We start from the raw sequence: 56,849 nt of genomic DNA, 5'->3' as shown, positions 1-56,849 counted from the left end.
CGGGCAGCTGTCGGTTCGCCTCAAGGACGCCGACGTCATCGTGCTGATCCGCGAGCGCACCCAGATCTCGCGCCAGCTCATCGAGAAGCTGCCCAGGCTCAAGCTCATCTCGCAGACGGGCCGCGTCGGACATCATGTCGACGTTGCTGCTTGCACCGAACACGGCGTGGCGGTTGCCGAAGGAACGGGGTCGCCACTCGCGCCGGCAGAGCTCACCTGGGCGTTGATCATGGCCGCCATGCGCAGGTTGCCGCAGTACATCAGCAACCTCAAGCACGGCGCGTGGCAACAGTCGGGGCTCAAGTCCGCGTCGATGCCGCCCAACTTCGGCATGGGGTCGGTGCTCAAGGGCAAGACGCTCTGCATCTGGGGCTACGGCCGCATCGGCCAATTGGTGGCGCGATACGGGCAGGCCTTCGGCATGCAGGTCGTGATTTGGGGCCGCGAAGAAAGCTGCGCCCGCGCGCGCTCCGACGGCTTCCAGGTCGCGCCCAGCCGCGAGGCCTTCTTCATGGCCGCCGACGTGCTCTCGGTCCATCTGCGGCTGACCGACGAGACCCGTGGGCTAGTCACGCTGGAAGACCTGCTGCGCATGAAGCCTACCGCGCTCTTCGTCAACACCTCGCGCGCCGAGCTGGTTGAGCAAGACGCCCTCCTGGCGTCACTCAACCGCGGCAGGCCGGGGCTCGCTGCGATCGATGTCTTCGAAAGCGAACCCCCTCTGCAAGGGCATGCGCTGCTGCGGCTCGAGAACTGCATCTGCACGCCGCACATCGGCTACGTGGAGCAGGACAGCTACGAGTTGTATTTCGGCCAGGCCTTCGACAACGTGGTGAGCTTCATCAAGGGCAGCCCGACCAACATCGTCAATCCGGGCGCGCTCCAGGTGCGTCGTTGAAGCGCCCCGCCCTGCCCGCGGCCCTCTGGGCACTGCTGGCGGGCAATTTCGTGATCGGCACCGGCGTGATGGTCGTGCCGGGCACGCTCAACGAACTGAGCACCTCGCTGCAGGTCAGCGCGGCCACCGCAGGGCAGCTGATCACCGCCGGTGCGATGGTGGTGTGCTTCGGCGCACCGCTGCTGGCAGCCCTGGTCGCGGGCTGGGACCGCCGGGTGCTGCTGGCCGCGACGATGCTGTGGTATGCCGCCGGCCATGTGCTCGCGACCTTGATGCCGAGCTTCGGCGCGCTGCTCGCGGTGCGCATGCTGACGGTCATCTCTCCCGCGATCTTCACGCCCCAGGCAGCAGCCTGCGTGGGCCTCCTGGTGCCGCCGGAACAGCGCGGCCGCGCGGTGACCTTCGTCTTCCTCGGCTGGTCGATGGCCTCGGTGCTGGGCCTGCCGTTGGGCGCCCTGATCGGTGGTCATTTCGGTTGGCGCCCGGCGTTCATCCTGATCGCCCTGCTGTCGCTGATCAGCGCCGCCTGGATCTGGCGCCAGCTTCCACCCGGCATCCGGCCTCCTGCCCTCACGCGCGCCGCGTGGGCGCAGGTGCTCCGCAGTCCCTTGCTGATGGGCGTGGTCGCCGTCACGGCCCTTCAGGGCAGTGGCCAGTTCGTTCTCTTCAGCTACTTCGCGCCGGTGTTGAAGCAAACGGTCGGGGCGGACGCGACCTCGCTCGGATTCGTCTGGGCCTGGTTCGGCGTCTGCGGCCTCGTGGGCAACATGCTGGTGAGCCGCACCATCGACCACCTCGGCGCGTCGCGCATGGTGCTTCTCACCACGGCGTCGATCGCCCTGAGCCTGCTGCTATGGCCGCTCGGTGTCAGCCTGATGGGATTGGCGCTCATCCTCGTGCCCTGGGGCCTGGGCTGCTTCGCCACCAATTCGGCGCAGCAGGCGAGGCTCGTCTCGATGGCGCCCGCGCTCGCGCCGGGTTCGGTCGCGCTCAACAGCTCGGGAATCTATGTGGGTCAGGCGGTGGGCGCCGCAGCCGGCGGTTGGCTGCTGGCCCATGATGCGATCGCCTGGATGAGCTGGGCCGGCCTTGCCATGCTGGTCTGCGCCCTGTTCCTGAGCCTGGCGGTCGACCGGGCCCAGCGGCATTCACCGGCGTTCAGCGCTTCTTGATCGGCTTCGGCGCGATCTCGGCCTCGGTGTCGGGGTCGAAGAGTTCGAAGTCGATCACGTGCGGATCGGTCGACGGAGCCGGCGGCGGCTTGGGTGAGTCGATCGGCGCCCGCATGGTTTCGAAGGCGGTGCGGTCGAAGTCTTCCAGGTCCAGGCTGACGTCGGGCTGCACGCGCACCGAATCGCGATCCGGAACATCGGGCGCCGGCGCTGGGGCTTCGGGCACCAGCACGGTCTCGTGACCCAGGTGGTCGTCGATGGCGCCGTACATCGAAGGCGGCAACGTCGGGCCGGCATCGATGGCGTCGGGCGGACTTTCGGGCTCGAACGGCGCCGGTGCCGTGAGCATCGCGTCATGGCTATAGGTGTCGGCGAAGGACTGCGCCGTGACCGGTGCCGGCGGTGCGCTGTCCGGGTCGATGACTTCCTTGGCGACCGAGTAGAGCAGCAGCAGCTCCTGGTAGGCCGCCAGGTCGAAGACCTCGTCCTCGTGCGTGCCGGGCTTGCGGAAGATCAGTTCCTCGATCAGCGCCAGCGTGCCCGGCGCAGGCCACTGCGATTCGATGCGGGCCAGCGCGCCTCGGTAGTGCTCCAGGCCCTTGCCGGTCTGGTTGAACTGATCGAAGTCGGGCACGTCGGCGTTGAAGGCATGCTCGAACTCTTCGGACAGACGCGCATAGTCGTCCTGGCGGTCCAGCGCATGGTAGATGCGCAGCAGGTCGAGGTAGGCCAACGCACTGGTGCCGGGGTTGGTGGCGATGTGCTCGCGCAGCACCGCGATGGCCTGGTCGTGCTGGCCCAGCGAGAGGAAGAAATCCGATTGCTGCTGGACGTCGAACAGCTCTTCTGTGTTCACCGGCCGCACGGGGACACCGTCCGGCGTGCGCGCGGGCGGCGGCTCGGGTTCGGCCTCTTCCGCGTCGGGCACCAGGCCGGCGAAGGTGGTCGTGCCGAAATTGGTGGCATTGGCGCTGTCGCGGCGGCTCGACTGCTCGGCGAGATCCTCGTCGACCATCTTGTCGAAGGTGTCGGGACGGGTCGGGCCTTCATCAGCCTTGGCCGAGGGCTCACGCCACCAGGCGGGCTCGGCGCGCCGGGCGGCAAGGCGCCACAGCAGCAGGATCGCGACCAGCGCCAACAGCAGCAAGCCGATCAAGGCATAGACGAGCGGGTTGCTGTAGCGGCTCTCGCGTGCGTCGGCGAGTTCGCTGCGAAGTTCGAGCAAGGCGCGCTGGTTCTGCGCCGTCTGCTCGCGCAGCGTGGCCAGCGTGGCCTCCAGCGATTTGATGCGTTCGCTCTCGCGCTGGGCGTCACGCTGTGCAGCCTCGGGGTCGCCGCTCAGGGCACGCCAGTCGGCCGCGGCGGCGGCGCGCCGCGCCGGGTCTTCGACCGCCGGCATGGTCAGCTGGTTGGTGGTCTTCAGGCCGGGTTGCGCGACCGGCACGGGCTCCAGCGATTCGAGCTGGAGACGGGCACCACCCACACGCGCTTCGCGTCGGGGTGCTTCGGCAGCAGGTGCCGGCGCCGGGGCGCGGGGCGTGACCGAGCGCGGGGCGGCCGCCACAGGCGGAGGGGCGGCAGCAGGCCTGCGCGGTGCCGCTGCGGGCGCTGCCGCACGACGCGGCGGCGGCGCATCCGCATCTTCGCTGCGTGCGGCAGGCGCGGCCGACTGGCGCCGGGCAGGCGCGCTGCTCCCGAAACCAGACGATGACCCCGCTTCGGAGCCGCGCGAGTTCGAGGCGCCTTCGGGTATGCGAACGGAAGGCGGCGGTGTTTCGGTGCGCGCCACGAGAGGCAGCGATGCCTGCGTGGGCACATCGGCCAGCAGGACGTAGCTGCGCGAGGAGCGCATTTCGCAGCCTGCGCGCACGCTCACGTTGATCACCGGCTCGTCGACGCTCTGGTTCGAGCGGATGCGGATGCGCGAGTTGGATGGCGTGGTGCCCGGCTCGAGCGACACGCGCAAGCTGTCGTTCGACATCGGGTTGTCGCCCTGCATCACCTCTGCTTCGAGGCAGAGCGCACCACCGGCCTCGGCGTCATCCAGCGCGAGCGGGATCACCACGTCCAATGGCTTGCCGATCCAGACGGCGCCCTGTGGCCGGCCTATCGTCAAGGCAAACGATTCAAATGCGCACCCGATTAGAAAGAGGGCCGCAGCCAAACGTGGTGGTTGCAAAATGACTGGCTACAAAAGTATTCGAAAGTGGCCGCATTCTGGCACGCCTCAAAGGCGCACCTTTTTCACGGAGAGACAATTATCAAATGACTGTGCAGTTTTCCAACGTAGGAATTATCGGAGCAGGCGCCATGGGACGCGGAATCGCCCAGATTGCCGCCCAGGCGGGGAGCCAGGTTCTCCTGCTCGACAGCTTCGAAGGCGCGGCCGTCCGGGGCCGGGACGCCATCATCGCTCAATGGAACAGATTGCTGGAGAAGGGCAAGCTCGATGATGCCGCGCGCGACATTCTGTCAGGGCGAATCAGAGCCGTCGATTCGATGCAGGCGCTCGCAAGCTGCGACCTGGTGATCGAGGCCGTGGTCGAGGATCTGGAGGTCAAGCGCAAACTGTTCCGCGACCTCGAAGCGGTGGTCGCGCCCCAGGCCGTGCTCGCGACCAACACATCCTCGCTCTCGGTCACGGCCATCGGCGCGGCGATGGCGCAGCCGCAGCGCATGGTGGGCTTCCACTTCTTCAACCCTGTACCGCTGATGAAGGTGGTCGAAGTCGTGGCGGGCTTCAAGACCGATGCCGAGGTCTGTCAGCGGCTCGCAGCCTATGCCAAGCAGATGGGCCACGCTGCCGTGCAGGCGCAAGACACGCCGGGCTTCATCGTCAACCACGCGGGGCGTGGCTACGGCACCGAGGCGTTGCGCATCGCGGGCGAAGGCGTGGCCGACTTCGCCACGATCGACCGCATCCTCAAGGACCAGGCCGGCTTTCGCTTGGGGCCCTTCGAGCTGCTGGACCTGACGGCGCTCGACGTCTCCCATCCGGTGATGGAGTCGATCTACCGCCAGTACTACGAGGAGCCACGCTACCGGCCCAGCGTGATCACGGCGCAGCGCCTCGCGGCCGGCGCGCTCGGTCGCAAGACGGGCGAAGGCTTCTATCGGTATGTCGACGGCGTCGCGCAGCAGGCGCCCGAGCCTGCCGTGCCTGCGCTCGAAGGCAGCCCGTCGGTCTGGATCTCGCCCCGCGCCGCACGGCGGCCGGAGTTGATACGCCTGGTGCACACACTGGGCGCACAGCTCGAGACCGGCGCGACGCCCTCCTCCGCTGCGTTGATCCTGGTTGCACCGCTGGGCTTCGACGTCACGACCGTCGCGGCAGTCGACCGGCTCGATGCCACGCGCACGGTCGGCATCGACCTGATGGTCGACGACGCAGCCACCAAGCGGCGCGTGCTGGCCACCAACCCGGCGACGCGGCCCGACATGCGTGATGCTGCCCACGCGCTGTTCGCGCGCGACGGCAAGGCGGTCAGCGTGATCCGCGACAGCGGCGGCTTCGTCACGCAGCGCGTGGTCGCGACCATCGTGAATATCGCGGCCGACATGTGCCAGCAACAGGTCTGCTCGCCGGCCGACCTCGACACCGCCGTTAAGCTGGGGCTGGGCTACCCGCAGGGCCCTCTCGCCATGGGCGACCTGTACGGGCCGACCAACATGCTCGAAGTGCTGTTCAACATGCAGACGGTCTACGGCGACCCGCGCTACCGCCCGAGCCCGTGGCTGCGCCGCCGCGGCGCGCTGGGCTTGAGCCTGACCCACACGGAAGAATAGACCCGGCAACAATCAATAGAAGCAAGGACGAGCGACCGACCGATGACCGCCGAACTCAAGAGCACCACCGAGGGCAGCACGATGGTGCTGACCCTCTCCAATCCGTCCCAGCGCAACGCACTCGGGCCCGAGATGTACGCCGCGGGCATCGAAGCCCTCAACGGCGCAGAGAGCAGCGACGAGGTCCGCAGTGTCGTGCTGGTGGGCGAAGGCGCCTGGTTCTGCGCCGGCGGCTCGCTGCAGCGCCTGCTGGGCAACCGCGAGCGCGAGCCCGCAGTGCAGGCCGAAAGCATCGAAGCACTGCACAACTGGATCGATTCGATCCGCACCTTTCCCAAGCCGGTGATCGCAGCGGTCGAGGGCGCGGCGGCCGGTGCCGGCTTTTCGCTGGCCATGGCCTGCGACCTGATCGTCTCGGCACGCGATGCGGTGTTCGCCGCGTCGTACAGCAACGTCGCGCTGTCGCCGGACGGCGGCCTGAGCTGGCACCTGGCGCAAATGTTGCCGCGCCAGCTCGCGAGCGAATGGCTGATGCTGGGCGGCCGCATCGAGCCGGCGCGCCTGCATACCGTCGGCGTGGTCAACGAACTCACCGAGCCAGGCCAGGCGCTGTCGGCTGCACTCGCGATCGCGAAGCGCCTGGGCGAACGGGCGCCCAATTCGTTGGCCAGCATCAAGGAGCTGCTCAGCGAAGGGCGCGGCGGCACTTTGAGCGCCCAGCTTTCGCAGGAGCGCGACCACTTCGTGCGCAACCTTCACCACCCCAACGCAGGCATCGGCATCAACGCCTTCCTGGCGAAGGAAAAGCCGCGCTACGAATAGCGCCGCGTCGCTCGGGCGACAGCGCCCGGGCCCCTCAGTCACGCACAGGACAGTTCATGGACGAGCCCATTCTTACCATCGAAGAACGAGAGGCGATCAATGGTGGTCGCTGGTTCTCTTCTTTATCCCCTTCCCTGCGTCACGACATTCTTCGATGCACCTTCGTCAAGCGCTACAAGGACGGCGAGCTGATCGCCGCGCGCGGCGACCCGCCCGACCAATGGATCGCCTGCGCCAAAGGCGCGGTGCGCGTGAGCTCGACGGCAGTGTCGGGCAAGCAAGTGACCTTGACCTACGTGGAGCCCGGCATCTGGTTCGGCGACATCGCGATGTTCGACGGGGACCGCCGCACGCACGACGCCTACGCGCATGGCGACACCACGATCGTCTGCGTGGCGCGGGCCGACTTCCAGAAGATTTTGGCCACGCACGTCGAGCTGTACGAGGCGTTGATGCGCCTGCAGGCGCGCAGACTGCGGCAGCTCTTCGGGCTGGTGGAAGACTTGAACACGCTGCCGCTGCGGGCGCGACTGGCCAAGCAGCTCATCCACCTCGTGCGCAGCTACGGAGTGCCCAACCTGGCGGACGGAAGCCAGATGCGCATCGGCCTGCACCTGGCGCAGGAAGAGCTGGCCCAGTTGCTGGGCGCATCGCGCCAGCGCGTGAACCAGGAGCTGAAGGCCATGGAGCGCGAGGATGTGATCCGCATCGAGCCGGGCGGCCTGGTGGTGCTGGACCGCGCCTCGCTGATGCGCATTTCGGAAGCCGACGACCAATAACAGAACGCAGAGACATGACCCAGGACTTCGACAACTTCGTCGGCACCCGCGCCGTTTCGCAGCAGCACCTTTTCGATGTCGGCGCGCTCACCGCCTGGCTCGAGCAGAACCTGGACGGCTTCGCGGGGCCGCTGTCGGTCGAGATGTTCAAGGGCGGCCAATCCAATCCGACCTACAAGCTGGTGACGCCCGCTCGAAGCTACGTCATGCGCGCCAAGCCCGGCCCGGTGGCGAAGCTGCTGCCGTCCGCGCATGCGATCGAACGCGAGTTCAAGGTCATGAGCGGTCTCGCCGGCACCGACGTACCGGTGCCGCAGATGCACTGCCTGTGCGTCGACGAGGCGGTGATCGGCCGCGCTTTCTACATCATGGAGTTCATGGAAGGCCGCGTGCTGTGGGACCAGTCGCTGCCCGGCATGAGCAAGGCCGAGCGCAGCGCCATCTACGACGAGATGAACCGCGTGATCGCCGCGCTGCACACCGTGAAGTTCGCCGAGCGCGGCTTGGCCGACTACGGCAAGCCGGGCAACTACTTCGAGCGGCAGATCGGCCGCTGGAGCAAGCAGTACATGGCGTCCATCACGCAGCCCATCCCCGAGATGGACCGCCTCATGGAATGGCTGCCGGCCCACATGCCGGCCAGCGCGCGCGACGAGAAGATGATTTCCATCGTGCATGGCGACTACCGGCTGGACAACCTGATGTTCCACGCCACCGAGCCGCGCGCGATCGCCGTGCTCGACTGGGAACTGTCGACGCTGGGCCATCCACTGGCCGACTTCAGCTACCACTGCATGTCGTGGCACATCTCGCCCGGCAAGTTCCGCGGCATCGGCGGCCTCGACCTGGATAGCCTGGGCATCCCGTTCGAGAGCGACTACATCCGCCGCTACTGCGAACGAACCGGCCTCACCACCCCCGAGGCACTGGCGCCAGACTGGAATTTTTACCAGGCCTACAACCTGTTCCGCATGGCCGCGATCCTGCAGGGCATCGCCAAGCGCGTCGAGGCCGGCACGGCCTCGAGCGAGCAGGCGGTGGCCTCGGGCCGCGGCGCCCGGCCGATGGCCGAGATGGCCTGGCAATTCGCCCAGCGCGCCTGAGCGCACTTTCACCCACAGGAGACAGCATGGATTTCGACTATTCGGCCAAGACCAAGGACTTGCAGGCGCGCGTCACCGCGTTCATGGAAGCCCACATCTACCCTGCCGAGGCCGAGTACTCGGCCGAACTGGCCGCCAACACGGCGGCCGGCAAGCGCTGGACCGCGCTGCAGACGGTCGAGAAGCTCAAGCAGAAGGCCAAGAGCCAGGGCCTGTGGAACCTGTTCCTGCCGGTGGACAGCGCCGAGGTCTCGGGCTACAAGGGCGGCGGCCTCACCAACCAGGAATACGCGCCGCTGGCCGAGATCATGGGTCGCGTGCCATGGGCACCCGAGGTTTTCAATTGCTCGGCGCCCGACACCGGCAACATGGAGACCATCGCACGGTATGGCTCCGACGAGATCAAGGCACGCTGGCTCAAGCCGCTGCTCGAAGGCGAGATCCGCTCCGCCTTCGCGATGACCGAGCCCGACGTCGCATCGAGCGACGCGACCAATATCTCCACACGCATCGAGCGCCAGGGCGACGAGTACGTGGTCAACGGCCGCAAGTGGTGGATCTCGGGTGCGGCCGATCCGCGCTGCAAGGTGTTCATCACCATGGGCAAGACCGATCCCGAGGCGCCGAAGCATTCGCAGCAGAGCATGGTGGTGGTGCCGGCCGATGCCAAGGGCATCCGCATCGTGCGCCCGCTCAACGTGATGGGCTATGACGACGCGCCGCATGGCCACGTGGAAATGTTCTTCGAAAACGTGCGCGTGCCGGCCGGCAACATCTTGCTCGGCGAAGGCCGGGGCTTCGAGATCGCCCAGGGCCGCCTCGGCCCGGGACGCATTCACCACTGCATGCGCCTGATCGGCCTGGCCGAGCGCGCGCTGGAGCTGATGTGCCGTCGCGCGTCCTCGCGCGTGGCCTTCGGCAAGACCGTGGCCTCGCAGACGGTGACGCAGGAGCGCATCGCCGAGGCCCGTTGCAAGATCGACATGGCCCGCCTGCTGACCCTCAAGGCCGCCTGGCTGATGGACGTGGCCGGCAACAAGGTGGCCAAGGCCGAGATCGCGATGATCAAGGTGGTCGCGCCTAACATGGCCTGCCAGGTGATCGACTGGGCCATGCAGGTGCACGGCGGCGGCGGCATGTGCGACGACTTCCCGCTGGCGTACGCCTACGCGGGGGCCCGTACGCTGCGCTTCGCCGACGGCCCGGACGAGGTGCACCGCAACGCGATCGCCAAATGGGAACTGGGCAAGTACGGCACCGACAAGGTCGGCAGCGACATGCCCGTGACGCGCTTCTGACTTGAATCGCATTTCTGCGCAACGCCGCCGCATGCCTTCGGGCACCGGCGGCTTTTTATCGGCTACAGCTTCTTCTGAAGAAACAAGGCCTGGCCGTAGGCCGGGTCGAGTTGGAAGCCGGCGAAGCCCTCGCGCTCATACGCATTCAGTGCGCTGCGGTTGCCCGACAGCACCTCGAGCGTGAGCTTGCAGGCGCCACGGGCGCGCGCCTCCGATTCGACGAGGGCGAACATCCGCTGCGCGACACGCTGCCCGCGATGGCTGGACAGCACGACCACGTCGTGCACGTTCACCAGCGGGCGACAGGCGAAGGTGGAAAAGCCCTCGATGCAGTTGACCAGGCCCACGGCCTGCTCGCCGTCGTAGGCCAGCACGCTGAAGGCCTGGGGCCGCGAGGCCAGCGCGTCGGGCAGGCGGGCCAGCACCTCGGGCGCCAGGGCCGTGCCGCCGCCGGCGGGATCGCGGGCATAGGTGTCCAGCAACCCGACCACGGCCTCTGCATGGACCGGGTTGCGGTAATCGGCGAGCAGGACGTCGATCATGTGTTCAGCCCGCTTCGACCACCGCGACCAGTCGGCGCGCGCAAGCCTCCGCCTGCTTCGCATCGCGCGCCTCGACCATCACGCGCAGCAGCGGCTCCGTGCCGCTCGCCCGGATCAGCACGCGGCCGTCGTCGCCCAGCGCTGCCTCGCTGCGCTCGATCTCGGCCGCGAGCGCCTTGCTCGATTTCCAATCCTGCCCGGCGGCAAGGCGCACGTTGATCAGCGTCTGCGGGAACAAGCGCAGGTCTGCCAGCAGCTCGCCCACTTTCCTGCCGCTGCGCTGGCAGGCCTGCAGCACCTGCAGCGCGCTCACGATGCCGTCGCCGGTGGTGTGGCGATCGAGTGCGAGCAGGTGGCCCGAGCCCTCGCCTCCCAGGAGCCAACGGCGCTTTTCCAGCTCTTCGAGCACGTAGCGGTCGCCGACCTTGGCGCGCACGAATTCGATGCCATGCGAACGGAAGGCCATCTCGACAGCCTTGTTGGTCATGAGGGTGCCGACCACGCCGGCGAGCTTCTCGCCACGCGCGATGCGCTCCATCGCCATCAGGTAGAGCAGTTCGTCGCCGTTGAAGAGGCGCCCGGTCGCGTCGACCAACTGCAGGCGATCGGCATCACCGTCGAGCGCGATGCCGTAGTGCGCCCCGTGGGCCTTCACCGCCTCGATCAGCGCACGCGGATGCGTGGCGCCGACGTCCTTGTTGATGTTGAGCCCATCGGGCGCGCAGCCGATGCTGACCACGTCCGCGCCGAGTTCGTGGAAGACCTGCGGCGCCACCTGATAGGCCGCGCCATGGGCGCCATCGACCACCAGCTTGAGCCCTCGCAGCGTCAGGTCGTTGGCGAAGGTGCTCTTGCAGAATTCGATGTAGCGGCCCGCGGCGTCGTTGAGGCGGCGCGCCCGGCCGAGCTGCGCCGAGTCGGCCCACGACGGCGCCTCTTCCAGCGCGGCCTCGACAGCCAGTTCCCACTCATCGCTGAGCTTGGTGCCTTGGGCGCTGAAGAACTTGATGCCGTTGTCGGGGTAGGCGTTGTGGCTGGCGCTGATCACCACGCCCAGGCTGGCGCGCTGGGCCCGCGTGAGGTAGGCCACACCGGGTGTGGGCAGCGGCCCCAGCAGCACGACGTCGACGCCAGCGGAGTTGAAGCCCGATTCGAGCGCCGATTCGAGCATGTAGCCCGAGATGCGCGTGTCCTTGCCGATGAGCACGGACGGACGCGATTCCGACTTCTTGAGCACGCGTCCCACCGCATGCGCGAGGCGCAGCACGAAGTCGGGCGTGATGGGCGCCTGCCCGACCGTGCCGCGAATGCCGTCGGTGCCGAAGTACTGTCTTTTCATCGATGAAGCTCCTGTCCCTGTTGTTCTTCGATCATGGCTTGCCGGACGGCCAGCGCCGCCACGGTGTCGCGCACATCATGCACGCGCACGATCGTGGCACCGCGATCCACGGCCAGCAGTGCAGCCGCGACGCTGGGCACGGCCCGCCCGTCTGCCTTCTCGATGCCGGTGACGGCGCCGATGGACGACTTGCGCGACCAACCCACGAGCAGTGGCCAGCCCGCCGCCACCAGTTCTGCCTGGCGCGCCAGCAGGGCGAAATTCTGCGCCACGGTTTTGCCGAAGCCAATGCCGGGGTCGAGCGTGATGCGTTCGCGCGCAACGCCTGTCGCCTCCAGCGCCTGCACCTGCTGCGACAGAAAGGCCCGCACAGCGGGCACCACGTCGCCTTCCATCGGTGCCGTCTGCATGGTCTGCGGGTCGCGATGCATGTGCATGAGGCAGACGCCGCACGAAGGGTGTGCAGCCACCACCTCGCGGGCTCCAGGCTGCCGCAGGGCCCAGATGTCGTTGACGATGTCGGCGCCCAGGTCGAGCACCGCCTGCATCACTTCGGGCTTGTAGGTGTCGACAGAGACCGGCACACCGAGCTTCACGGCCTCGCGCAGCACCGGCAGCACACGGGCCAATTCCACGTCCAGCGGCACCGCGGGGCTGCCCGGGCGCGTCGATTCGCCGCCGATGTCCAGGATGTCTGCGCCCTCCTCCAGCAGTTGGGCGCAATGCCGCAAGGCCGCGTCCGCCGAAGCATGCGTGCCGCCATCGGAAAACGAATCGGGGGTGACGTTGACGATACCCATCACGCGCGGACGCGACAGGTCGATCTCGAAGCGCGTGGTGCGCCAGACGGCCTTCATGCAGCGCGCCTCGCATCAATGAAAAACGGGGCCAGAGGCCCCGTGGATCGCCAAAGCGTCATGCGGCTCAGGCGGCGGTCGGCGTCGGATCCGGATTGACCGCCGGCGTGCCGCCACTGCCGCCGCTGCCCGACGGAGGCGTGCGCGGCGTCCAGTCCTTGGGCGGACGCGGCTCGCGGCCGGCCATGATGTCGTCGATCTGCTCGGTGTCAATGGTTTCCCATTCGAGCAAGGCCTTGGCCATCGCGTGCATCTTGTCGCTGTTTTCCTCGATGAGGCGGCGCGCCAGGGCGTACTGTTCGTCGATGATGCGGCGGACTTCGGCGTCGACCTTTTGCATGGTCGATTCGCTCATGTTGGTCGTCTTGGTGACCGAGCGACCGAGGAACACTTCGCCTTCGTTCTCGGCGTACACCATCGGGCCCAGCGACTCGGTCATGCCATAACGCATCACCATGTCGCGTGCGATCTGCGTCGCGCGCTCGAAGTCGTTGCTCGCGCCGGTGGTCATCTGATGCATGAAGACCTCTTCGGCGATGCGGCCCCCGAAAAGCATGCTGATCTGGTTCAGCATGTATTCGCGGTCGTAGCTGTAGCGGTCTTGCGCCGGCAGGCTCATGGTCACACCCAGGGCGCGGCCACGCGGGATGATGGTGACCTTGTGCACCGGATCGCACTTGGGCAGCAGCTTGCCGATGAGCGCGTGGCCGGACTCGTGGTAGGCCGTGTTGCGGCGCTCTTCCTCGGGCATGACCATGCTCTTGCGCTCGGGGCCCATGAAGATCTTGTCCTTTGCCTTCTCGAAGTCCTGCATCTCGACCACGCGCGCATTGCGGCGGGCGGCCATCAGCGCGGCTTCGTTGCACAAGTTGGCCAGGTCGGCGCCCGACATGCCCGGCGTGCCGCGCGCGATGATGCTCGGGTTCACGTCCTGGCCCAGCGGCACCTTGCGCATGTGGACGTTGAGGATCTGCTCACGGCCGCGAATGTCCGGCAGCGTGACGTAGACCTGGCGGTCGAAACGGCCCGGGCGCAACAGTGCTGCGTCGAGGATGTCGGGGCGGTTGGTCGCGGCCACGACGATCACGCCGAGGTTGGTTTCGAAGCCGTCCATCTCGACCAGCATCTGGTTGAGAGTCTGCTCGCGCTCGTCGTTGCCGCCGCCGAGGCCGGCACCGCGCTGGCGGCCCACCGCGTCGATTTCATCAATGAAGATGATGCATGGGGCGTTCTTCTTGGCGTTCTCGAACATGTCGCGCACGCGGGCCGCACCCACGCCGACGAACATTTCGACGAAGTCGGAGCCCGAGATCGAGAAGAACGGCACCTTGGCTTCGCCAGCGATGCCCTTGGCCAGCAGCGTCTTGCCGGTGCCGGGGGGGCCGACCAGCAGCAGGCCGCGCGGAATACGGCCGCCGAGTTTCTGGAACTTGGCCGGGTCTTTCAGGAAGTCGACCACTTCCTTGACTTCTTCCTTGGCCTCGTCGCAACCCGCGACGTCGGCGAAGGTAACCTGGTTGTTGTTCTCGTCGAGCATGCGCGCCTTGCTCTTGCCGAAGCTGAAGGCGCCGCCCTTGCCGCCGCCTTGCATCTGGCGCATGAAATAGACCCAGACGCCGATGAGCAGCAGCATCGGGCCCCAGCTCACCAGCAGCGTCATCAGCAGCGAACCTTCTTCGCGCGGCTTGACGTCGAACTTCACGTTGTTGGCAATGAGGTCGCCGACCAGGCCTCTGTCGAGGTAGGTGGCCGTGGTGCGGATCTTGCGGTCGTCGTTGGTGATCGCGACGATCTCGCTGCCGCCTTGGCCTTCCTGGATGGTGGCGCTCTTGATGCGGTTGTTGCGGACCTCCTCGAGGAAGTCGGAGTAACCGACGTTGCCGGCACCGGCGACGCCGCGGGTGTCGAACTGCTTGAACACAGTGAACAACACCATCGCGATGACCAGCCAGACAGCAACCTTGGAAAACCACTGATTGTTCAAACGAAGCTCCAGTCGAAAGCGCGTGACATGGGGACAAAACAAAACGCGCCAGGGCACGCAATTGGCACCCATTTTAGGCTTTTCAACCTGCGAAATGCCGGATTTTCCCTACAGCAGCCATAGGACGGGCACGGTTTTGAGGCGCAAGTGGCGATGGCGCGCGGGTATCAATTCGTATCGATCGCGCTCATCAGCTTGATTTGAGGCCGATCCCCACCATGAAGGTCTCCGAAGAACGATCGCGTGAAGCCTTGGGCTTGATCGATTTCACGACCCGGAAATTCTGCTTGAACAATTGCGTGAGCTCGGCATAGCCACTGCCATGAAACAGCTTGGCGACCAAAGCGCCTTCCGGCTTCATGTGGTGCCGCGCGAAGTCGATCGCAAGCTCGATCAGGTGCGATATGCGGGCCGCATCGGCGGAGGCGATGCCGGAAAGATTGGGCGCCATGTCGGATACGACGACGTCGGCGAGCCGGCCTGCCATGGCCTGCTCCAACTGCGCCAGGACCTCGGCTTCACGAAAGTCACCCTGCAGAAAGGTCACGCCATCGATCGGCTCCATCGGCAGGATGTCGAGCGCGATGATCGTTCCGTCGACTTCGCCCGTCGCGGCGCCGCTCGGCGAAAGGCGGCGGCGCACGTACTGGCTCCACGCGCCCGGGGTCGAGCCCAGGTCCACCACCAGTTGCCCCGGCCTTACCAGGCCGAGCGCCTCGTCGATCTCCTTCAGCTTGTAGGCAGCGCGGGCGCGGTAGCCTTCCTTGTTCGCCAGCTTGACGTAGGGGTCGTTGAGGTGGTCGTACAGCCACGCGCGGTTGACCTTGCTGCTCTTGGGTTTGGACTTCATCGCCGCTCGATAATACGGGGATGCCCGCCATTCAATTGACCCCCGCACAACGCAAGGCGCACCGCGCCGATGCGCACCACCTCGACCCGATCGTGATGATCGGCGGCGACGGGCTCACACCTGCCGTCAAGAAGGAGGCCGACGCCGCGCTCAAGGCCCACGGTCTGATCAAGGTCCGCGTCTTCTCCGATGACCGCGCCGCACGGGAGGCCATGCTGAGCACCCTGGCGGACGAGCTCGATGCCGCGCCCATCCAGCACATCGGCAAGCTGCTGGTGCTCTGGCGGCCCATCCCCGAGAAGGAGCGCACCGTCGACGAAGACCGCATGCCCGGCCCGCGCGACGTCAAGGTCATCAAGTACAGCAAGCGCGGCGGCCAGCGGCCCGAGATCAAGACGCTGCGCGTGCTCGGCAATCAACGGCTCACGCCCGGCGGCACCATCAAACGCGCGAAGGCCAAGAAGCCCTTGTCCGTCAAGAAGCGCAACCAGGCAGACTGACGGATGGCGAGCCAGGACCCGGCGGCCAGCCCGCAGCGCCACATCCTCTGCATGAAATGGGGCACCAAGTACGGGCCCGAGTACGTCAACCGCCTGTACGCCATGGTGCGCCGCCATCTCGTGGGCGACTTCAGCTTCGTGTGCCTGACGGACGACGCCAAGGGCATCCGCAGCGAGGTGCAATGCTTCCCGATCCCGCCGTTGGCGCTCGAACTCGCGCCGGGCCAGGTCGACAGGGCGTGGAAGAAGCTGACCACCTTCGAGGCCGACCTGCATGGCCTGCGCGGCCGCGCCCTCTTCATCGACCTCGACGTGGTGATCGTCGGCAGCCTGGACGATTTCTTCGAGTATCCAGGTGAATTCGTGATCATTCACGACTACGCCCGTCCGTGGCGCCGCCGGCGCATCACCGGCAACTCATCGGTGTATCGCTTCGAGCTGGGTGCGCACCCGGACGTGCTGGCTCATTTCCGGCAGAACATGGACGAGGTGCAGGCTCGCTACCGCAACGAGCAGACCTATCTGTCCGCCTTCATGTACCGCAAGGGAACGTTGGCGTATTGGCCAGCCGAGTGGTGTCCGAGCTTCAAGTACCACGGCATCCCGACCTGGCCCACCAACTACTGGCGCGAGCCTTTCGTGCCGGAGGGTGCGCGCATCATGGTCTTTCATGGTGAATGCAATCCGCCCGATGCGCTGGCGGGCCGGCGCAACCGGCGCTTTCGATTCATTCGGCCGGCGAGCTGGATCACCCGCTACTGGAACGCCTGATCAGGCCTCGCGGCGCCCCATGCGCCAAAGCAGCACCCCGGCGCACAGCCATTGCCCGAGGTACATGGCGCTGCCGAGCGAATGCCAGAGCGGGAGGTTGTCGCGCGCCAGGATGCGTGGCGCTACCGCGTACTCCTGCAGCAAGGCCAGCAGCAGCGCGGCGACGACCCAGCCGATCGCGATGCGCAAAGGCGCGTCCACGCGATCGTGGATCTTCGATCTGAAGTAGGTCAACAGCGCCAGGCCGCAGGCCAGCGCCACCCAGGTCTGGGCCGAGAAAAGCCGCCCGGCGAAGTTGCCTGCCACGGAGGGATTGCCGAGCTGGGCGAAGAGCATCGGGACGACGAGAAATCCGATCGTCGTCAGGCTGCCCCACCAGAGGGCCGCCACGAGCAGCGCGATGCAATCCTTCACCGCGCCTGCCATCACTGGTAGCTGACGCCCACGATCTCGTAGCGCTTGACGCCGCCCGGGGCCTGCACCTCGGCAGTGTCGCCCTCTTCCTTGCCGATCAATGCGCGTGCGATCGGGCTGGAGACGTTGATGAGGCCCAGCTTGAGGTCGGCCTCGTCCTCACCGACGATCTGGTACTTGAGCGCCTCGCCGGTCTTCTCGTCTTCGAGTTCCACGGTCGAACCGAACACGACGCGGCCGCCGGCATCGAGCTCCGACGGATCGATGATCTGCGCGTTCGACAGCATGCCTTCGATCTGCTTGATGCGGCCCTCGATCCAGCCCTGGCGCTCCTTGGCGGCGTCGTAATCGGCGTTCTCGCTCAGGTCACCCTGCGCACGCGCCTCGGCGATGGCGGTGATGATCGCGGGCCGGTCGACGGACTTCAAGCGCTGAAGTTCGTCGCGCAGTTTCTCGGCGCCCTTCTTGGTGATCGGAATGGTGGTGTTGGCCATGTTTTGTTGCTCCAGAAAGCGAAACCGCCGAACGCTGCCGTTCGGCGGTTCATGGATGTACAAGTGATCAGACGAGTGGTCGTCCGGTCAGCCGGCTCAGGATGGCGAGCGGGCTCGAGTCGGGATTGTATTGCCTGGCGGCCGGCAGGTGCAGGGTCTGCTCGAGCATGTACTGGCCCGACATCACCGCATGCGAGGTCTGGTCCGAGAAGCAGACCCACACCGATCCCGCCGGGAAGGCAACGGTCTGCTGCTGCGCATTCGTCTGGTAGTCGAGATCGGACTTCATGCCGTCGTGCAGCTGCAGCATGAGGTGGTCGTACTCGCTGCGCAGCGACTTGGTCACGCGCAGGGCGCGCAGCAGCCTGGCCTGCCAACGCGAATAGCGCTTGGCGCGCGGAAGGAAGCGCCGCGCCACGGTTTCGAAGGGCTCACCGACGCGCCAGACGCGCGGCTGGCCCTCCGGATTGGCGTTGGTAAAAACCCGAAGAATGCGCTCGCCGTAGTTCGGACGCGAAGGAAACGAGTCGACGTGCAGCCGGCGGTCGTCGGCGCGCCAGGACTGCACCCGCGTCTCGACCTGCACCGGGCGGTAGCTGGTGGGCGCCAGGCGCAGCGCCGGCGTGTAGTGCGGCAGCAGTCCGTCGATCAGTTGCCGGGCCTGGCTGCGGAAGCGGCCCACCATCGCTGCGACGGCGCGTTGCCGCGCCTCGTCGCCGGCGGCCCCCTTGAGCCGGCCCTGCGCGTCCAGGCTGATGTTGCGCACGCCCTCGGCCAGCACCGAAGGCGAGAGCAGCTCTCGCTCTTGCGGCAGCAACTCGAAGCCCAGCCGCGGGAAGTACAGCACCTTGCCAGCCTCGAGCGCCGCGATCCACGTCTCGTTGGGCGTGGCCGCGCCCCAGTCGGCGAGGCCCAGTTCGACGAGCTGCGTTTCCACGGCGCCCGCTCCAGCGTCAGGCCAGCGCGAGTTGCGCGTGCATCTCCTGGATCGATATCACGTCCAGGTCCTTCATGTAGCGCATGCCCTCCACCGCGGCCTCGGCGCCGAAGATGGTAGTGAACGTGGTCACGCGCGCCAGCAGGGCCGAGGTTCGGATCTGGCGCGAATCGGTGATCGCATTGCGGCGCTCTTCGACGGTGTTGATGACCAGCACGATCTCGTTGTTCTTGATCATGTCCACGATGTGCGGGCGGCCTTCGGTCACCTTGTTGACCGTGGCGCAGGCGATGCCCGCCGCGTTGATGGCGGCCGATGTGCCCTTGGTCGCGACCAACTCGAAGCCCAGCGCGGCGAGGCCGCGCGCGACCTCGACCGCCCGCGGCTTGTCGTTGTTCTTGACCGAGATGAACACGCGACCCGACTTCGGCAGGTGGGTGCCGGCGCCGAGCTGCGACTTCACGAAGGCCTCGCCGAAGGTCTTGCCGACGCCCATCACCTCGCCGGTGGACTTCATCTCGGGGCCCAGGATGGTGTCGACGCCGGGGAACTTGACGAAGGGGAACACGGCCTCCTTCACGCTGAAGTATGGCGGCGTGACTTCCTTCGTCACGCCCTGCGCAGCCAGCGACTGGCCGGCCATGCAGCGCGCCGCCACCTTGGCCAGCTGGATGCCGGTGGCCTTGCTCACATAGGGCACGGTGCGCGACGCACGCGGGTTGACTTCGAGCACGTAGATGACGTCCTTGCCGTCCTTCTCCTGAATCGCGAACTGCACGTTCATCAGGCCGACCACGCCCAGCGCCTTGGCCATGGCCGCGCTCTGGCGCTTGAGCTCCGCGATGGTCTCGGCCTTGAGGCTGTAAGGCGGCAGCGAGCAGGCGGAGTCGCCCGAATGCACGCCGGCCTGCTCGATGTGCTCCATCACGCCGCCGATCAGCGTCGCGCCATCGGCGTCGCGCAGGCAATCGACGTCGCACTCGGTCGCGTCGTTGAGGAAGCGGTCGAGCAGCACCGGCGAGTCGTTGCTCACCTTCACGGCCTCGCGCATGTAGCGCTCGAGGTCACGCTGCTCGTGCACGATTTCCATCGCGCGGCCGCCCAGCACGTAGCTGGGGCGCACCACAAGCGGATAGCCGAGTTGCTGCGCCTTGTCGAGTGCTTCGGCCTCGGTGCGCGCGGTGGCGTTGGGCGGCTGGCGCAGTTGAAGGTCGTGCAAGAGCTTCTGGAAGCGCTCGCGGTCCTCAGCGGCGTCGATCATGTCGGGGCTGGTGCCGATGATCGGCACGCCGTTGGCTTCGAGGTCCAACGCCAGCTTCAGCGGCGTCTGGCCGCCGTACTGAACGATCACGCCTGTGGGCTTTTCCTTGTCGACGATCTCGAGCACGTCCTCCAGCGTGAGCGGCTCGAAGTAGAGCCGGTCGCTGGTGTCGTAGTCGGTCGACACGGTTTCCGGATTGCAGTTGACCATGATGGTCTCGTAGCCGTCCTCGCGCATCGCGAGCGCCGCATGCACGCAGCAGTAGTCGAACTCGATGCCCTGGCCGATGCGGTTGGGGCCTCCGCCGAGCACCATGATCTTCTTCTTGTCGCTGGGGTCGGCCTCGCACTCGTCCTCGTAGGTCGAGTACATGTAGGCGGTGTTGGTCGCGAATTCGGCGGCACAGGTGTCGACGCGCTTGTAGACGGGCCGCACGCCGAGGGCGCGACGCTTTTCGCGGATCGCGGTGTCGGTGGTCTTGAGCTGGCGCGCCAGCCGGCGGTCGGAGAAGCCCTTCTTCTTGAGCGCAAGCAGCGTGTCGCGATCGATGTCGTCGAGCGACTTGGTTTCGAGCTCGAGTTCGATCTTCACGATCTCCTCGATCTGCACCAGGAACCACGGGTCGATCTTCGTCAGCGAATGCACCTCGTCGACGGACAAGCCCATTGCGAAGGCATCGCCCACGTACCAGATGCGGTCGGGTCCGGGCTCGCCCAGCTCCTTCTCGAGCACCTCGCGGTCTTGCGTCTTCTCGTTGAGGCCGTCGACGCCGACTTCGAGGCCGCGCAGCGCTTTCTGGAAGGACTCCTGGAAGGTGCGGCCCATCGCCATCACCTCGCCCACCGACTTCATCTGGGTGGTCAGGCGCGAATCGGCCTGCGGGAATTTCTCGAAGGCGAATCGCGGGATCTTGGTGACCACGTAGTCGATGCTGGGCTCGAAGCTCGCGGGCGTGGCGCCACCCGTGATCTCGTTGCGCAACTCGTCGAGCGTGTAGCCCACGGCCAGCTTGGCCGCGACCTTGGCGATCGGGAAGCCCGTGGCCTTGGAGGCCAGCGCGGACGAACGCGACACGCGCGGGTTCATCTCGATCACGACCATGCGGCCGTCCTTCGGGTTGATCGAGAACTGCACGTTGGAGCCGCCGGTGTCGACGCCGATCTCGCGCAGCACGGCCAGCGAGGCGTTGCGCAGGATTTGATATTCCTTGTCCGACAAGGTCTGCGCCGGCGCGACCGTGATCGAGTCGCCGGTGTGCACGCCCATCGGGTCGAGGTTTTCGATGGAGCAGACGATGATGCAGTTGTCCGCCTTGTCGCGAACCACTTCCATCTCGTATTCCTTCCAGCCCAGCAGCGATTCCTCGATCAGCAGCTCGTTGGTCGGCGAGGCTTCGAGGCCGCGCTTGCAAATGGTCTCGAACTCTTCCGGGTTGTAGGCGATGCCGCCACCGGTGCCGCCCAGCGTGAAGCTGGGGCGGATGACAACCGGGAAGCCCACGGTCTTCTGCACCGCCCAGGCCTCGTCGAGCGAGTGAGCGATGCCGGAGCGCGCCGAGCCCAGGCCGATCTTGGTCATCGCGTCCTTGAACTTCAGGCGGTCTTCGGCCTTGTCGATGGCCTCGGGCGTGGCGCCGATGAGCTCGACCTTGTACTTGTCGAGCACGCCGTTGCGCCACAGGTCGAGCGCGCAGTTGAGCGCGGTCTGGCCGCCCATGGTCGGCAGGATGGCGTCGGGACGTTCCTTGGCGATGATCTTCTCGACCGTGGGCCAGGTGATGGGCTCGATGTAGATGACGTCGGCCGTGGCCGGGTCGGTCATGATCGTCGCGGGGTTGCTGTTGATCAGGATGACCTTGTAGCCCTCCTCGCGCAGCGCCTTGCAGGCCTGCACGCCGGAGTAGTCGAACTCGCAGGCCTGGCCGATGATGATCGGGCCGGCGCCGATGATGAGGATGCTCTTGAGGTCTGTGCGCTTAGGCATTCTTCTGCCCTTCTTTGTGACTTTGCATGAGCGCGGTAAAGCGGTCGAACAGGTAGCCGATGTCGTGCGGCCCCGGCGAGGCTTCCGGGTGGCCCTGGAAGCAGAAGGCGGGCTTGTCGGTGCGCGCCAGCCCCTGCAGGGTGCCGTCGAACAGGCTGATGTGGGTGGGGCGCAGGTTGGCGGGAAGCGTCTTCTCGTCGACCGCAAAGCCGTGGTTCTGGCTGGTGATGCTCACGCGGCCGTTGTCCAGGTCTTTCACCGGGTGGTTGGCGCCGTGGTGGCCGAACTTCATCTTGAAGGTCTTCGCGCCCGAGGCCAGCGCCATGATCTGGTGGCCCAGGCAGATGCCGAACACCGGAATGCCGGTCTCGATCAGCTCGCGCGTGGCGGCGATCGCGTAGTCGCAAGGCTCCGGGTCGCCGGGGCCGTTGGCCAGGAAGATGCCGTCCGGACGCAGCTTGAGGACGTCGGCCGCCGGCGTCTGCGCAGGCACCACCGTGATGCGCGCGCCGCGCTGCGCGATCATGCGCAGGATGTTCTTCTTGACGCCGTAGTCGAAGGCCACGACATGGAACTTCGGCGTGATCTGCACACCGTAGCCCGGCTTGCCGTCGACGTGGACCAGCTTCCATTCGGTCTGGGTCCACTCGTAGGTCTGTTTGACCGACACCACCTTGGCCAGGTCGAGGCCCGACATGCTGGGCGTGGCCTTCGCAGCCGCCACGGCCTTGTCGATCAGCACCTGAGTGACGCTTTCGCCCGCGGCCAGGCCGAGGATGCAGCCGTTCTGCGCGCCGTGCGTGCGCAGGTGTCGGGTGAGCTTGCGGGTGTCGATGCCGGAGATCGCGACGCTGTTGTTGCTCGCCAGGTATTCGGTGAGTGTCGCGGTCTGGCGGAAGTTGGATGCCAGGAGCGGCAAGTCCTTGATGATCAAGCCGGCGGCATGGACCTTGTCGGCCTCGATGTCTTCCTCGTTGACGCCGTAATTGCCGATGTGCGGATACGTGAGCGTCACGATCTGCCGGCAATAGCTGGGGTCGGTCAGGATTTCCTGGTAACCGGTCATGGCGGTGTTGAACACCACTTCGCCGGTGGTGGCGCCTTGAGCGCCGATCGAGTTGCCGAGAAAGACCGTGCCGTCTGCTAGCGCCAGGATGGCGGGCGGGAAATTTCCCTTGAGAGACAAAAGCACTGGGATCTCCGAATGGATGACGCCCAAGGCGAACCCAAGAGACGGCTCTTGGTCGCGACTTTCGTCGTGGAGTTGGCTTGCGTGCGCTGTGGGCGGGTGTGAGCGGGAAAGCCCTGGATTATAGCCCGCGGCCGCTCAGCCCTTGAGCACGGCGGCGCTCGCGTGAAGGCAGATCGCAGCCGCCGCGGCAACGTTGAGCGACTCCTCGCCGCCAGGTTGGGCGATGCGCACGTGAAGCGCCGCTCGCGCCTCGAGTTCTGCCGAGAGCCCCTGCCCTTCATGCCCCATGAGCCAGGCACAGGGCGCCGGCAAACGGGCCTGGGCCTGCGCCTGGTGCAGCCATTCACCACGGTGCGAACTGGTGGCGATCCACGGCACGGCCAGGGCGTCGAGTGCCTCGATGCCCGAACCCTCCACCAGGCGCAACCCGAAATGCGCGCCCATTCCGGCGCGCAGCACCTTGGGCGACCACAGCGCCGCCGTGCCTTTAAGAGCGATGACCTGCGTGAAGCCAAAGGCAGCCGCGCTGCGCAGGATGGAGCCCACGTTGCCGGCATCCTGCAACCGGTCGAGCACGACGCTGGGCACGTCCGGCACGATGGCAGGCGCTGTCGGCAAGTCGAGCACGAAGCCCATCGACGCAGGCGATTCGAGGCCGCTCACGCCGGCCAGCAGCGCATCTGCAAGTACGACGATCTTCTCCGCAGCACCGGCCCATTCATGCCGGACCACTGGCCAGGTGGATTCGCTGAAGATGGCGACGGCGGCGTGCACACCACGCGCGCGGGCAGCCCTGCACAGGTGATCGCCCTCGAGCCAGACCCGGCCGGCCTTGCGGTACGCGCCAGGGTCATGCGCCAGCTTGCGCAATTCCTTCAACAGCGGGTTGTCGCGCGACGTGACATGGCTCGGCTCCACCGTCGTCATGGCGATGGACGCAGTTCGACTTGAACGCTCTCGACCTGGACGCTCTCGAGCTGAATGTCGATTGGCGCCACTGGCAGCACCGGCATGGCCATGGATGGTTCGCCCGCCACGCGAGCGAGCGCCGCGGCCACCGGGCTGAACGAGCGTCGATGGTGCAGGCAGGCGCCATGGCGCATCAGTGCCTCGAGGTGCTCGGGCGTGCCGTAGCCCTTGTGCGAGGCGAAGCCGTAATGGGGAAACTCGACGTGCAGCTGCTCGCAAAGACGGTCGCGATGCACCTTGGCAAGAATGGACGCCGCCGAGATCGACTTGACGATCGCGTCACCGCCGACCACCGCCTCGGCCAGCACGTCGAGCCGCGGCAGCCGGTTGCCGTCGACCAGCACCTTGGCCGGCTTCAGCCGCAGGCCCTCGACCGCACGCTTCATCGCCAGCATGGTCGCGCCGAGGATGTTGAACTCTTCGATCTCTTCCACGCTGGCCTGGCCGATCGAACAGCACAGGGCCTTGGCCAGGATCTGGTCGTTCAGTCGCTCGCGCTGCAGCGGCGTGAGGGCTTTCGAATCGGCCAGCCCGCGGATGCGCCGCTGGTCGTCGAGGATCACGGCCGCGGCCACCACCGGCCCGGCCAGCGGTCCGCGGCCTGCCTCGTCCACGCCGGCCACCAGGCCTGGCGCATCCCAGGCCAGCCTGGCCTGCTCAGCCTTCAATAACTTTCTGGATCGCATCAGCGCACAGTGTCGGCGTATCGCGCCGCAATTCATCATGCAGCGCGCAAAAACGTTGTTGCAAGGCGTGAACCTTGTCCGGCGAAGCCAGCCAGGCCAGCGTGGCATCGGCCAGCGCACGGGGTGTGGCTGCCTCCTGGATCAACTCGGGCACCACGAAGTCGCGGCTCAGGATGTTGGGCAGCCCGACCCAGGGCTGCAACTGCTTGCGGCGCATCAAGGCCCAGGACATCGCGTTCATGCTGTAGGCGATCACCATCGGCCGCTTGAAGAGCGCGGCTTCGAGCGTGGCGGTGCCGCTAGCAATCAGCGTCACGTCGCAAGCCGCGAGCGCGGCATGCGAGTGGCCGTCGAGCACCTGCACGCGCCCCTGCATGCCGCTGGCGGCCAGCATCCGGTCGACCTCGCCGCGCAGGCTGGGGAGCGTCGGCAGCACGAAGCGAAGCTCGGGCCGGTCTTGTTGCATGAGCGCAGCCGCATCGAAGAAGCGCTGCGCCAGGTAGCGAAGTTCGGATCGACGGCTGCCCGGCAGCAACGCGACGACGGGCCCGCTTTCGTCGAGGCCCAATTGAGCCCGTGCGGCAGCACGGTCGGGCGTCATCGGAATCACGTTGGCGACCGGGTGCCCGACATAGCTCGCATCGATGCCATGATCCGCCAGCAGTGCCGGCTCGAAAGGAAAGATGCACAGCACGTGGTCAGCTGCCGCGCGCAGCTTGTGCACGCGCTCGGGGCGCCAGGCCCAGATGGATGGGCACACGAAATGGGCCGTCTTGATGCCGCGCTCGCGCAGGCCCGCTTCCAGATCGAGGTTGAAGTCCGGCGCATCGACGCCGATGAAGACACTGGCGCCCTCGTCCAGCAGCCGCGCCTTGAGCCGGCGCCGGATCCCAGCGATTTCCGCGTAGTGGCGCAGCACCTCGACGTACCCGCGTACGGCCAGCATTTCCTGCGGCCACCAGGTCTGGAAACCGCGTGCCAGCATCTGCGGGCCGCCAATGCCCATTGCCTTCATGTCAGGCCAGCGGCTTTGCAGGCCGTCCAGCAGCAGTCCGGCCAGCAGGTCGCCCGAGGCTTCACCCGCGACCATGGCAAAACGCCGCGTCGCCTCTTGAGCCATAGAGGTCCTCAGCGCACGATGCCGCGCGTGGCGCCGGCCAGAAAGTCGTTCATCATGGCCACGTCGGCGGCGGCCTCGGGCACCTCGGCGGCCAGGGCGTCGATCGCGACTCGCGCGTCGGCCAGGGTCTTGCCCTCACGGTACAGCAGGCGGTGCATCTGCTTCACTGCGGCCAGGCGCGCGGCCGAGAAATCTCGCCGGCGCAAGCCGACCACGTTGAAGCCTCGCACCGCGAGCGGATTGCCATCGACGAGCATGAAGGGCGGCACGTCCTGCGCTACCGCGCTGGCAAAACCGACCATGGCATGGGCGCCGACCGAGACGAACTGGTGGATGCCCGTCAGCCCGCCGACCGTCACCCAGTCGGCCAGATGCACATGGCCGGCCAGGGTGGTGTTGTTGGCCAGCGTGGTGTGGTCGTCCACCCGGCAGTCATGGGCGATGTGGGTGTACGCCATGATCCAGTTGTCGTGGCCCACGCGCGTGATGCCGCCTGCGCCCGGCACGCCGATGTTGAAGGTGCAGAACTCTCGGATCGTATTGCGGTCGCCGATCACCAGTTCGGTGGGCTCGCCGGCGTACTTCTTGTCTTGCGGAACCGCGCCCAGCGATGCGAACTGGAAGATGCGGTTGTCGCGCCCGATGGTGGTGCGACCTTCGATCACACAATGCGCGCCGACGGTGGTCCCGGCGCCGATCCGCACGTACGGGCCGATGACGGAATACGGGCCGATGCTGACCGTCGGGTCCAGCTCGGCCCCGGCGTCGACGATGGCCGTCGGGTGAACCTGCGTCATCCTGCGATCAGTTGATCTGGCGCATCGCGCACATCAAGGTGGCCTCGCACGCGAGTTCGCTGCCCACCAGCGCCCGGCCCTTGAACTTGGAGATGCCGGCCTTCATGCGCTCGATCTCGACTTCCAGCGTGAGCTGGTCGCCCGGCTCCACGGGGCGCTTGAAGCGCGCGCCGTCGATGGCCGCGAAGTAGTAGACCGTGTTGTCGTCCGGAACGATGTCGAGCGAATGGAAGGACAGCAGCGCTGCGGCCTGTGCCATGGCCTCGAGCATCAGCACACCTGGCATCACCGGGCGGTGGGGGAAGTGACCGTTGAAGAAAGGCTCGTTCATCGTGACGTTCTTCAGCGCCGTGATGCGCTTGCCCTTCTCCATCTCGAGCACGCGATCCACCAGCAAAAATGGATAGCGGTGAGGGAGCAGTTTGAGGATTTGATGAATGTCGAGCGTCATGGTTGTCTGTCCTGCAGCGCCGCTTTCTCCAGTGCCTTGAGACGTTCCCGCAGGGCGTGCAGTTGTTTGAGGGTGGCGGCGTTTCTCTCCCAGGCGGCATTGTCGTCGATGGGAAACACGCCGGTGTACTGGCCCGGCTTGTGAATGGAGCGCGTGACCACCGTCGCGGCCGAGATGTGCACCCCGTCGGCCATCTTCAGGTGGCCGAGCACGATCGCACCGCCGCCGATCGTGCAGTTCGCGCCGATGTCGGCGCTGCCGGCCACGCCAACGCAGCCGGCCATGGCGGTGTTCTTGCCGACGCGGACGTTGTGGCCGATCTGGATCAGGTTGTCGAGCTTGACGCCGTCCTCGATGACCGTGTCTTCCAGCGCCCCGCGGTCGATGCAGGTGTTGGCACCGATCTCGACGTCGTCGCCGATGCGCACGGCACCCAGTTGCTCGATCTTGACCCAGGCACCCTGGTGTGGCGCCAGGCCGAAGCCGTCGGCACCGATGACCACGCCGGGATGCAGCAGGCAACGCGCGCCGACGATGCAGTCCTCGCTCACCGTCACTCTCGACTTCAGCACGGTCTGCGCGCCGATACGGGCACCGCGCTCGATCACACAGAGCGCGCCGATTCGCGCGCTCGGATCGACATGGGCATCGGGATCGATCACCGCGCTGGGGTGGATGCGTGCGCCTGCCGGACCGGCGTGCGAGCGCTTCCACAGCTGCGTGAGCCTGGCGAAGTAAAGGTAAGGATCGGGCGTGAGGATCAAGGCACCGCGCTGCGCGGCCACGTCCCGCATGGCCGGCGACACGATGACGCAGCCGGCCTGCGAGGCCGCAAGTTCCTTCTGGTATTTGGGATGGCTCAGGAAACTGAGCGCATCGGGCTGCGCGGTCGCCAACGGCGCAAGGCGCTCGATCGACAGCGCAGGATCCCCCTGCAGTTCGCCCCCAAGGGCTTCAACGATCGCGCCTAGCCGCAGTGCCACGCCGGTTCACGGCGTCACTTGCCGCCCGCAACCGACGCGTTGAGCGCCTTGATCACCTTCTCGGTGATGTCGTGCTTGGGATTGATGTAGATCGCCTCCTGCAGGATGGCGTCGTACTTCTCGGCCTCGGCCACCTGCTTGACCACACGGTTGGCACGTTCGTAGACCTGCTGCAGTTCTTCGTTCTTGCGGGCGTTGAGGTCTTCCTGGAACTCGCGACGGCGACGCTGGAAGTCGCGGTCTTGGTCGACCAAGGCGCGTTGGCGGCTGGTGCGCTGGCTCTCGGCCATCGTCGGCGCCTCGCGCTCGAATTTCTCGGACGCGGTCTTGAGTGCTTCGCCCTGCGCCTGCAGGTCCTTCTCGCGCTTCAGGAACTCAGCTTCGAGCTTGGCCTGCGCCGCCTTGGCGGGCTGGGCCTCGCGCAGTACGCGATCGGGATTGACGAAACCGATTCGGAAGGTTTCCTGCGCCTGTGCGGGCGAGCCCGCAAGCACGAAAGCAGGGATCAGCAGCGCACCGGCGGCACGAAGCAAAGGAGTCATTAGAAAGAGGTTCCGATCTGGAATTGGAGGCGTTGAATTCTATCCTTGGGGATCGGATGCAGAGGATCGGTCAAGTCCTCCTTCTGCTGCCTGACGGGAATGGCATACGCGAGGCGCAGCGGCCCCAGCGGCGAGATCCAGCTGATCCCCAGGCCGACGGATGCGCGCAGCTTTTGCTGCGCCTTCCACTGCGCGTCCGTCATGAGCGGATCGCGGGAATCGGCGAACACGTTGCCGACGTCGAAGAAGCCGTAGAGCCGCAGCGTGCGGTCGTTGCCGGCGCCCGGGAACGGCGTGCTCAGCTCCATGTTGAAGATGGCCTTCTTCGTGCCGCCGAGCGCAGCGCCTTCGGTCTGGCCGTACAGCGGCACGTCGCGCGGGCCCAGCGAGTTCTGTTCGAAGCCACGCACCGAGCCCAGGCCACCGGCGTAGAAGTTCTTGAAGATCGGGTAAGGCTTGCCACTCATGGCCTTGGCATAACCCGCCTCTCCGTTGATGGCGAAGGTGTACTGCTTGCTGATCGGGAAGAACTGCTGGTACTGATAGCTGGTCTTCCAGTAGCGCATGTCGCCGCCGACGCCGACTTCGAGGTTGGCACGCTGCAGCCGGCCACGGGTGGGCACCAGTGCGCTGTCTCGATCGTCGCGCGACCAGCCGATGGACAGGGGAACGCCCCAGACGCTGTCGTTGGTGCAATCGGGCACGACGCCCTGTGCCGTGGTGGCGCAGCCGAAGTACGTGCGATACGACTGCGGCGTCAGGTAGGCGACGTTGCCGCCCGGGTCGAAACGATAGCGCTCCAGGCCGATGCCGAAGTACACGGTGTCGACTTCGCTGAACGGCACGCCGAAGCGGATGGTGCCGCCTTCGTTGACCAGGCGGTAGTCGCCGTCCACGCTGTAGTAGGGCCGCGTGGTGGTATGGAACAGGCTGAAGCTGCGCGAGATGCCGTCCTTGGTGAAGTACGGATCGGTGGTCGTCAGCGACAGGGTGCGGGCGTACTTGCTGGTATTGACCTGCAGGCCGAGGTAGTTGCCCGAGCCGAACACGTTCTCTTGAGCGATACCGAAGGTGAACGACACCTTCTCGGCGCTCGAGAAGCCGGCGCCCAGCTGGAGGGTACCGGTGGGCTTTTCGGCCACGTTGATGGTCAGGTCCACCTGGTCGGGCGATCCCGCCACTTCCTGCGTTTCGACGTTCACGTCGGTGAAGAAGCCCAGGCGGTCCACGCGGTCACGCGACAGCTTGATCTTGTCGCCGTCGTACCAGGACGCCTCGTACTGGCGAAACTCGCGCCGGATCACCTCGTCGCGGGTCTTGTTGTTGCCGCCGATCGACACGCGGCGCACGTACACCCGACGCGAAGGCTCCGACTTCAGCGTCAGCGCCACGCGGTTGTTCACGCGGTCGATCTCGGGCTCGGCCTGAACGCGGGCGAACGCATATCCGAAGGTGCCGAAGTAGTCGCTGAAGGCCTTGGTCGTTTCCGTGACCTGCTCGCCGTTGTAGGGCTCGCCGGGCTGGATGGTCACCAAGGACTTGAACTCGTCGTCACGGCCCAGGTAGTTGCCCTCCAGCTTGACGCCGGACACCACGAACTTCTCGCCTTCGGTGATGTTGACGGTGATGCTCAGGTCCTGGCGGTCCGGTGAGATCGCGACCTGCGTGGAGTCGATGCGGAACTCGAGGTAGCCACGTGTGATGTAGTAGGAGCGCAGCGTTTCCAGGTCGGCGTTGAGCTTGGCACGCGAGTACTGGTTGCTCTTGGTGTACCAGCTCATCCAGCCGCCGGCGTCCTGGTCGAACAGGTCGAGCAGCGTGCCCTCGCTGAAGGCCTTGTTGCCGACGATGTGGACTTCGCGGATACGCGCGGAATCGCCTTCGGTGACGGTGAAGGTCAGGTTGACGCGGTTGCGCTCGATGGGGGTGACGGTGGTCACGACCTGGGCGTTGTAGAGGCTGCGGCTGATGTACTGGCGCTTGAGTTCCTGCTCGGCGCGGTCGGCCAGTGCCTTGTCGTAAGGGCGGCCGTCGGCCAGGCCCACGTCGCGCAATGCCTTCTGCAGCACGGCCTTGTCGAATTCCTTGGTGCCGACGAAGTCGACGTCGGCGATGGTGGGCCGCTCCTCGACGATGACCACCAGCACGTCGCCGGTGACGTCGATTCGCACGTCCTTGAAGAGGCCCAGGTCGAACAGCGCGCGGATGGCAGCGCTGCCGCGTTCGTCGTTGTAGGTATCGCCGACGCGCAGGGGCATCGACGCGAAGATGGTGCCCGGCTCGACCCGTTGCAGACCTTCCACCCGGATGTCGCGGACCGTGAAGGGGTCGACGGCCCAGGCGAGCGAGGCCGAGAAAGCACTGGCGACCAGCACGGCTACGCTACGCAGGCGAAAGCGACTGAAATTATTGTTCATCTGTGATTTGCGCCGGCGCGGAAACGGCCGACAGATAGTTAACCAAAGAGCCGAGTCACGTCATTGAAGAGCGCGATCGACATCATGACCAGCAGCAGTGCCACTCCCCCGCGCTGGAGCCGTTCCATCCATGCCTCGGAGACGCTCTTGCCGGTCAGGCCCTCCCAAAGATAATACATCAGGTGCCCCCCATCGAGGACCGGCAGCGGCATGAGGTTCAGGACGCCAAGACTCACGCTGATGAGAGCGAGGAACACCAGGTACTGGGTCAGTCCCAGGCTGGCCGACTTGCCTGCGTAGTCGGCGATGGTCAACGGCCCGCTGAGGTTCTTGATCGAGGCTTCGCCGATCAGCATCTTGCCCAGCATGCGCACGGTCAGGGCCGAGACCTCCCATGTGCGCACGACGCCGCGCCATACCCCATCGACCACGCCCTGGCGCACCGTGACCATCTCGGGCGGTGCGCCCACGTAGGCGCCGACGCGGCCGAATCGGGCACCGCCTTCTTCGCGCACCTCGGGCGCGACCTCCACGCGCAGCGGCTGCCCGCCGCGCTCGATGTCCCAGGCCTGTGCGCGCGGCTGGTCGCCGTCGACCGACGCGCGAATCGCCTCGCGCAGTTGCTGACCGTCGACGATGGCCGTGCCACCCACGGAGCGCACCACGTCGCCGCTGCGCAGGCCCGCTCGCTCGGCCGCACCACCCGCCATGACCTCCCCGATCTCGGGACGCGTGAGCGGCGCGACGATGCCGATCTTTCGGAACATCTGCGCGTCGGCGTCCTTGGCGCCGATGCGGCTCAAGGGCAGCACGATCTCGCGCGTCTGCCCTCCACCGCCGCCGGCCACCTCGAGCGTGATGTCGCGACCGTCGAGCGCGCCGCGCGTGATGCGCCAGCGCAAATCTTCGAAAGACTGGACGGCTTCGAGCTCGCCATCGAAGCCGGCGCGCGAGACCAGTTCACCGCCCCGCAGGCCGGCCTGATCCGCGAGCGACGCCGCCACGGGGCGGGCGAGCTTCGCGACGGGCTCTTCGACTCCGATCCAGTTGACGGCCGTGTAGAGCGCGATGGCCAGCAATAGATTGGCGATCGGGCCTGCGGCCACGATTGCCGCGCGCGAGCGCAGCGGTTGGGTGTTGAAGGCGCGATGGCGTTCCTCGGGCGCTACCGGCCCTTCGCGCTCGTCGAGCATCTTCACGTAGCCGCCCAGCGGAAAAGCCGCGATCACGAACTCGGTATCTTGACCGGGATGCTGGCGCTTGGGTTTCCAGCTGTAGAGCGTGTGGCCGAAGCCGACGGAGAAGCGCAGCACCCGCACGCCGCAGGCGACAGCGACGCGGTAGTGGCCGTACTCGTGCACGGCGATGAGCAGGCCCAGCGCTACGATGAAGGCGACGACGGTGAGCATGAATGTCCCCTGGGTTCCAGATGTCAGGCTGCGAAGCGCAATGCGGCTGCATTGGCAGCGGCCCGCGCGCTGGCATCCAGCGCCAGCAGGTCGGCCAGCGACGCCGGATTGGAGGGTAGCACCGCTTCCAAAGTTTCCAGATTGACGGCGTGGATGCGGTCGAAGCGCAAGCGATGGTGGAGGAAGGCGTCGACGGCCACCTCGTTGGCCGCGTTGAGCACCGCCGTGGTGCCGGGCGCGGCGCGCAGTGCCTGCCAGGCCAGGTCGAGCCCGGGAAAAAGCCGGGCGTCCGGCGCATCGAAAGTCAGCGCGGCCATCTGGCGGAAATCGAGTGCCGCAGCACCGCTCTCGATGCGCTCGGGCCAGGCCAGCCCGACGGCGATGGGCACCCGCATGTCGGGCGTGCCCAACTGCGCGATGACGGACGCATCGGTGAACTGCACCATCGAATGCACCACGCTCTGCGGATGGATGACGACTTCGATCTGCTCGGGCGCGACACCGAACAAGTGGCGGGCCTCGATCACCTCGAGCGCCTTGTTCATCATGGTCGCGGAGTCCACGGAGATCTTGCGACCCATGACCCAATTGGGGTGGGCACAGGCCTGTTCCGGCGTGACGCCCGAGAGCGTTTCGGGCGACCGCGTGCGAAATGGTCCGCCAGAGGCGGTCAGGATGATCTTGTCGATGCGTCGGGGCCAGGTGGCCGGGTCCTCGGGCAGCGACTGAAAGATGGCCGAGTGCTCGCTGTCGATGGGCAGCAGCGTCGCCCTACCCTCGCGCACCGTGCGCATGAACAGCTCGCCGCCGACCACGAGCGCCTCTTTGTTGGCCAGCAGCAGACGCTTGCCGGCGCGCGCCGCGGCAAGGCAAGGCCCGAGACCGGCCGCGCCCACGATGGCGGCCATCACGGCATCGCAATCTTCATGCGAGGCGATGGATTCGATCGCATCGGCACCTTGCAGCACTTCGGTGCGCAGGCCGCTCTGCCGCAGCTTGTCGGTCAGCACTCGCGCATGCGGGGCACTGGCCATGACGGCGAACCGCGGCGCGAAGCGCACGCATTGGGCGAACAGCTCGTCGACCTTGGTCGACGCCGACAGCGCGAATACTTCGAAGCGCTCTGGATGCCGCGCCATCACGTCCAGCGTGTTCACGCCGACCGAGCCGGTCGAGCCCAGCACGGTGATGCGCTGTCGCTTCGCAGCGTTCATAAGAAGGCCAGCATCATGGCGATGGGCAAGGTCGGCAGGAGGGCATCGACGCGGTCGAGCACGCCGCCATGGCCGGGCAACAAGGCGCTGCTGTCCTTGGCGCCGGCGCTGCGCTTGATGAGCGATTCGACCAGGTCGCCGACGACGCTCATGGCCGCCAGGAACACCACGCCGATCACCAGCAGCCACCAGCCGCGCTCGGCGAGCCGTGTGTAGAGGCTGACCACGTCGGGCCGTGCCGCCGCGTCTGCCCATACCCAGGCGAGCGCCAAAACGATCACGCCGAGCATGCCGCCCCAGACACCCTCCCAGCTCTTGCCGGGACTGATGCTCGGCGCCAGCTTGCCGCGGGTGAAGCGCAGCCCGAAGGCCCGGCCTGCGAAATAGGCGAACACGTCGGCCACCCACACCAGCACGAGGATCGAGAGCAAAAAGTTGATGCCGACCTTGCGCGCCTGGACCGCCGCCAGCCAAGCCACCCACAACACCAGCAGGCCGCCGACGAGGCGCAAAGCCCTGGGCAGGCGAGGCCACCCCGGCACGGCCGCGCGCAGCAGAACGGCACCGCCCAGTACCCATGCCGCACTTGCCGCGATCCAGACCGTCAGCAACGAGCGGTCGAGCAGGCCGAGCCACCATGAAAGACCGCAGAGCACCAGCGTTTCTGCGCCGAAGAACAGCGACATGTCGGAGCCGTACCCGTTGAGACGCCCCCATTCCCACGCGCCAGCCGCCACCAGCACCAGCATCACGCAGGCGAAGGGGACGTGGGACGGATAGAAAAGCGCCGGCAGAAGGATCGCCAGCAGGACGATCGCCGTGATGATGCGTTGTTTGAGCATGTCGCTCAGGCTGCCTGCGGATCGCGCCGTTCGCCGTCAGCCAACTGCGCGGATGTCTGGCCGAAGCGGCGTTCGCGGCGCCGGAAGATCTCGATAGCTTCGTCCAGCGCCGCTTCGTCGAACTCCGGCCAGAGCCGATCGCTGAACACGAGTTCGGAATATGCGCTTTGCCACAACAGAAAGTTCGACAGCCGCTGCTCCCCGCCCGTGCGAATGAACAGATCGGGGTCGGGCACATGGGACAGCGCCATGGCGGCATCCAGGTTGGCCTCCGTCAGGGCCTCGCCGCGCGCCGCCAACTGAGCCGCGGCGCGTGCGATGTCCCAGCGGCCACCGTAGTTGAAGCAGACATTGAGCACCAGCCGCGTGTTGTGTGCGGTGGCTGCCTCGGCCTGGATCAGGCCGGCGGCAATTTTGTCCGACAACCCCCCGCGCTCGCCGATGAAATGCAGGCGCACGCCGTCTTGCGTCAGCTTGGGCACCTCGCGGCCAAGGGCGATGACCATCAGGTCCATCAGCCCCGACACCTCTTCGACGGGACGGTTCCAGTTCTCCGACGAAAACGCGAAAACAGTCAGCACGCCAACGCCGCGATCGGCGCAGGCCTTGACGCAACGGCGCAGCGACTCGACGCCCTGCTTATGGCCTGCAACGCGCGGCAGGAATCGGCGCGTGGCCCAGCGGCCATTGCCATCCATGACGATGGCGATGTGACGGGGGATGCCGGTACTCTGGCTGCTCATCTCAGACGGCCATGATCTCCGCCTCTTTGGCAGTGACGAGCCGGTCGATCTCAGAAATATGGCGGTCGGTCACCTTCTGGATCTCGGCTTCGGCGCGCTTCTGGTCGTCTTCCGAGGCCTGCTTGTCCTTGACCAACTTCTTGATCGCGTCGTTGGCGTCGCGGCGCAGGTTGCGGGTCGCGATCTTGGCGTTTTCGCCTTCGGTCCGGACCAGCTTGGTCATTTCCTTGCGGCGCTCTTCGCTCATCGGCGGCATCGGCACGCGGATGAGATCGCCCATCGAGGCCGGGTTCAGGCCCAGGTCGCTCTCGCGAATGGCCTTCTCGATCTTGGCGCCCATGCCCTTTTCCCAGGGCTGAACGCTGATGGTGCGCGAATCGATCAGCGACACGTTGGCCACCTGCGACAGCGGCACGGCGGAGCCGTAGTAGTCGACATGAATCGAATCCAGCAGTGCGGGGTTGGCACGGCCGGTGCGGATCTTGGTGAGGTTGTTCTGGAACGCCGCGATCGACTGGTTCATTTTGACGTCGGTCGTGCTGCGGATTTCGGCAATGGTCATCTCTCTTACTCCTCAGGCATGCACCAGCGTGCCTTCGTCCTCGCCCAACACGACACGCTTGAGCGCGCCATTCTTGAAGATCGAGAACACCTTGATCGGCAGCTTCTGGTCGCGGCACAGCGCGAAGGCTGTGGCGTCCATGATGCCGAGATTCTGTGCGATGGCTTCGTCGAAGCTCAGGTTCGCGTAACGCGTGGCGCTGGGGTCCTTCTTCGGGTCTGCCGTGTAGACGCCATCGACCTTGGTGGCCTTGAGGACCAGTTCGGCCCCGATCTCGGCACCACGCAGCGCGGCAGCTGTGTCGGTGGTGAAGAACGGATTGCCGGTGCCGGCCGCGAAGATCACGACCTTGCCCTCTTCCAGGTACTGCAGCGCCTTCGGGCGCACGTAGGGCTCGACCACCTGCTCGATGGCGATGGCCGACATGACACGCGCGGTCAGTCCCTGCTTGTTCATGGCATCGGCCAGCGCCAGGGCATTCATCACCGTGGCCAGCATGCCCATGTAGTCGGCAGTTGCGCGGTCCATTCCCACGGAACCGCCAGCCACGCCACGGAAGATGTTGCCGCCGCCGATCACGACGGCGACTTCCACGCCCATATTCACCACCTCGGCCACCTCTTCGACCATGCGGACGATGGTCGCCCGGTTGATGCCGAAAGCATCGTCACCCATCAATGCCTCGCCCGACAGCTTCAACAAGATTCGCTTGTGGGCTGGGCGGGGGTCGAGCATGGGCATTTCCTTTGAGGTGGGCGGGGCGAGTTTAAGACTTGAAAGTGAAGAGGCGGCGCGCATCACGCGCCGCCGGGTGGCGCCGCTCAGGCGGCCGCCGCCTTGGCAGCCGCGACCTGGGCCGCTACTTCGGCAGCGAAGTCGTCGACCTTCTTCTCGATGCCTTCACCGACCACGTAGAGGGTGAAGCTCTTCACCGTGGTGCTGGCGGCCTTGAGCATCTGCTCCACGGTCTGCTTGTCGTTCTTGACGAAGGGCTGGTTGTGCAGCGAGACCTCCTTGAGGTACTTCTGCACGCCACCTTCGATGCGCTTGGCGACGATGTCGGCCGGCTGCGGCTGCTTGCCGGCGGCTTCGGCCGTCTTGCGGTCTTCTTCGGCCTTGCCTGCGGCCACGGCGCGTTCTTTCTCGATGAGCTCGGCCGGCACATCGGTGCTGGCGATGGCGACGGGCTTCATGGCGGCCACGTGCATCGCCACGTCCTTGGCGGCGGTGTCGTCACCCTCGAACTCGACCATCACGCCGATGCGGGTGCCGTGCAGGTACGACGCCAGCTTGCCGTTTCCGGCAAAGCGCTTGAAGCGGCGGAAGCTCATGTTCTCGCCGATCTTGCCGATCAGCCCCTTGCGCACGTCTTCGAGCGTGGGGCCGAAGCTGTCCTGCTCATACGGCAGCGCCCCCAGCGCAGCCACGTCGGCCGGGTTCTGCTTGGCCACCAGCATCGCGGCGGCATTGGCGAAGGCCAGGAAGCTGTCGTTCTTGGAAACGAAGTCGGTTTCGCAGTTGATCTCGACGATGGCGCCAACGCCACCGTCGACAAATGCCGTGACCACGCCTTCAGCGGTAATGCGGCTCGATGCCTTGCCCGCCTTGTTGCCGAGCTTGATGCGCAGCAGCTCTTCGGCCTTCTCCATGTTGCCATCGGCCTCGGTCAAGGCCTTCTTGCATTCCATCATCGGGGCGTCGGTCTTGGCACGCAGTTCGGCGACCATGCTTGCGGTGATTGTTGCCATCTTGTTTCTCCGTTCGGTTTGGCTGGCTGCAGCGGCCCGCACCGGGCGCCGCAAAAATCAGATTAAAAAAAAGGGGCATCGAAGCCCCTTCTTCAGGCGCTCGCGGGCGCGAATCAGGCCGAAGCGCCCTCTTCGACCTCGACGAATTCATCGGAGTTGCCTTCGGACACGGCCTTGGCCACATCGGCCACGGCGCTGTTGCGGCCTTCCAGGATCGCATCGGCGATACCGCGGGCGTACAGCGTGACAGCCTTGGACGAGTCGTCGTTGCCGGGGATCACGTAGTCGATGCCCTCGGGCGAGTGGTTGGAGTCCACCACGCCGATCAGCGGAATGCCCAGCTTCTTGGCTTCGGCCACCGCGATCTTATGGAAGCCCACGTCGATCACGAAGATGGCATCCGGCAGCGCGTTCATGTCCTGAATGCCGCCGATGTCCTTCTCGAGCTTCTCGATCTCGCGGGTGAAGGTCAGCTGCTCTTTCTTGCTGAGGTTGTCGAGGCCGGCTTCCTGCTGGGCCTTCATGTCCTTCAGGCGCTTGATCGAGGTCTTGACAGTCTTGAAGTTGGTCAGCATGCCGCCGAGCCAGCGGGTCTCGACGTAGGGGACGCCGGCGCGGCGCGCTTCGGTCGCCACGATTTCGCGCGCCTGACGCTTGGTGCCGACCATCAGGATGGTGCCGCGGTTGGCGGTGAGTTGCTTTGCGTACTTCATCGCGTCCTGGAACAGCGGCAGCGTCTTTTCCAGGTTGATGATATGGATCTTGTTGCGATGGCCGAAGATGTACGGAGCCATCTTGGGGTTCCAGAAGCGGGTTTGGTGGCCGAAATGGACACCGGCTTCCAGCATTTCGCGCATGGTCGTCGACATAGGAAATTCTCCAAAGGTTGGGTCTAAAATCCAGCCCGTTTTGCGTCCCTCGCGGAGGGGTACAACACCTTGAATGGGCTGGTTTGCGGGTATGTTCTGCCCCGAGAAAAGCTCTCGGAGTGAAACCCGACGAGTATAGCACCGCCCACTTCGCCTTCTTTCGCACCCATTCACACCATGCGCCCTGACCTGCACGCCACCCGCCTCGCCCTGCTGGCGGGCGCTTCCGATGCGCGCACCGAGATGGAGCACTCCATCGCCATCGCGGGCTCGCCGGCCTGCGAGCACGTCTTCACCCGCCCCACGTTCGAAGACGCGCGCGATGCCAGCGCGGCCAGTCATCCATCGCAGCGCCTGGGAGGCCTGGCCTTTTCCGTCAAGGATCTGTTCGACGTGGCCGGGCAGCCGAGTTCAGCGGGGTCGGTCGTACTGGCGAACGCGCCCGCCGCCAAGGCCGACGCCCCGGCGGTGGCCCGGCTACGCGCCGCCGGCGGCGCCTTGATCGGCCGCACCAACATGACCGAGTTCGCGTTCTCCGGTGTGGGTGTCAATCCGCATCACGGAACGCCGGCCGGCTTGGCGGACCCCGCGACACCTCGCATTCCGGGCGGCTCATCTTCGGGCGCGGCAATTTCGGTGGCCAGCGGCGCCGCCTTCATCGGGCTCGGCTCGGACACCGGCGGCTCCATTCGCATCCCGGCAGCGCTCAACGGCATCGTGGGCTTCAAGAGCACGGCCCGGCTGGTGCCCGCAGACGGCGCTGTGCCGCTGTCGACCACCTTGGACACCGTCTGCGCCATGACGCGGTCGGTGCGTGACGCCGTCACGGCGCACGAGATCCTGTCGGCCCGCCGCGTAACGGCCGGCACCGCGCCGCTCGGCTCGTACCGGCTGGCTGTGGTCACCAATCTCTTTCTCGATGAGCTCGACCCCACCGTCGCAGCCGCGTTCGAACGCAGCCTGCGCAACCTGAGCGCCGCCGGCGCCCGCATCGAGGAGGTCACCCTGCCCGAGTTGGCGGAGCTGCGCACCATCAACGCCACGGGCGGCTTCTCCGCCGCGGAGGCCTATGCCTGGCATCGTCTGCTGCTCGAGCGCAGCGGGGCCGGGTACGACCCGCGCGTGGCGCAGCGCATCCTCAAGGGTGCAACGATGAAAGCGCACGAGTACATCGACCTGGTTCACGCGCGTCGCGACTGGATCACCCGCATCGAACACGCACTGACGCCGTTCGACGCCCTGCTCTCGCCCACCGTGCCGATGGTGGCACCCGCGCTGGCCGACGTGGCGCCCGGCGAGGCGCGCGACGAGGCCTTCTTCCGCGTCAACGCGCTGCTGCTGCGCAACCCATCCGTGATCAACATGCTGGACGGCTGCGCGATCTCGCTGCCCTGTCAGGCCGAAGACGAGTTGCCGGTCGGCCTGATGATCTGGCACGCCGGCCAGCATGACGACGCAGTGCTCGCCATCGCCGCGCAGGTGGAACGCGGTTTGCAAGTCCCGCGTTAGCGCCAGTGACGACCTGCACCTGCTTCCGGACGGGGCTCAACTTTCCAATGCAAAGCAACGAATGAAGATCGCGATCGTGGGCGCCGGCATCATCGGCGTCACCACCGCCTGGGAGCTGGCTTCCGACGGGCATGAAGTGATGGTCTTCGATCGCCGCGGCGCTGCCGCCGAGGAATCGAGTTTCGCCAACGCCGGCGTCGTCGCCCCCGGCTACGTCACGCCCTGGGCCGCGCCCGGCATGCGCGCCAAGGTGCTGCGCTCGCTGCTCTCCACGCACGGCGCGGTCAAGCTGCGGTGGCCGCTCAGCGGCCGCGATATCGGCTGGATGTCGCGCTGGCAGCGCGCCTGCAAGCTCGAAAGCTACCTCGCCAATCGCGCGCGCATGCAACGCCTGGCCTTCTACAGCCGCACCCGGCTGCACGAAATCACCGAGGCCCGTGAGCTCATGTACGAGCGCAGCGATGGCTACCTCGTGCTGCTGCGCTCGAAGCGCGAGAAAAAGCTGGTGCAGCCGGGGCTCGAGGTATTGCGCCAGGCCGGCGCCTCCTTCCGCGAAGTCGATGCCGACGAGGCCCGCCGCATCGAGCCCGCGCTGAGCACCGACACCGGACTGGCCGGGGCCATCCACCTGCCGGACGACGAGGTGGCGAACTGCCGCCAGTTCGCCCTGCTGCTCAAGTGGGAAGCCGAAGCGCTTGGCGTGCAGTTCCACTTCAACTGCGACCTTGCGCCGTTGAACCGCGCGGCACCGACGGAACTGCGGTTGGCCGCTGGCTCCGAAGGGCTGCGCTTCGACGCGGTGGTCGTGTGCGCCGGTGTGTCGTCTGCCCACCTGCTCCATCCGGTGGGCCTGCGCATACCGTTGGCGCCTGTCTATGGCCATTCGATCAGCGCCCAGATACGCGAGCCGCTCAACGCGCCGCGCAGTGCGGTCATGGACGAACGCTTCAAGGTCGCGATATCGCGCCTCGGCCTGCGCGTGCGGGTCGCGGGCAGCGCAGAGATCGGCGGCTCGCTCGACAGCATCCATCCGGATGCGCTGAAGACCCTCTACAAGGTGCTGCAGGACTGGTTTCCGGGTGCCGTCACGCTGCAGTCGGGCGTGCAGCAATGGAAGGGTGCCAGGCCGATGCTGCCCGACGGCCCGCCCATCATCGGCCCGAGCGGCGTGCCTGGCGTGTGGCTCAACCTCGGGCACGGCTCGAGCGGATGGGCGCTGTCTTGCGGCAGCGCACGCGTGCTGGCGGACTTGATGTCCGGCGGCGACCCGGGAATCGACCTCGAAGGGCTGGGCATCGAGCGCTTGCTGCAACACTAGCGGCTTCTCACGACTCGGTCCGGAACGCTCGCATGCAACGCATCACCGCCGACACCGCCGCCCAGTTGTTCGGTACGGCCGCCTCGCGCCGGATCGAACAGTTCGCCACGGCCGGGCTGCCACCCCATACCCTGATGCAACGAGCCGGCCTGGCCGTCGCGCGGCTCGCGATGGCCGTGGCGCCCGACACCCGCACGATCTGGATCGCCTGCGGCCCCGGCAACAACGGCGGCGATGGTTTCGAGGCCGCAACTCAATTGCAGCGACGGGGTTTCGTGCCCCTCGTCACGCGCATCGGCGACGACGCCGGGCTGCCCCCAGATGCACAGGCCTCCTTGCACCGCGCCCGCGATGCTGGCGTGCAGTTTGCCGACGCACCGCCCGCACACGCCGACCTGTCCATCGATGCCCTCCTGGGTCTGGGCGCCGGACGTGCGCCGCAAGGGCAGATGGCAGACTGGCTGCGTCGCATGCACGAGGGCCCTGCGCCCGTGATCAGCATCGACCTGCCTTCAGGCCTGGATGCCGACACCGGCGTTCTGTCGTTCGACTTCCTGCCGCCTGCATTCGCACGAGCACGCGACCCTCGACGTCTCTGCCTGAGTCTGCTCACGCTCAAACCCGGCCTCTTCACGGCCCAAGGGCGCGATGCAGCGGGGGAACTGTGGTTCGACGACCTCGGTGCCGCATCGCACACGGAGCCGCCCACCGCGCGACTCGCCGCAGCACCGGCTGCCGGCGCACGTCGGCATGCCACGCACAAAGGCAGTTACGGCGACGTGGCAGTGATCGGCGGCGCGCCCGGCATGACGGGTGCCGCACTGCTGGCGGCCGCCGCGGCGCTGCATGCCGGTGCTGGCCGCGTATATGTCATGGCGCTGGATCCTGCGCTCGTGGCATCGAGCCCTTCACAGCCGGAACTGATGTTCCGCCATCCCGACTCGCTGGATCTGTCGGCGGTCACGGTGGTCTGCGGGTGCGGTGGCGGGGAGGCGGTGCGCGGCCCGTTGCCGCATGTGCTGGAGGCGTCCCGGGCCCTGGTGCTCGATGCCGACGCGCTCAATGCCGTCGCGGCCGACGTCGACCTGCAGCGTTTGCTTGCCGCGCGCGCTGGCCGACCCACCGTACTGACGCCACATCCTCTCGAAGCTGGCCGCCTGCTCGGCATCGGCGCAGCCAAGGTGCAAGACGACCGCTTGCGCGCAGCGAACGAGCTCGCGCAACGCTTCGCAGCCACGGTCGTTCTCAAGGGGTCGGGCACCGTCATCGCCGCGCCGAACCAGACGCCGGTCATCAATCCCACGGGGAATGCGCGCTTGGCCACTGCCGGCACCGGCGACGTGCTGGCCGGCATGATCGGCGCGGGCCTGGCGGCCGGACTTTTGCCGTTCGACGCCAGCTCGGAAGCGACGTGGCGTCACGGGTCCATTGCCGATCGCTGGCCTTCAGGCACCCCTTTCACCGCCGGCGCCCTGGCACGCGGCTGAAGAAGTCGCTTCAGCCGCGGCCGACGAAGGGCATCTTGGTCGCCATCACCGTGTGGAAGAGCACGTTTGCCTCCAGCGGCAGGTTGGCCATGTAGAGCACCGACTGGCCAACGATGGCCACGTCGATCACCGGCTCGATCGCGACCTCCCCGTTGGCCTGCGGCACGCCCTTGGTCATGCGCGCCGCCAGTTCGGTCATCGCATTGCCGACGTCGATCTGGCCGACCGCGATGTCATGCTTGCGGCCATCGAGCGAGGCGGTTTTGGTCAGGCCTTCCACCGCATGCTTGGTCGAGGTGTAGGCGATCGAATTCGGCCGCGGCGCGGTGGCCGAGATCGAGCCGTTGTTGATGATGCGGCCACCGCGCGGCGTCTGCTTCTGCATGGTGCGGAAGGCCTGTTGGATGCAATAGAACATCCCGCTGAGATTGATGTCGACCACGCCGCGCCATTGCTCGGGCGTCCAGTCTTCGAAGGGCCCCGGTGGATTGCCGACACCCGCGTTGTTGAACAGCAGGTCGACCCGTCCGAATCGCTCGACGGCCGCGGCGAAGAGCGCCTGAACCGAATCGGGGTTGGCCACGTCGGTCGGCACCGCGAAGGCACGAGCGCCGGCACCGGACGTGTCGGCCACCTGCTCGAGCGGCTCCAGCCGCCGACCGGCCAGCACCACGGTCCAGCCATCGCCGAGCAAGGCCAGCGCAGCGGCGCGTCCGATGCCGCTGCCCGCGCCCGTGACGATGGCGATACGGCTCTTCTTGTCTGTGCTCATCTTCGCTTCTCCTTCAACGGCGCGTCTTGCGCCCTTTCATTTTGTTGGCGGCCTTCTTGACGGCCGAACGGAATGCCTGCATCGCAGTCTGGGGCGACCCGCTGGCCGCCCGCTCCCCTGCTGCTGCAGCTGCTGCCGGGTCTGGCTTCTTGCGCGCGCTGCGCTTGGTCGAGGCCTTGGCTGGCACACCGGCGGAGGCCATGCCCTTGTCCTTCATCGCACGAACCGCGAGTTCCTCGCCCTCGCGCACCAGGCGGAAGTCGATTTTTCGGCCGTCGAGATCGACCCGGCTCACCTGAACCCTGACACGTGTGCCGATCGCGTAGCGGATGCCGGTGCGCTCGCCGCGAAGCTCCTGACGCTGTTCGTCGAACTTGAAGTACTCCCCGCCCAACTCGGTGATGTGGACCAGGCCTTCGACGTACATCGCATCGAGGGTGACGAAGATGCCGAAGGTGGTAGCTGCCGTGACCACGCCACCGTATTCCTCGCCAAGGTGCTCGCGCATGTACTTGCACTTGAGCCATGCCTCGACGTCGCGACTCGCCTCGTCGGCGCGTCGCTCGTTGGCACTGCAGTGCAGGCCCGCCGCCTCCCACGCCAGCACCTCCTTGCTCGGCGCGACGGTGGCCTTCTGCGGCTTGGCCGTCGGCGACTTCACGCGCGAGGCCAGGCGCTTCGCGAGCTTGGCGTGGGCCTCACCGGGCGTGGGCAAAATCGGCAGCTGGTACTTGGTGCGGCCCAGGATGGCCTTGATCACGCGGTGTACCAGCAGGTCGGGGTAGCGGCGGATCGGACTCGTGAAATGCGTGTACGCCTCGTACGCCAAACCGAAGTGGCCGCTGTTGATCGGCGTGTAGATCGCCTGCTGCATCGAGCGAAGCAGCATCGTGTGGATCTGCTGCGCATCGGGCCGCTCCTTGGTCGCTTCGGCGATCGCCTGGAACTCGCCAGGACGCGGATCGTCCGTGATCGACAGGCCCACGCCCATGGCCTTGAGGTAACCGCGCAGGATCTCCTTCTTTTCCGGCGTCGGACCTTCGTGAACACGGAACAAGCCAGGGTGCTTGCCCTCCGCGATGAAATCCGCGCTACAGACGTTGGCCGCGAGCATCGCTTCTTCGATCAAGCGGTGCGCCTCGTTGCGCACACGGGGCACGATCTTCTCGATGCGCCCGGCTTCGTCGCAGATGATCTGCGTCTCGGTCGTTTCGAAGTCGACCGCACCCCGCTTGCTGCGCTGCTGCAGCAGCGCGCGGTAAACGTCGTGCAGGTTCAGCAGGTCTTTCACGCGGTCTTTGCGTTTGGCGGCCTCGGGGCCTCGGGTGTTCGCCAGGATCGCCGCCACTTCGGTGTACGTGAAGCGCGCATGGCTCCACATCACCGCCGGGTAGAACTGGTAGGCATAGATCTCGCCGTCGCCTGCCACCAGCATGTCGCACACCATGCACAGGCGCTCCACTTCGGGGTTGAGCGAACAGAGGCCGTTCGACAGCTTCTCCGGCAGCATCGGGATCACGCGGCGCGGAAAGTAGACGCTGGTGGCGCGGTCGTAAGCGTCGATGTCGATCGCCGAGCCCGTTTGCACATAGGCGCTGACGTCGGCGATTGCGACCAGCACACGCCAGCCTTTGCCGCGGCCCACCTTGGCGGGCTCGCAATACACCGCATCGTCGAAGTCGCGCGCGTCTTCGCCGTCGATCGTGACCAGCGGAATATCGGTGAGGTCGACGCGGCCCTTCTTGTCCGTGGTCCGCACCTTGTCAGGCAATGCCTTGGCCTCGGCCAGGCAGGCTTCGGAGAACTCGTGGGGCACGCCGTATTTGCGCACCGCGATCTCGATCTCCATGCCGGGGTCGTCGATTTCGCCCAGCACTTCCTTCACGCGGCCGACGGGCTGTCCGAAGAGCGCGGGTGGCTCGGTCAGCTGCACGACGACGACCTGCCCCACCTTGGCGGTGCCGGTCGCGCCCTTGGGAATCAGCACGTCCTGCCCATAGCGCTTGTCTTCGGGCGCGACCAGCCAGATGCCGCCTTCATGCAGCAGCCGGCCGATGATCGGTTGCTCGGGCCGTTCGATGATTTCGACCACGCGGCCTTCAGGCCGACCGCGCCGGTCTTGGCGCACGACGCGCGCTTTGACGCGATCCTTGTGCAGGACCGCGCGCATCTCGTTGGGGGGGAGGTAGATGTCGGCTTCGCCGTCGTCGCGCTGCACGAAACCGTGCCCATCGCGATGACCCTGCACCGTGCCTTCGACTTCGTCCAGCAGACCGCCGGAGTGGCTCATATTCTTGATATATACTCTCTTTCTTTCCTGAAATTCAAAACCTGCTGCGAGGGTCAAACCCTAACAGCAAGTGGGCCCAGATGGCGGAATTGGTAGACGCACTAGTTTCAGGTACTAGCGAGTAACATCGTGGAGGTTCGAGTCCTCTTCTGGGCACCAAGTTTAGACAACCCTTCTGGGTTTTCTTCGAATGAAGCCACCGGCCTCCGGTGGCTTTTTTCATGGCCGCTTCAAACAGCATCAGATGGGCAATGCAACCAGGTCGTGGCCCTCGGCGCCGACGATACGGGCACGCGTGAACTCACCCACCTTGAGCGTCTTGCTGATCTTTTCCGGTGGCAGCAGGCGCACCGTGCCGTCGATCTCGGGTGCATCGGCGTAGGTCCGACCCACTCCGCCTTTGCGCCCGAGGCCGGGCGCTGAATCGACCAGCACTTGCATGGTCGCGCCGATGCGCCGCCGCAGTCTTGCGATGGACACCGCCTCGGCCACCTCCATGAAGCGTGCGCGCCGTGCTTCGCGCTCTGCCTCGGGAATCATGCCCGCCAGTTCGTTCGCAGCTGCGCCCTGTACCGGGCTGTAGGCGAAGCAACCTGCACGATCGATCTCCGCTTCGCGGATGAAGTCCAGCAGGTGTTCGAACTCCGCTTCCGTCTCGCCGGGAAAACCTGCGATGAAGGTGCTGCGGATCACCAATTCGGGACAGATCTCGCGCCAGCGCGCGATGCGCTCCAGGTTCTTCTCTCCGCTGGCCGGACGCTTCATGCGCCGCAGCACGTCTGGATGGCTGTGCTGCAAAGGCACGTCGAGATAGGGCAGCACTTGCCCGCTCGCCATCAATGGAATCACCTCGTCCACGCTGGGATACGGATAGACGTAGTGCAGCCGCACCCACGCGCCATAGGGCTCGGCGATCTCGCCCAAGGTACGAACGAGTTCCAGCATGCGCGTCTTGACGGGCTTGCCGTCCCAGAAGCCGGTACGGTACTTCAGGTCGACGCCATAGGCGGACGTGTCCTGGCTGATCACCAGCAGCTCTTTGACACCGCCCTCGAACAGCGCCTTGGCCTCGCCGAGCACATCGCCGACCGGCCGCGACACGAGGTCGCCACGCATCGAGGGAATGATGCAGAAGGTACAACGGTGATTGCAGCCTTCGCTGATCTTCAAGTATGCGTAGTGCCGCGGCGTCAGCTTCAAACCTGCAACGCCGAATGCCTGCGGCACCAGGTCGATGAAGGGATCGTGCGGCTTGGGCAGGTTGGCGTGAACCGCGTCCATCACCTCCTGCGTTGCATGCGGGCCCGTCACGGCCAGCACGCTCGGATGCATTTGCCGCACCAGGTTGCCACCGGCATCGCCGGTCTTGGCGCCCAGGCAGCCGGTGACGATCACGCGGCCGTTCTCGGCCAGTGCCTCGCCGATGGTGTCCAGGCTTTCCTTGACGGCGTCGTCGATGAAGCCGCAGGTGTTGACGATCACCAGGTCGGCGCCCTCGAAAGTCTTGGAGGTCTGATAGCCCTCGGCACTCAACTGGGTAAGGATCAATTCGGAATCGGTGAGGGCCTTGGGGCAGCCCAGGCTCACGAAGCCCACCTTGGGCACGGTGGTCGGCATGGTCGTGGGTTCGGGGGAGGCTACTTCGCTCATAACCCCCTATTGTCCCTGCTAACGCCCCGTCTGCCCGTTCTGGGGTCGCTTGAGGCCGAAGGCGCCCAGCACCTGCTCGGTGTTCTTCTGCATCTGCTCTTGCATCTGCAGAAAGGCGGTCTTCGATTGCTCGACGTAGTTGCCCATCAATCCCTGGAGCACCGGGGACTGCAAGGTCATGAAGCGAGCCCACATTTCGGGCGTCAGCACCTGGGCCTTGTCGGCCAGTTGCGCCTGCACCTCGGACATGGCCTGGATGTTTTTCTCGAGATAGGGGCCCATGTAGCCTTGCATGGCGTGTCCGTAGAACCGAATGATGTTCGCCAGCACCTGCTCGGTGAACATCGGCGCACCGCCGGCCTCTTCTTCCAGAATGATCTGCAGCAGGATGCTCCGCGTCAGGTCGTCCCCGCTCTTGGCATCGCGCACCACGAATGGCGCCTTTTCCATCACCAGGTGTTTGACTTCCGCAAGGGTGATGTACGTGGAGGTTTCCGTGTCGTAGAGCCTGCGGTTCGGATACTTCTTGATCACCCGCTGCGTCGGCTTTTCACCAGCGGATTTCTTGCTCTGCACTACGGACTCCTTGGGGTTTTGCGCCTACTCGCGAGATTCATTCTAGGGAGGGGGTTTGCTGCACCGCGCCAAGGTTTACCCTGACCGGGCAGTGGGGCTAGTCGAGGGTGGTCGCGTACTCAGCGCCGCACACTTTGCAGACAGCCGACTCAGGGCGGTCTTCAACGGGGTCGCGAAAGTGCAATGGACTCTTGACGCCGTTGAACACCCAGCACCGCGGGCAATGCTCGTGGCCCGCCAGCGGAAGGTAGCCTCGCGCCCGCTGCTCGGCGCGCTCGCGTGTGACCGGAGAACCCTGCCGCACCGTCCGCGCGACGTCTTCGGCCGCCATCGTCCCCGCACGGCCATTCGCCCGGTCGTTGAGACCGTACACCACGCGCGCAAACTCCAGGGGTGCCTGACGCAGCAAAGCAGCCAAGCGAACTTCCTCGACTGCCGGACCGGTCTCAGCCTCTGGGCTCGTCATCGTTCCTCCGGATCGAGTGATGTGGTGGTATTGGGTGGCAGGCAAGTTACCACAATTGGCAACGAATTCGCCAGTCGACGAAGGCGGTAGGCCATGCGAGGGAATCGGGAGAGATGCCGCCGTCGCGAAAATGCAGCCGCTGGTTTCGACTGCTTCGCTTCGGGGAAGATTGGTAGGCGCGATTGGACTCGAACCAACGACCCCCACCATGTCAAGGTGGTGCTCTAACCAGCTGAGCTACGCGCCTGAGTTCGTTCGAGAGGCCGGAGTATAGCAGGCCGCGCGACGCTCTTTTTCAGCGACGCCGAGCAGATCGCACGCCGGGCACTGCTGCAGCCACGGCAAGCACCTGTGCAAGCCTTGCGGCGTCGCCGATCTCGATCGTGAAGGTCATCCAGGCCGTGCCCTTGACGGACTGCGTCTGCACGCCGATCACGTTCATCTTCTCGCGCGCGAAGACGTCGGAGATGTCCCGCAGCAGGCCTTGGCGATCGGTCGCCTCGACCGCCACGTCGACCGCATACACCGACGCGTCGCCGGCGCGTGGCTCGCCCCATTCGACGTCGATCACGCGTTCACCATCGCGCGTCGCCATCACGCGAAAGCTGCTGCAGTCAGCGCGGTGGATGCTGACGCCGTGCCCCCGCGTGACGAAGCCGCGAATCGCATCCGGCGGCGCCGGCTTGCAGCATTTGGCGAGCTGCGTCATCAACGACGACACACCGACCACCAGCACCCCGCCCTTGCCGGAGCTGGTGCCGGAACGCGCCTTCTTGATGACCACGCCGTCTTCCGGCGACGGCACGGGCTCAGGAGGCGGGCGCAGCAGCACCTCGATGTTGCGGAGAGAAAACTCGTCCTTGCCCACCACCTCGAACAACTGCTCGGACGACTTGAAGCCCAGCTGCGAAGCCAGGTCGTCGAGCTTCAGCGCCGTCCTGCCTTCGCGCTGAAGCACCTTCTCGACTGCCTCGCGGCCGCGCGCCACCGTCTCGTGCGTGATCTGCGCATTGAACCAGGCACGCACCTTGGCGCGCGCCCGATGGCTGACCAGATAGCCGAGCTCCGCGTTGAGCCAGTCGCGCGACGGCCCGCCTTCCTTGGTGGCGATGATCTCGACCGTTTGCCCGTTCTGCAGCGGCGTGTTCAACGGCACCATCGCACCGTCGACCCGCGCTCCACGACAGCGGTGGCCCAAGCTGGTGTGCACCGAATAGGCAAAGTCGACCGCCGTGGCGCCCTGCGGCAGTTCGACGATCGCCGCATCGGGCGTCAGCACATAGATGCGATCGTCGAAAAGCCCCTGCCCCTGCGAGCCGCCCGACAGGTCGCGCTCCCACGCCAGCAGTTGCCGAAGCACCGCGATCTTCGCGTCGTACTCGCCGCCCGCCCACACGCCCGCATAGCCCTTCTGCCCCGCTTCCTTGTAGGCCCAATGGGCCGCCACGCCGTGCTCTGCATGGTCGTGCATCTCCTGGGTACGGATCTGGATCTCGATGGGCTTGCCGACATGGCCGCCGACCACCTCGCGCACGACCGTGTGCAGCGACTGGTAGCCATTGGGCTTGGGCCGTGCGATGTAGTCGTCGAACTCCTCGGTGATCGGCTGGAAATGCGAATGCACCCAGGCCAGCGCCGCATAGCAGTCTTTCACGTCGGCAACCACCACGCGCAGCGCCAGGATGTCGAACACCTGAGCAAAGTCCAGTGACTTGCCGCGCATCTTCTTGACGATGCTGTAAATGTTCTTCGGCCGGCCCTGCACGGTGGCTTTGACGCCTTCGCCTGCCAACTCGCGTTCGAGGCGCGAACGCAACTGCTCTACGTACCCTTCGCGCTCGATTCGCTTCTCGTCGAGCAGGCGCGCGATCAGCTTGTAGGTTTCGGGCTCGAGAAAGCGGAACGACAGGTCCTCGATCTCCCACTTGACCTGCCAGATGCCCAGCCGGTTCGCCAGCGGTGCGAACACCTGCAACGACTCGCGCGCCACGCCTTCGGGCACGGGCTGCTTGCTCGCAGCCGCGTAGCGCAGCGTCTGCAAACGCGACGCCAGCCGCAGCATCACCACGCGCAGGTCGCGCGAAAAGGCGAGCAGCATCTTGCGCACGTTCTCGGTCTGCGTGCCGGTGTCGTCGGACAGGTGCGCGCTGGCGGTGGCCGAACGTGCCTGTTTCTGCACGTGCACCAGCTTGGTCGTCTCGACCGCGAGCGCGGCGAAGTTGTCGCCGAAGACCTTGGCGATGACCTCCAGCGGACGGTTCAGGTGCTGGCAGGAATAGACCAGGTAGCTGGCCGCCTGCATGGCTTCGGACCCGCCCATCGCAGCCACGACGGTGGCCACGGCATCGGCATGCGCCAACGTGTTCTCGCCGGTGTCGAGTGTCTCGTCGGCAATCAGCGGCTCGGCGAAAGCACGGGCCCGCGCCAGCATGTTCGCCTGTACGGGTGCGCGCTCCGCGGTCGCCGCCGACAAGGGATAGTCGACCACGGACGCGCCGGACATCGACATGCCGGGCTGATCGCGCTTCACTCGATCGCCCCCTTTCGGGCGGCGCGACTGACGAAGAACTCGATCATGAAACGGAGTGAGACGCGATGAAGATAATGGGTTCGCTGCATCCTAATTCATCCGGAGATTGACCATCATGCTCAAAGGCAAAACCGCGCTTGTCACGGGGTCCACCAGTGGCATTGGGCTCGGCATCGCGAAGGCGCTGGCCCAACAAGGCGCGAACATCGTGCTCAACGGCTTCGGCGACGCCGAAGGGCCCAAAGCCGAAATCGCCGCGCTCGGCGTCGAGGTCGAATACCACGGCGCCGACATGAGCAAGCCATCGGACATCGAGGACATGATGAAGTTCAGCGCCTCGAAGTTCGGCCGCGTCGACGTGCTCGTGAACAACGCCGGCATCCAGCACGTCGCGAAGGTCGAGGACTTTCCGGTCGAGCGTTGGGACGCAGTGATCGCCATCAACCTCACCAGCGCCTTCCACACGACCCGCCTCGCGGTGCCCGACATGCGCAAAACGAATTGGGGCCGGATCATCAACATCGCTTCTGCGCACGGCCTCGTGGCGTCTGCTCAGAAGTCGGCCTACGTCGCAGCCAAGCACGGCATCGTCGGACTCACCAAGTCGGTGGCGCTCGAAACTGCGACCACCGGCGTGACCTGCAATGCCATCTGCCCGGGGTGGGTGCTGACGCCGCTGGTTCAAAAGCAGATCGACGATCGCTCCTCGCGTGAAGGCATTTCAATCGAGCAAGCCCAGAAGGACCTGCTCGGAGAGAAGCAACCCTCGCTGCAGTTCACCACGGTCGAGCAATTGGGCGGCTTGGCCGTCTTCCTGTGCTCGCCGACGGCCGATCAGGTGCGAGGCGTCGCCTGGCAAGTCGACGGGGGCTGGACCGCGCAGTAAATAGGGCCCCGGCTTTTCACTTCGCTACGCTGCGTGTACTCCACCCCGAGGGGAGGCTCGGCCGCCTTGGGGCGGTCCGGCGGCGGCCGACTTGCCGCCGCACAGCCTCTGAGGTGGCCCAGCGGCCGCCGACTACTTCAGCTGCACCGAGCCCGAGACGTTGACGACCACGGCGGTCTTGCCGGCCTCTACCGGCACCGCCGCATCGAACGCCATCTTCGACGACGCCTCGGCTGCCATCATCCGCGGACGGATCGGGCCACCTTGGCTGGCGTTGACCGACACCTCCCGCAGCGTATAGCCACCGAAACCGAAACCCTTGGCCAGTTCGGCCGCCTTCTGCTTGAAGTTGTCGATAGCGATGGTCTGCGCCTCGGTTTCGACCTTGGCGCGTTCCTCGCGACTCAGCCCGAATCCGATGCCGCCGACGGTCAGCGTGGAAATACGCCCGGCCGTCTGCGTGATGCGGGGAAAGTCCCTGCCTTCCAGTACCAGCTCGGTGGTGCCTTGCCAGCCGGTGATCTTTCCGTCGCGCGTGTAGCGCGGCGACAGGCTGAAGTTGCCGGTGCGCACGTCGAGCAACCCCGGCTGCGCATTCTTCTTCGCCTCGGCCAGCGCGGCGTCGAGGGCGGTCTTGAGCTGCGTCTGCACCGTGGCTGCATCGGGTGCATCGCGCGTGGTACTGAGCGTCATCGACAGCAGGTCCTGTTGGGCCTCCACCGTGCCGGTGGCCGACAGCTGCAGCACGTTCTGCGGCGGGGTCCAAGGCGCGCTCTGGGCCATGGCGGCACCGGTGCTCAACGTCATGAATGCGGCGCACGCCGCCATGCTCTTGATCTTCTTCAAGCTGGGTTCTTTTCGTTGGTGAAATAAAAGGAGCGGCAGGCCCTCGCGGGCCGCGCGCTCACGGGCGCTGACTGCGCGGCGTCGTCAACAAGTTGCTGCCGGGAGGCGGCATCATGCGCTCCGCCGGGTGCGATTCTGCCGACTGGATCAACTCCGGTTGCCGCGGTACCCATTGCTGGCGCACCTGCTGCCGCAACTCGGCCAATTCGGCCGGCGTGAGCCGGCGCCCCGCCGCTGCTTCCTGCCGCCGAACTTCCTCGCGCTTCTCGGCACGGTGCGCCTCGACCGCATCGCGCACCTCGCTGCGGACCTCGGCTTTCTGCCTGTCCCCCACCTTGAAGAACCCCCAGGGCTCCGCTTGCGCGGTCAAGGAGCAGCACACGAGCAGGACGGAAGAGCTGAAAAGTGCGAGTTTCATGGATGGGTATTGACGGACTCAGAGTGACTGTGCCACTCCCGCTTGTAGGGCAAACGTCCAGACGGCTAGCGCCCGCAAGTTTTGTAACTTAGTGTCAAAGCATTACAAAAAGAGCCCTCAGTGATCCCGTATCCCCCTCAAAATCGGCACTGTTACAAATTCGGCGTTGTAGAAATGAATCAATCACCCGCTCGCACAGACAAGATCGTGATCGTCGACGACGACGCACGCATCCGCGACCTGCTGCGCCGCTACCTGACCCAGGAAGGATTCGAGGTCATCGTGGCGGAAGACGGCAAGGCGCTCAACCGCATCCTGCTTCGCGACACGGTCGACCTGATCGTGCTCGACCTCATGATGCCCGGCGAGGACGGCCTCTCGGTCTGCCGCCGCCTGCGCGCTGCCAACGACCGCACGCCCATCATCATGCTCACCGCCAAGGGCGAGGACGTGGACCGCATCGTCGGCCTGGAGGTCGGTGCGGACGATTACCTGGGCAAGCCCTTCAACCCCCGCGAGCTGCTGGCCCGCGTGCATGCCGTGCTGCGCCGCCGTCCGCCGCTGGAGGCGCCCGGTGCGCCCTCCACCGACAACGAGACGGTCAACTTCGGCCCCTTCAGCTTCGACCTGGGTTCGCGCACGCTCAAGAAGGACGGTGAAGAGCTGTCGCTGACCACCGGCGAGTTCGCGATGCTCAAGGCACTGGTGCGGCATCCGCGCCAACCGCTGTCCCGTGAAAAGCTGGCGCAGCTGGCCCGCGGCCGCGAGTTCGAGCCCTTCGACCGCAGCCTCGACGTGCAGATCTCGCGCCTGCGCAAGCTGGTCGAGTCCGACGCCGCACAGCCGCGCTACATCCAGACCGTCTGGGGCGTCGGCTACGTGTTCGTGCCGGACGGCACGACCTGAGGCGCCGGTTTTTCGTGGCCGCCTCCCCCGGCCCCAGGACGACGCAGCCCACGCCCTTCGGCGAAGACGGTCCCCAGGTCACCCTGCCGAGTCCGCTCGAGGGTCTTGGGCAACCGAAACGCAAGCCCAGGCTGCAGCTGGGGCTCAGTCTTTTCTGGCGCACCTTCTTCCTACTGGTGCTGCTCCTGGTCGGCTGCACGGTCGCCTGGCTGCAGACCTTTCGCGCGCTCGAGTACGAGCCGCGTGCCATCCAGACCGCCCACCAGATCGCGTCGCTGGTCAACCTGACCCGCGCCGCGCTGGTGTACTCCGACGCCATCACCCGCGTGTCGCTGATCAAGACGCTGGCCGACCAGGAAGGCGTGCGCATCCTGCCGCGCGAGCCCAACGACCGGTTCACACCGTACACCACCGGCGCGCTCGACCAGCGCGTGACCGAGGAACTGATCGACCGGCTCGGCGAAGGCACGACCGTGGCCAGCCGGGTCAACGACGAGCCCGGCCTGTGGATCGGCTTCACCATCGAGAGCGACGCCTACTGGCTCTTGCTCGACCCGACCCGCTTCACGCGCCTCGGCAGCCGAACCTGGCTGGTGTGGCTGGTGACCACCATGGCGCTCTCGCTGGCTGGCGCGGCGCTCATCACGCGGCTGATCAACCTGCCCCTCAAGCAGCTGTCGCGCGCCACCATGCAGGTGCGCGAGGGCGAGTACGAAGCGCATCGGCTCGACGAGCGCGCGCGCACCAACGAGATCCGCGCGGTCAATGTCGGCTTCAACCGCATGGCCGACCAATTGGCGAAGATCGAGCAGGACCGCGCTGTGATGCTGGCCGGCATCTCGCACGACCTGCGCACGCCGCTGGCGCGCCTGCGGCTCGAAACCGAGATGAGCGTCACCGACGAAGACGCCCGCGAGCACATGGCGGCCGACATCGCCCAGCTCGACGCCATCATCGACAAGTTCCTCGATTACGCGCGGCCCGACCACGTGGAGTTCAAGCCCGTGCTGCTGCGCGACGTGATCGATGCCTGCGTCTACGCGGTGCAGGACCACGAGGACATCAAGATCAACGTCGACGTGCCCGCCGATCTTCGCGTGATGGCCGACGAGGTCGAACTGCAGCGCGTGATCTCCAATCTGGTGGAGAACGCACGGCGCTACGGCAAGACGCCCGCCACCGGGGTGGCCGACATCACGATCCAGGCGCAAGCCCACAACGATGCCGTGCTGATCAAGGTGCGCGACCATGGCGCCGGCGTGGCGCCCGCCCTGCTGTCGCAGCTCAGCAAGCCCTTCTTTCGTGGCGACACGGCACGCACCTCGGCGGCCGGCGCCGGGCTGGGCCTGTCGATCGTGACCAAGAACATCGAGCGAATGGGCGGCACCTTCGCCCTTACCAGCACGCCGGGTCGGGGGTTGGCCGCGCACATCCGCATGCCGCGCGCGGCGTCGGTCAAGCAGGAAGGCCCGGTGGCGCCAACGGCCAAGTAGCCAGCCGGCGATCCAGCGAAGCAGCGCTTCAGCGGTGCAGCATCACCACCGCGCGCGCTTCCATGGCCCGGCCCTCACCCACGGGGCCCAGCTTCTCGGCCGTCTTGGCCTTGACGTTGACCTGGCCGGCCTCGACCTCGAGCGCCGATGCGATGCGAGCGCACATGCCGGGAATGTGCGGCGCCAGCTTCGGCGCCTGTGCAATCACCGTGCTGTCGACATTGCCGATCCGCCATCCCGCCGCCCGTACCCGCCGCGCGGCTTCCGCCAGCAGCACGGCCGAATCGGCGCCGCGGAACTGCGCGTCGGTGTCGGGAAAATGGCGGCCGATGTCGCCAAGCCCGGCCGCGCCCAACAGGGCATCGGTGATGGCATGCAGCAGCACGTCGGCGTCCGAATGCCCGAGCAGGCCGGTGCTGTGCGGAATCTCGATGCCGCCCAGGATCAGCTTCCGGCCGGCGACCAGCTGATGAACGTCCCAGCCTTCGCCGATGCGGATGTCGAAGTTGCTCATGCGGGTACGGCGCGTCGGGTCTGCAACAGGGCTTCGGCCAGCGCGAAGTCCTCGGGAAAGGTCAGCTTGAAATTCTGTGCGCTGCCCGGTACCAGCAAGGGCGCAAGGCCGATCGCCTCGATCGCGCTGGCTTCGTCGGTCACCGAGTCGCCCGCGCGCTGCAGCGCATCGAGCAGCATTCCGATGCGGAACATCTGCGGCGTCTGCGCCAGCCACTTGTCGGCGCGGGTCAGCGTGTGGGCCACACGGCCATCGGGCGATGCGGACTTGAGCGTGTCGGCCAGCCGCTGCGCCAGCAGGCCGCCGACGGCATCGTGCTCGCAGGCCGCGATCAGCGCCTCGATCTGGGTCGGCGTGACCAGGCAGCGCGCAGCGTCGTGCACAAGCACCCAGTCGTGCGGGCCTGCACCGGCCACCTGCTTCAAGGCTTGCAGGCCGTTGCGTACGCTGGCCGCCCGGGTGGCGCCGCCGACCTGCAGCAGATGCTCGCCCTCGCCGGGGAAGTCGGAAAGCGCAGCTTGAACATCGCGGTCGTGCGGCGACACCACCAGCGCGATGCCCGCGAAGCGGTCGGCCAGCGCACGAAACGCATCGAGCGTGTGCCGCACCATCGGCCGGCCGGCGATGCGCTGGTATTGCTTGGCGCCGGCACCACCGGCGCGGCTGCCCGAACCGGCGCAGGGGATCAACACGAAAAGACGTGAGGCATTCATGAGGTGGGCGACCGCAGCGGCAAAAGGGCAGCCATTCTAGAATCGCGCATCACACCCCTCGCCGGCCGGCGCGGGGTGTTCTGCATTTTTCCGGCAATTCCATGGACCTCCCCCACCTCACGGCCGGCAAGCGCTTCACGC

At 66.3% G+C, this 56,849-nt stretch carries 52 protein-coding genes and 2 tRNA genes (1 of these 54 running past the window's edge); 16 read left to right on the top strand and 38 right to left on the bottom strand.

The window, feature by feature from the left end; all coding sequences use genetic code 11:
- Both B0W80_RS00270 and B0W80_RS00265 read left to right on the top strand, forming a co-directional pair.
- A protein-coding gene (locus B0W80_RS00270) for a D-2-hydroxyacid dehydrogenase family protein (protein ID WP_076997092.1) crosses the window boundary here: on the top strand, window positions 1–898 show its 3' portion. Its footprint begins 110 nt before the window's first position; 898 of the gene's 1,008 nt are visible here — the last part of the coding sequence; the start codon falls outside the window, past its left edge; the stop codon is at window positions 896–898.
- Window positions 895–2,070, top strand: a complete 1,176-nt coding sequence (locus B0W80_RS00265) for an MFS transporter (RefSeq protein ID WP_076997091.1) — start codon at window positions 895–897, stop codon at window positions 2,068–2,070. Before B0W80_RS00270 ends, B0W80_RS00265 begins: the two co-directional genes overlap by 4 nt.
- Here the strand turns inward: B0W80_RS00265 and B0W80_RS00260 are convergent.
- Window positions 2,057–4,186, bottom strand: a complete 2,130-nt coding sequence (locus tag B0W80_RS00260) for a bZIP transcription factor (protein WP_143684419.1) — start codon at window positions 4,184–4,186, stop codon at window positions 2,057–2,059. The genes B0W80_RS00265 and B0W80_RS00260 overlap by 14 nt on opposite strands.
- Before the next feature lie 149 nt (window positions 4,187–4,335).
- On the opposite strand from B0W80_RS00260, the gene B0W80_RS00255 reads away from it, so the two are divergent.
- Genes B0W80_RS00255 through B0W80_RS00235 form a run of 5 tightly spaced genes read left to right on the top strand, consistent with a single transcriptional unit; the run spans window position 4,336 to window position 9,858 of the window.
- Complete coding sequence (locus tag B0W80_RS00255) at window positions 4,336–5,856, top strand: 3-hydroxyacyl-CoA dehydrogenase (protein WP_076997089.1); 1,521 nt, start codon at window positions 4,336–4,338, stop codon at window positions 5,854–5,856.
- Between the two features lie 42 nt (window positions 5,857–5,898).
- Window positions 5,899–6,678 carry an oxepin-CoA hydrolase, alternative type gene (locus B0W80_RS00250; protein WP_076997088.1) on the top strand — a complete coding sequence of 260 codons (780 nt, stop codon included), beginning with the start codon at window positions 5,899–5,901 and terminating at the stop codon, window positions 6,676–6,678.
- Window positions 6,679–6,734: 56 nt separating this feature from the next.
- Complete coding sequence (locus tag B0W80_RS00245; protein WP_076997087.1) at window positions 6,735–7,457, top strand: Crp/Fnr family transcriptional regulator; 723 nt, start codon at window positions 6,735–6,737, stop codon at window positions 7,455–7,457.
- 14 nt (window positions 7,458–7,471) lie between these two features.
- Window positions 7,472–8,560: a phosphotransferase gene (locus tag B0W80_RS00240; RefSeq protein WP_076997086.1), complete on the top strand. Its 1,089-nt coding sequence runs from the start codon at window positions 7,472–7,474 to the stop codon at window positions 8,558–8,560.
- A 26-nt stretch (window positions 8,561–8,586) separates the two neighbouring features.
- Window positions 8,587–9,858, top strand: coding sequence for an acyl-CoA dehydrogenase family protein (locus tag B0W80_RS00235; RefSeq protein WP_076997085.1), 1,272 nt, complete (start codon window positions 8,587–8,589; stop codon window positions 9,856–9,858).
- A gap of 62 nt (window positions 9,859–9,920) precedes the next feature.
- Here B0W80_RS00235 and B0W80_RS00230 read toward each other — a convergent pair whose 3' ends face one another.
- From B0W80_RS00230 to B0W80_RS00210, 5 genes are all read right to left on the bottom strand, one after another.
- Entirely contained in the window at window positions 9,921–10,400 is a 480-nt protein-coding gene (locus tag B0W80_RS00230) for a GNAT family N-acetyltransferase (protein WP_076997084.1), read from the bottom strand.
- 4 nt (window positions 10,401–10,404) lie between these two features.
- Window positions 10,405–11,739 (bottom strand): phosphoglucosamine mutase, encoded by a 1,335-nt coding sequence (gene glmM, locus B0W80_RS00225; RefSeq protein ID WP_076997083.1) that lies wholly within the window; start codon window positions 11,737–11,739, stop codon window positions 10,405–10,407.
- On the bottom strand, window positions 11,736–12,596 hold the full coding sequence (folP, locus tag B0W80_RS00220) for a dihydropteroate synthase (protein ID WP_076997082.1): 861 nt from the start codon (window positions 12,594–12,596) through the stop codon (window positions 11,736–11,738). Before folP ends, glmM begins: the two co-directional genes overlap by 4 nt.
- Before the next feature lie 67 nt (window positions 12,597–12,663).
- Window positions 12,664–14,580: an ATP-dependent zinc metalloprotease FtsH gene (gene ftsH / locus B0W80_RS00215; RefSeq protein ID WP_076997081.1), complete on the bottom strand. Its 1,917-nt coding sequence runs from the start codon at window positions 14,578–14,580 to the stop codon at window positions 12,664–12,666.
- 190 nt (window positions 14,581–14,770) lie between these two features.
- The gene (locus B0W80_RS00210) at window positions 14,771–15,430 is read right to left on the bottom strand and encodes an RlmE family RNA methyltransferase (protein ID WP_076997080.1); all 660 of its coding nucleotides are present in this window, start codon (window positions 15,428–15,430) and stop codon (window positions 14,771–14,773) included.
- A gap of 20 nt (window positions 15,431–15,450) precedes the next feature.
- On the opposite strand from B0W80_RS00210, the gene B0W80_RS00205 reads away from it, so the two are divergent.
- Both B0W80_RS00205 and B0W80_RS00200 read left to right on the top strand, forming a co-directional pair.
- Entirely contained in the window at window positions 15,451–15,930 is a 480-nt protein-coding gene (locus tag B0W80_RS00205) for a YhbY family RNA-binding protein (protein WP_076997079.1), read from the top strand.
- A gap of 3 nt (window positions 15,931–15,933) precedes the next feature.
- A complete protein-coding gene (locus tag B0W80_RS00200) occupies window positions 15,934–16,701 on the top strand; it encodes a glycosyltransferase (protein WP_076997078.1) in 768 nt (255 codons plus the stop codon).
- On the opposite strand, the gene B0W80_RS00195 is transcribed toward B0W80_RS00200, so the two are convergent.
- The 21 genes from B0W80_RS00195 to rpsB all read right to left on the bottom strand — a co-directional run bounded on the left by B0W80_RS00195 (window position 16,702) and on the right by rpsB (window position 38,334).
- The gene (locus B0W80_RS00195; protein WP_083745113.1) at window positions 16,702–17,115 is read right to left on the bottom strand and encodes a DUF4149 domain-containing protein; all 414 of its coding nucleotides are present in this window, start codon (window positions 17,113–17,115) and stop codon (window positions 16,702–16,704) included.
- A gap of 11 nt (window positions 17,116–17,126) precedes the next feature.
- Window positions 17,127–17,609 carry a transcription elongation factor GreA gene (gene greA, locus B0W80_RS00190; RefSeq protein ID WP_076997076.1) on the bottom strand — a complete coding sequence of 161 codons (483 nt, stop codon included), beginning with the start codon at window positions 17,607–17,609 and terminating at the stop codon, window positions 17,127–17,129.
- 67 nt (window positions 17,610–17,676) lie between these two features.
- Complete coding sequence (locus tag B0W80_RS00185) at window positions 17,677–18,546, bottom strand: Kdo hydroxylase family protein (RefSeq protein WP_076997075.1); 870 nt, start codon at window positions 18,544–18,546, stop codon at window positions 17,677–17,679.
- 16 nt (window positions 18,547–18,562) lie between these two features.
- Window positions 18,563–21,790 carry a carbamoyl-phosphate synthase large subunit gene (gene carB, locus B0W80_RS00180; RefSeq protein ID WP_076997074.1) on the bottom strand — a complete coding sequence of 1,076 codons (3,228 nt, stop codon included), beginning with the start codon at window positions 21,788–21,790 and terminating at the stop codon, window positions 18,563–18,565.
- Entirely contained in the window at window positions 21,783–22,982 is a 1,200-nt protein-coding gene (gene carA, locus B0W80_RS00175; protein ID WP_076997240.1) for a glutamine-hydrolyzing carbamoyl-phosphate synthase small subunit, read from the bottom strand. The genes carB and carA overlap by 8 nt, the downstream gene beginning before the upstream one ends.
- A gap of 135 nt (window positions 22,983–23,117) precedes the next feature.
- Window positions 23,118–23,909 carry an RNA methyltransferase gene (locus B0W80_RS00170; protein WP_076997073.1) on the bottom strand — a complete coding sequence of 264 codons (792 nt, stop codon included), beginning with the start codon at window positions 23,907–23,909 and terminating at the stop codon, window positions 23,118–23,120.
- Window positions 23,906–24,637, bottom strand: coding sequence for a ribonuclease HII (rnhB, locus tag B0W80_RS00165; protein WP_076997072.1), 732 nt, complete (start codon window positions 24,635–24,637; stop codon window positions 23,906–23,908). The genes B0W80_RS00170 and rnhB overlap by 4 nt, the downstream gene beginning before the upstream one ends.
- Window positions 24,609–25,757: a lipid-A-disaccharide synthase gene (gene lpxB / locus B0W80_RS00160; RefSeq protein WP_179106793.1), complete on the bottom strand. Its 1,149-nt coding sequence runs from the start codon at window positions 25,755–25,757 to the stop codon at window positions 24,609–24,611. The genes rnhB and lpxB overlap by 29 nt, the downstream gene beginning before the upstream one ends.
- 8 nt (window positions 25,758–25,765) lie before the next feature.
- Entirely contained in the window at window positions 25,766–26,554 is a 789-nt protein-coding gene (lpxA, locus tag B0W80_RS00155) for an acyl-ACP--UDP-N-acetylglucosamine O-acyltransferase (protein ID WP_076997070.1), read from the bottom strand.
- A 7-nt stretch (window positions 26,555–26,561) separates the two neighbouring features.
- Window positions 26,562–27,005, bottom strand: a complete 444-nt coding sequence (fabZ, locus tag B0W80_RS00150; RefSeq protein ID WP_076997069.1) for a 3-hydroxyacyl-ACP dehydratase FabZ — start codon at window positions 27,003–27,005, stop codon at window positions 26,562–26,564.
- Window positions 27,002–27,988, bottom strand: a complete 987-nt coding sequence (gene lpxD / locus B0W80_RS00145) for a UDP-3-O-(3-hydroxymyristoyl)glucosamine N-acyltransferase (RefSeq protein ID WP_076997068.1) — start codon at window positions 27,986–27,988, stop codon at window positions 27,002–27,004. Before lpxD ends, fabZ begins: the two co-directional genes overlap by 4 nt.
- A 14-nt stretch (window positions 27,989–28,002) precedes the next feature.
- The gene (locus B0W80_RS00140) at window positions 28,003–28,530 is read right to left on the bottom strand and encodes an OmpH family outer membrane protein (protein ID WP_076997067.1); all 528 of its coding nucleotides are present in this window, start codon (window positions 28,528–28,530) and stop codon (window positions 28,003–28,005) included.
- Complete coding sequence (gene bamA, locus B0W80_RS00135) at window positions 28,530–30,947, bottom strand: outer membrane protein assembly factor BamA (protein ID WP_076997066.1); 2,418 nt, start codon at window positions 30,945–30,947, stop codon at window positions 28,530–28,532. The genes B0W80_RS00140 and bamA overlap by 1 nt, the downstream gene beginning before the upstream one ends.
- A 38-nt stretch (window positions 30,948–30,985) precedes the next feature.
- A complete protein-coding gene (gene rseP, locus B0W80_RS00130) occupies window positions 30,986–32,356 on the bottom strand; it encodes an RIP metalloprotease RseP (protein WP_076997065.1) in 1,371 nt (456 codons plus the stop codon).
- 23 nt (window positions 32,357–32,379) lie between these two features.
- Window positions 32,380–33,570, bottom strand: coding sequence for a 1-deoxy-D-xylulose-5-phosphate reductoisomerase (gene ispC / locus B0W80_RS00125; protein ID WP_076997064.1), 1,191 nt, complete (start codon window positions 33,568–33,570; stop codon window positions 32,380–32,382).
- Entirely contained in the window at window positions 33,567–34,412 is an 846-nt protein-coding gene (locus B0W80_RS00120) for a phosphatidate cytidylyltransferase (RefSeq protein ID WP_076997063.1), read from the bottom strand. The genes ispC and B0W80_RS00120 overlap by 4 nt, the downstream gene beginning before the upstream one ends.
- Window positions 34,413–34,417: 5 nt before the next feature.
- Window positions 34,418–35,155: a polyprenyl diphosphate synthase gene (uppS, locus tag B0W80_RS00115; RefSeq protein WP_076997062.1), complete on the bottom strand. Its 738-nt coding sequence runs from the start codon at window positions 35,153–35,155 to the stop codon at window positions 34,418–34,420.
- Between the two features lies 1 nt (window position 35,156).
- Window positions 35,157–35,717: a ribosome recycling factor gene (gene frr / locus B0W80_RS00110; RefSeq protein ID WP_076997061.1), complete on the bottom strand. Its 561-nt coding sequence runs from the start codon at window positions 35,715–35,717 to the stop codon at window positions 35,157–35,159.
- Window positions 35,718–35,729: 12 nt separating this feature from the next.
- The gene (gene pyrH, locus B0W80_RS00105; protein WP_076997060.1) at window positions 35,730–36,452 is read right to left on the bottom strand and encodes a UMP kinase; all 723 of its coding nucleotides are present in this window, start codon (window positions 36,450–36,452) and stop codon (window positions 35,730–35,732) included.
- A gap of 86 nt (window positions 36,453–36,538) precedes the next feature.
- Complete coding sequence (tsf, locus tag B0W80_RS00100; RefSeq protein ID WP_076997059.1) at window positions 36,539–37,465, bottom strand: translation elongation factor Ts; 927 nt, start codon at window positions 37,463–37,465, stop codon at window positions 36,539–36,541.
- 113 nt (window positions 37,466–37,578) lie between these two features.
- On the bottom strand, window positions 37,579–38,334 hold the full coding sequence (gene rpsB, locus B0W80_RS00095; RefSeq protein ID WP_076997058.1) for a 30S ribosomal protein S2: 756 nt from the start codon (window positions 38,332–38,334) through the stop codon (window positions 37,579–37,581).
- A gap of 177 nt (window positions 38,335–38,511) precedes the next feature.
- Between rpsB and B0W80_RS00090 the strand changes: the two genes are divergently transcribed.
- From B0W80_RS00090 to B0W80_RS00080, 3 genes are all read left to right on the top strand, one after another.
- Window positions 38,512–39,843 (top strand): amidase, encoded by a 1,332-nt coding sequence (locus B0W80_RS00090; RefSeq protein ID WP_076997057.1) that lies wholly within the window; start codon window positions 38,512–38,514, stop codon window positions 39,841–39,843.
- A gap of 61 nt (window positions 39,844–39,904) precedes the next feature.
- Window positions 39,905–41,161 (top strand): D-amino acid dehydrogenase, encoded by a 1,257-nt coding sequence (locus B0W80_RS00085; protein WP_076997056.1) that lies wholly within the window; start codon window positions 39,905–39,907, stop codon window positions 41,159–41,161.
- A gap of 32 nt (window positions 41,162–41,193) precedes the next feature.
- On the top strand, window positions 41,194–42,648 hold the full coding sequence (locus B0W80_RS00080; protein WP_076997055.1) for a bifunctional ADP-dependent NAD(P)H-hydrate dehydratase/NAD(P)H-hydrate epimerase: 1,455 nt from the start codon (window positions 41,194–41,196) through the stop codon (window positions 42,646–42,648).
- 10 nt (window positions 42,649–42,658) lie between these two features.
- Here the strand turns inward: B0W80_RS00080 and B0W80_RS00075 are convergent, their stop codons facing one another.
- Both B0W80_RS00075 and rnr read right to left on the bottom strand, forming a co-directional pair.
- Window positions 42,659–43,420 carry an SDR family oxidoreductase gene (locus B0W80_RS00075; RefSeq protein WP_076997054.1) on the bottom strand — a complete coding sequence of 254 codons (762 nt, stop codon included), beginning with the start codon at window positions 43,418–43,420 and terminating at the stop codon, window positions 42,659–42,661.
- A 13-nt stretch (window positions 43,421–43,433) separates the two neighbouring features.
- A complete protein-coding gene (gene rnr, locus B0W80_RS00070) occupies window positions 43,434–45,710 on the bottom strand; it encodes a ribonuclease R (protein ID WP_076997053.1) in 2,277 nt (758 codons plus the stop codon).
- Window positions 45,711–45,784: 74 nt separating this feature from the next.
- Between rnr and B0W80_RS00065 the strand changes: the two genes are divergently transcribed.
- Window positions 45,785–45,869: transfer RNA gene (locus B0W80_RS00065), tRNA-Leu, on the top strand.
- 81 nt (window positions 45,870–45,950) lie between these two features.
- Here the strand turns inward: B0W80_RS00065 and rimO are convergent.
- The 5 genes from rimO to B0W80_RS00040 all read right to left on the bottom strand — a co-directional run bounded on the left by rimO (window position 45,951) and on the right by B0W80_RS00040 (window position 50,905).
- Window positions 45,951–47,360, bottom strand: a complete 1,410-nt coding sequence (gene rimO, locus B0W80_RS00060) for a 30S ribosomal protein S12 methylthiotransferase RimO (RefSeq protein ID WP_076997052.1) — start codon at window positions 47,358–47,360, stop codon at window positions 45,951–45,953.
- 18 nt (window positions 47,361–47,378) lie between these two features.
- Complete coding sequence (gene phaR / locus B0W80_RS00055) at window positions 47,379–47,936, bottom strand: polyhydroxyalkanoate synthesis repressor PhaR (protein ID WP_076997051.1); 558 nt, start codon at window positions 47,934–47,936, stop codon at window positions 47,379–47,381.
- A 97-nt stretch (window positions 47,937–48,033) separates the two neighbouring features.
- Entirely contained in the window at window positions 48,034–48,402 is a 369-nt protein-coding gene (locus B0W80_RS00050) for a hypothetical protein (protein WP_076997050.1), read from the bottom strand.
- 170 nt (window positions 48,403–48,572) lie between these two features.
- Window positions 48,573–48,649: transfer RNA gene (locus B0W80_RS00045), tRNA-Val, on the bottom strand.
- 48 nt (window positions 48,650–48,697) lie between these two features.
- Complete coding sequence (locus B0W80_RS00040) at window positions 48,698–50,905, bottom strand: bifunctional (p)ppGpp synthetase/guanosine-3',5'-bis(diphosphate) 3'-pyrophosphohydrolase (protein WP_179106799.1); 2,208 nt, start codon at window positions 50,903–50,905, stop codon at window positions 48,698–48,700.
- A gap of 142 nt (window positions 50,906–51,047) precedes the next feature.
- Between B0W80_RS00040 and B0W80_RS00035 the strand changes: the two genes are divergently transcribed.
- Window positions 51,048–51,818 (top strand): 3-hydroxybutyrate dehydrogenase, encoded by a 771-nt coding sequence (locus B0W80_RS00035; RefSeq protein WP_076997048.1) that lies wholly within the window; start codon window positions 51,048–51,050, stop codon window positions 51,816–51,818.
- Window positions 51,819–51,950: 132 nt separating this feature from the next.
- Here B0W80_RS00035 and B0W80_RS00030 read toward each other — a convergent pair whose 3' ends face one another.
- Window positions 51,951–52,664, bottom strand: coding sequence for an SIMPL domain-containing protein (locus B0W80_RS00030; RefSeq protein WP_083745106.1), 714 nt, complete (start codon window positions 52,662–52,664; stop codon window positions 51,951–51,953).
- Between the two features lie 58 nt (window positions 52,665–52,722).
- On the bottom strand, window positions 52,723–53,034 hold the full coding sequence (locus tag B0W80_RS00025; protein ID WP_218668859.1) for a hypothetical protein: 312 nt from the start codon (window positions 53,032–53,034) through the stop codon (window positions 52,723–52,725).
- Window positions 53,035–53,256: 222 nt separating this feature from the next.
- Between B0W80_RS00025 and ompR the strand changes: the two genes are divergently transcribed.
- Together ompR and B0W80_RS00015 are read left to right on the top strand one after the other, a co-directional pair.
- Complete coding sequence (gene ompR / locus B0W80_RS00020) at window positions 53,257–53,988, top strand: two-component system response regulator OmpR (protein ID WP_076997046.1); 732 nt, start codon at window positions 53,257–53,259, stop codon at window positions 53,986–53,988.
- A gap of 83 nt (window positions 53,989–54,071) precedes the next feature.
- Window positions 54,072–55,481, top strand: coding sequence for a sensor histidine kinase (locus B0W80_RS00015; protein ID WP_076997238.1), 1,410 nt, complete (start codon window positions 54,072–54,074; stop codon window positions 55,479–55,481).
- A 28-nt stretch (window positions 55,482–55,509) separates the two neighbouring features.
- Here the strand turns inward: B0W80_RS00015 and ispF are convergent, their stop codons facing one another.
- Both ispF and ispD read right to left on the bottom strand, forming a co-directional pair.
- A complete protein-coding gene (gene ispF, locus B0W80_RS00010; RefSeq protein ID WP_076997045.1) occupies window positions 55,510–55,995 on the bottom strand; it encodes a 2-C-methyl-D-erythritol 2,4-cyclodiphosphate synthase in 486 nt (161 codons plus the stop codon).
- Complete coding sequence (gene ispD / locus B0W80_RS00005; protein ID WP_076997044.1) at window positions 55,992–56,708, bottom strand: 2-C-methyl-D-erythritol 4-phosphate cytidylyltransferase; 717 nt, start codon at window positions 56,706–56,708, stop codon at window positions 55,992–55,994. Before ispD ends, ispF begins: the two co-directional genes overlap by 4 nt.
- Between the last annotated feature and the right edge of the window lie 141 nt (window positions 56,709–56,849).

Source organism: Variovorax sp. KK3 (assembly GCF_001984055.1).
Classification (GTDB): Bacteria; Pseudomonadota; Gammaproteobacteria; order Burkholderiales; family Burkholderiaceae_C; genus Variovorax.
The sequence above is the reverse complement of the archived record's forward strand: the minus strand, read 5'-3'. Positions and strand labels throughout refer to the sequence as shown.

Coding starts and splice junctions, on each gene's coding strand:
- pyrH (WP_076997060.1), bottom strand. CDS start 36,452: ATGCTCGACCCCCGCCCAGCCCACAAGCGAATCTTGTTGAAGCTGTCG.
- B0W80_RS00090 (WP_076997057.1), top strand. CDS start 38,512: ATGCGCCCTGACCTGCACGCCACCCGCCTCGCCCTGCTGGCGGGCGCT.
- lpxB (WP_179106793.1), bottom strand. CDS start 25,757: ATGGCTCAAGAGGCGACGCGGCGTTTTGCCATGGTCGCGGGTGAAGCC.
- glmM (WP_076997083.1), bottom strand. CDS start 11,739: ATGAAAAGACAGTACTTCGGCACCGACGGCATTCGCGGCACGGTCGGG.
- rseP (WP_076997065.1), bottom strand. CDS start 32,356: ATGCTCACCGTCGTCGCCTTCATCGTAGCGCTGGGCCTGCTCATCGCC.
- B0W80_RS00120 (WP_076997063.1), bottom strand. CDS start 34,412: ATGCTCAAACAACGCATCATCACGGCGATCGTCCTGCTGGCGATCCTT.
- lpxA (WP_076997070.1), bottom strand. CDS start 26,554: ATGACGCAGGTTCACCCGACGGCCATCGTCGACGCCGGGGCCGAGCTG.
- ispC (WP_076997064.1), bottom strand. CDS start 33,570: ATGAACGCTGCGAAGCGACAGCGCATCACCGTGCTGGGCTCGACCGGC.
- greA (WP_076997076.1), bottom strand. CDS start 17,609: ATGGCCAACACCACCATTCCGATCACCAAGAAGGGCGCCGAGAAACTG.
- uppS (WP_076997062.1), bottom strand. CDS start 35,155: ATGAGCAGCCAGAGTACCGGCATCCCCCGTCACATCGCCATCGTCATG.
- B0W80_RS00240 (WP_076997086.1), top strand. CDS start 7,472: ATGACCCAGGACTTCGACAACTTCGTCGGCACCCGCGCCGTTTCGCAG.
- frr (WP_076997061.1), bottom strand. CDS start 35,717: ATGACCATTGCCGAAATCCGCAGCACGACCGACGTCAAAATGAACCAG.
- folP (WP_076997082.1), bottom strand. CDS start 12,596: ATGAAGGCCGTCTGGCGCACCACGCGCTTCGAGATCGACCTGTCGCGT.
- B0W80_RS00250 (WP_076997088.1), top strand. CDS start 5,899: ATGACCGCCGAACTCAAGAGCACCACCGAGGGCAGCACGATGGTGCTG.
- rnr (WP_076997053.1), bottom strand. CDS start 45,710: ATGAGCCACTCCGGCGGTCTGCTGGACGAAGTCGAAGGCACGGTGCAG.
- B0W80_RS00230 (WP_076997084.1), bottom strand. CDS start 10,400: ATGATCGACGTCCTGCTCGCCGATTACCGCAACCCGGTCCATGCAGAG.
- ispF (WP_076997045.1), bottom strand. CDS start 55,995: ATGAGCAACTTCGACATCCGCATCGGCGAAGGCTGGGACGTTCATCAG.
- rimO (WP_076997052.1), bottom strand. CDS start 47,360: ATGAGCGAAGTAGCCTCCCCCGAACCCACGACCATGCCGACCACCGTG.
- rnhB (WP_076997072.1), bottom strand. CDS start 24,637: ATGCGATCCAGAAAGTTATTGAAGGCTGAGCAGGCCAGGCTGGCCTGG.
- tsf (WP_076997059.1), bottom strand. CDS start 37,465: ATGGCAACAATCACCGCAAGCATGGTCGCCGAACTGCGTGCCAAGACC.
- carB (WP_076997074.1), bottom strand. CDS start 21,790: ATGCCTAAGCGCACAGACCTCAAGAGCATCCTCATCATCGGCGCCGGC.
- B0W80_RS00255 (WP_076997089.1), top strand. CDS start 4,336: ATGACTGTGCAGTTTTCCAACGTAGGAATTATCGGAGCAGGCGCCATG.
- B0W80_RS00080 (WP_076997055.1), top strand. CDS start 41,194: ATGCAACGCATCACCGCCGACACCGCCGCCCAGTTGTTCGGTACGGCC.
- B0W80_RS00170 (WP_076997073.1), bottom strand. CDS start 23,909: ATGACGACGGTGGAGCCGAGCCATGTCACGTCGCGCGACAACCCGCTG.
- B0W80_RS00140 (WP_076997067.1), bottom strand. CDS start 28,530: ATGACTCCTTTGCTTCGTGCCGCCGGTGCGCTGCTGATCCCTGCTTTC.
- B0W80_RS00210 (WP_076997080.1), bottom strand. CDS start 15,430: ATGAAGTCCAAACCCAAGAGCAGCAAGGTCAACCGCGCGTGGCTGTAC.
- ispD (WP_076997044.1), bottom strand. CDS start 56,708: ATGAATGCCTCACGTCTTTTCGTGTTGATCCCCTGCGCCGGTTCGGGC.
- B0W80_RS00075 (WP_076997054.1), bottom strand. CDS start 43,420: ATGAGCACAGACAAGAAGAGCCGTATCGCCATCGTCACGGGCGCGGGC.
- B0W80_RS00040 (WP_179106799.1), bottom strand. CDS start 50,905: ATGTCCGGCGCGTCCGTGGTCGACTATCCCTTGTCGGCGGCGACCGCG.
- ompR (WP_076997046.1), top strand. CDS start 53,257: ATGAATCAATCACCCGCTCGCACAGACAAGATCGTGATCGTCGACGAC.
- B0W80_RS00235 (WP_076997085.1), top strand. CDS start 8,587: ATGGATTTCGACTATTCGGCCAAGACCAAGGACTTGCAGGCGCGCGTC.
- B0W80_RS00085 (WP_076997056.1), top strand. CDS start 39,905: ATGAAGATCGCGATCGTGGGCGCCGGCATCATCGGCGTCACCACCGCC.
- rpsB (WP_076997058.1), bottom strand. CDS start 38,334: ATGTCGACGACCATGCGCGAAATGCTGGAAGCCGGTGTCCATTTCGGC.
- B0W80_RS00200 (WP_076997078.1), top strand. CDS start 15,934: ATGGCGAGCCAGGACCCGGCGGCCAGCCCGCAGCGCCACATCCTCTGC.
- bamA (WP_076997066.1), bottom strand. CDS start 30,947: ATGAACAATAATTTCAGTCGCTTTCGCCTGCGTAGCGTAGCCGTGCTG.
- B0W80_RS00035 (WP_076997048.1), top strand. CDS start 51,048: ATGCTCAAAGGCAAAACCGCGCTTGTCACGGGGTCCACCAGTGGCATT.
- B0W80_RS00050 (WP_076997050.1), bottom strand. CDS start 48,402: ATGACGAGCCCAGAGGCTGAGACCGGTCCGGCAGTCGAGGAAGTTCGC.
- B0W80_RS00245 (WP_076997087.1), top strand. CDS start 6,735: ATGGACGAGCCCATTCTTACCATCGAAGAACGAGAGGCGATCAATGGT.
- fabZ (WP_076997069.1), bottom strand. CDS start 27,005: ATGACGCTCGACATTCATCAAATCCTCAAACTGCTCCCTCACCGCTAT.
- B0W80_RS00205 (WP_076997079.1), top strand. CDS start 15,451: ATGCCCGCCATTCAATTGACCCCCGCACAACGCAAGGCGCACCGCGCC.